The sequence below is a fragment of the Amycolatopsis sp. NPDC004747 genome (assembly GCF_053601335.1).
This window is the reverse complement of the sequence record NZ_JBSGBQ010000012.1, coordinates 225,255-281,335: the sequence shown is the minus strand read 5'-3', so window position 1 is coordinate 281,335 and position 56,081 is coordinate 225,255. Positions and strand designations below refer to the sequence as shown.

The window sequence follows — 56,081 nt, the reverse complement described above, 5'->3', positions numbered from 1 at the left end:
GCCTCCAGCATCGGCTGTTCGACCGGCGCGATCCCGGCGAACGCCGTCGAACACGCCGTCGTGATGACGGTCTTCGCGCCGACCAGCGGAACGACCACCTGCCGCGTGCACGACGCCGGTAACGGCATCGAGGTGGGAATTCTCAGCAACAGCAACCGTTTTGTCGCCAAGTCCAAGACGATCAGGGGCCTCTTCGGCTCCTACTTCCTGAACTGCCTCAAAACGGGGAGCGGCAGTGGGGGCGGTGGCTCGCTGACCAACGGAACGTGAAAGTACCGAAACCGAGGAGGGAAAGCTCATGAGCAAACGCATCGGCCCGCTGGGGCACACCGCCGCCGCCGTCGCCACGGTGCTCGCGGCGACGGCGTTCACGCTGGTGCCCTCCGGCGTCGCGTCCGCGGCGACGCCGCTGTGCACCACCACGATCAACGTGAACCGAGGCGGCAACAACCTCGCCGTGCCCGCGACCGGCAGCGGGAACGTCACCTGCCTCATCGGCCGGACCCAGGCGGCCAACTCCGCCGTCGTGCGCAGCCTGCAGTACACGCTGAAGGCCTGCTACCCGACCGTCCACCTGGCCGCCCCCTACGCGAGTGAGCTGGTGGGAAACCTCGCCGTCGACGGCGGTTTCGGCCCGCGGACGGAGGCCGCCCTCAAGGGCGTGCAGGGGAGCATCGGCACCACCGCGGACGGCGTGTACGGCCCGAACACCCGCAACGCGATGCGGTTCCCGTCGAACGACGTGGCCAACCGCTGCTACCACTACTAGCGGGCGGTCCGGCAAGCCCGCGCCCGGGCATCTCCCGACGAAAACCCACCATGAAGGAGGGAACGGTGACCACCCGCACCAGACGGCCGGCACGCTCAGGCGCCCGCACCCCGCGGAAAGCGCATCGGCTCCACCGCATTCGCCTGCTCACGGCCGTGTTCGCGGTGTTCTTCAGCCTCGCCTCGGGGCAGGCCGGCGCGGCCACCCCGTCGGCCCGGCCCGGCCTGTGCCTGGACAACGCGGCATCCGGGTACGTCACGGGCGGCCCGGCCAACGCGTACCTGCCGTCCGCTTCCGGCACCTACACCACGACCAACCGGTGCCAGGACATCAACTTCAGCAACCGGTCGCAAAGCGGCGACGAACCCTTCCAGGCGCTCATCCGCGTCTGCTTCGTCAGCGCCGGGTACTGCCAGAGCAGCTGGAAGTACTACTACTCGGACGCCGGCACCGACTGGATGGTCATCGCCACCAACGTCAAGGACGGGACCAGGTTCCGACTCGAATTCCAGTTCTACGAGTCCACCTTCGGGTCCGGTTACGGCAACTTGATCGCCTTCTGACCGCTACCACGACCAGCGGGCGACCGGGGGTGGGGCGCCGGCGGACCACGGTCCCGCCGGCGCCGCCGTGCGGCCGGCCGGTAACCCGCCCGGCCGGTCCGGACCGGCACTCGTCACCGGCGTCGGCGTCGCCCGGTCGATCCGCGGATCCGGCGCACACCCCGGCGCGACCAACCGCGACCCGGCCACCGCCCCGGCCAGCGCGGCCCCGGCCAGCGCCGCCGCCACCCGCGCCCGGCCACGCCGTCGCGAAGCCCGGACCGCCCGCACCAGCCCCGGCACCAGCGAAACCCGCGACGACACCGGCCCGAGCAGCTCCACCGACGTCTCCCGCGGCACCACCGAAAGGATCCCGGGCAGCCCGGCGAACGAAGCCACCGCCTCCGCACACGACGCGCAACACCCCAGATGCCCCTCGTACTCGCGCCGCTCGGCCGGTGACAGGGCGCCCAGCACGTACGCCGCGTCCCAATCGCGGTACGGGTCCGAAAACGAGTTCAACGCCTGGTCAACCCCCGCTCCTGCAACGCCAGCCGCAGCGCCCTCAGGCCGTAGAACAACCGGGACCGGACCGTTCCCGGCGGGACCTCCAGCGCCACCGCCAGCTCCGCCACCGACTGCCCCATGTAGTACGCGCGGACGATCACCGTCCGGTGCTCCGGGGTCAGCTGGGTCAGCACGTCCGTGATCACCCACGCGTCCAGCGCCGAGTCGATCGGGTCGGTGCGCGACTCCTCCGGGACGGACGGCGACCGGACCTCCCGCCGCGAGCGCGCGCTCCGGCGCTCGTCGATCACCACGTTGCGCGCCACCGTGAACAGCCACGCGCGCGACGCCGGCTCGCCCTGTTCCAGGATCTCCGGGCTGTTCCACAGCCGCAGCAACGACTCCTGGACGACGTCCTGCGCGAGCTGGTCGTCGCCGGTCAGGCGCAGGGCGTACCGCCACAGCGCCGGTGCGTGCTCGTCGTGCAGCGCCCGCAGCAGCGCCGTGTGCGTCTCGTTGATGGCGCACCACCCCGGTCAGCAGCCGAACCCGGGTTCGCGCTTGCCGAGGAACGCGCCGGTGCCCTCGCGCACGTCCGGCCCGGCGAACGCCGAGCGGAACGCCGAAAGCTCCAGCTCCAGGCCGTCGTCCACGGTGCGCCCGCGGCTCGCGTTCACCGCGCCCTTGGCCAGTGCCACCGCGGCACGCGAGTTCCGCGACACCGCCTTGATCGTCGCGCGAGCCCCGGCGAGCATCGCTTCGCGGCTGTCGAACAGCTCGGTGACCAGCCCGATCCGGTGCGCCTCGGCCGCGTCGACGTGCCGGCCGGTGAAGATCAGCTCACGGGCCCGGCCGGGCCCCACCTGACGCCACAACCGGACGCAGCCGCCGAACCCCGGGACCAGCCCGAGCAGCACCTCCGGCTGGCCGAACACCGCCTTGGGGGTCGCGTAGACGAAGTCGCACGCCAGGGCGAGCTCGCAGCCGCCGCCGAGCGCGTAGCCGTCCACGCAGGCGATCACCGGCACCGGCAGTGCCTCCAGCGCCCGGGTGACCTCCTGGCCGAGCGCCCCGAACCGCGCCCCTCGCGGGGGATCCAGCGCCGCCATCTCGCGGATGTCGGCTCCCGCGACGAACGCCGGGCCCGGCGCGCCGGTGAGGACGACCCCCGCGACCGCCGGGTTCCCGCCCAGCGACGAGCACACCGCGAGCAGCTCGGTGAGCACCTGGGACGACAGCGCGTTGCGCGCCCGCGGCCGGTCCACGGTCACGGTCGCCACGGGCGCCTGCAGTTCCACCACGACGGTCCGGTCCATGCTGTCTCCCTCACGAGTCCCAGATCGCGCCGAACGCCGGAATCCCGCGGGCTTCCAGCGCCTCGACGACGTGCCACGTTGTCTTCTTGTTCGAAATGCAGATCACCGCTTCCGCGTCGAAGTCCCGGTGCGCGGCCAGGGCCAGCTCGACCAGATCGGGCTTGCCGTCGCTGCCGGTGTCCCACACGACGGCGTCCGGCTGGACGGCGAGGATTTCGTCGACGAGCTCGTCGCCGTAGGTGCGCCGGGGGTGGCGGGTCGACCAGACGAGCCGCGCGGGCGTCTCCCCGGAGAGCAGGTGCGGCAGGCACGGGCCGATCCCGCTGCCGGTGGCCACCCACACCACCCGGCGGAACAGCCTGTCGATGTTGCCCACCCCGGCCGTCGGGATGCCCTTCACCCACAGGTGCGAAGGCAGGTCGTCGATCAGGGCGCCGGTCCAGTCGCCGGCCCGGGACACCGTCAGCCGGAACCCGGTTCGCCCCGGCGCGGGCACGTTCGCGAAGGAGTGCCACTCCAGCAACGGGTTCCGGCTCAGCGCCGTCGACGAGCCGGCGAACGGCGTCACGCCGTAGTCGAACGACAGCAGCGCCACGTGCGGCGACGGCCGGGTGATCCGCACCGGCACCCGCCGCAGCCGCAGCCACGGCAGCGCCACGCTGACGACGACGGCCAGCAGCACCCAGAACGGCCCCGAGCCCACGAAACCGGGCCCGCCCAGCAGCGCCGAGTGGACGGTGAACAGCACCAGCAGCGTCCAGCCGCCGAACCGGTGGGAGCGTTCGAACAGGTCGTGCCGCCGCGCCCGCACCCCGGGCAGCGCGAGCGCGACGACGACGGCGAGCACCACCGCGATCGCCCAGGTGGTCACCAGCAGGGCCGCCGATCCGCCGCGGACGGTCAGCACGCCGGTGAGCACGAGGAACCACCCGGTGGCGCAGACCGTGCCGCCGACGTGCAGCCCGCCGAAGTGGTAGACCTTGCCCAGCGTCCACCGCAGCCGCAGCGAACGGCGCAGCGGCGCGGTGGTGGCCAGCCGGAACAGCAGGTTGATCACCAGCTGCTGGCGGATCAGCACGGCCAGTGCCAGGTTCCCCAGCACCAGCCAGGTCAGCACGCCGACGTCGAGCGGGCCGGCGGCGGCGATACCGTTGCCCACGACCACCGCGGCGGCCAGCCGGTTGTGGTGGGTCCACGGCCGTCGCTTCAGCCGGGCTCGCACGGACGCCGGTGCGGAGGAGAGCGTTGCGGTCATGCCACCGTCTCCGCAGGCTCGCGACTGTCCAAACGCGACAACAGGGCGCGCCGGTCGACCTTGCCCCGGTCGGTGAGCGGCAGGTGGTCCACCGGGACGATCATCGCGGGCACGCTGTAGTACGGCAGCGCGGCTTCGGCCGAACGGCGGATCAGCTCCGGCTCGGCCGTCGAGGGGGTCACGAAACCGACGAGCCCGCCGTCGTAGAGCACGGTGGCCGCCCGCGCGCAGCCCGGCGCCCGCTCCAGCGTGGCGGTGACCGCGTCCAGCTCGACCCGGAAGCCGCGCACCTTGACCTGGTCGTCGGTGCGGCCGTGGTGTTCCAGCTGGCCGTCGGTGGTCCACCGGACGAGGTCCCGGGTGCGGAACATCCGGTGCGCGCCGCCGAGGAAGGGGTCCGGCCGGTAGCGCTCCGCGGTGAGGACGTCGTTGCCCGCGTAGCCCGCCGTGACGCACGCGCCGCCCGCCCACATTTCCCCGACCTGCCCGATCGGGCACGGTCTCAGCTCGTCGTCGAGCACGTACACCGTCGTGTTCGGCACCGGACGGCCGATCGTCAGCTTGCCGAGCCGCGGGTCGTAGCGCTGCACGGTGTTGACGATGGTCACTTCGGTGGGGCCGCAGGCGTTGTGGAAGCTCGCCCGCCGCGCCCAGGCGTCGGCCAGCGCGGCCGGGCACCGCTCGCCCGCCACGGCGACGGTCCGCACCCGCGGGCAGGCACCCGGATCCACTGTGGACAGCACACCGGGGGTGGCGATGAGGACGTCGGCCTCGCGGGCGGTCGCCTCGATGTCCTTGCCGCGGATCAGCAGGCAGCCGCCGTGCGAAAGGGTGCCGAGGATTTCCCAGGCGGCCATGTCGAAGGCGATGTTCAGCAGCTGCGCCACCCGGTCGCCGGGCCGGATGCCGAGCGAACCCGGGGCGGTGAGCAGGACGTTGCCGAGGTTGGCGTGGGTGACCTGGACGCCGTTGGGGCGCCCGGTCGTCCCGGACGTGAAGATCACCATCGCGGTGCCGCCGCCGTCCGCCGGGGGAGCGTCACAACGCGGGTGTTCGCCGTCGATGGCGACGACCCGGCCGACTCCCGCGGGCAGGGCGGCGGTGTGCTCCCTGGTGGTCAGGACGACGTCGATGCCCGCGGTGTCCACTATGTGCGCGAGCTGGGCCGCGGGGGCGATCCGGATGTCCTGCGGTACATAGGCCGCGCCCGCGCGGAGCACGGCGAGGATGCCGACCACCATCGGGATCGACCGCGTGAGGAACAGGCCCACGTGGTCGCCGGGCCGCACCCCGAGCCCGGCGAGGACGGCGGCGAGCGACGCCGACCGGCGATCGAGTTCGGCGTAGGTGAGCGATTCACCCGAGTGCCGCACGGCGACTGCGCCCGGACGGGCCCGCGCCTGCGCCAGAATGGCGTCGTGAATGCGGCGGAACGGAACTCCGGCCGGCTTTCCCGTGCCGAACCGCTGGAACAGCACGCGGTCGGCGGCGGACAGGCCGTGCAGTGAGGAGGGGCGGATCAGCTCGGTCACTCGGATCACCTTTCGCCAGGCCGGCGCGGTCAACCGTGGTGAACGAGACAGCCTCGCGATTTGTTCAAGGCGAAGGCGAGAAATTTGCGTGTAACCAGGTGAAACGGCTTTTCGATGGATTCACCATTCGTCCGCCGGATTTCAGCAGGGCGCTTTCTCTGGTATTTCGCGCGAACGGGCCGTTCCCGGCACCCCGTACCGGGAACGGCCCGCTCTTCCCCCTTGCCCAGGCTTTCGGGGGTCCGGGTGGCGAAGCCCCCGGCCCGGGCCGAAGGCCCGGTTGTCTCAGCCCGCCGCGCGCGTCACCACGGCGTTGCCGGTGCCCGTGCGGGCGCGGACCTTCAGCTTCACCCCGCCCTCGGGAGCGGTGTCGGCAACGTCCAGCTCGCTGGAGACGCGCCCGGCGCTGGCGGTCAGGTCGACCTCGGCGGTCGTCCCGCCGCGGATGCCGATCCGGACCTCGCCGGAGCCGGTGATCAGGTCGAGCGAGCCCGAGCCGGCGTCGGCCACCGAAAGGTCGCCGCTGCCGGTGCGGGCCATCACCTCGCCGGAGACCGCGCCCAGCCAGACGTCGCCGGTGCCGGTGGCCAGCGTCGCGGAGCCGGCGATCGACGACGCCTCGACGTGGCCGCTGCCGCTGCGCAGCTGCAGCCCGCCCAGGGTCGGGCCGAGCTTCACCGCGCCGCTGCCGGTGCGGATCGTCGCCGAGCCGTCGGCGCGCTCGAGCTTGACCTCGCCGGAGCCGGTCAGCAGGTCGACGCGGCCTGCCGAGCCGCTCACGGTGACGTCCGCGGCGCCCGCCCGCACCTCGACGTGCGAGCCCGCCGGCGCGTGCACCTTCACCGCGAGCGCGGAGTTGCGCAGCTGCCACGCCTTCGGTGCGCTCACGACCAGGCGGTTGCCGAGCTTCTCGATCCGGCTCTGCCGCACCGCCTCGGCGGGGGAGGTCGCCGGGTCGACGCCCAGCTGGTCGCCGAAGCGTTCGCCGACCCAGGACAGCAGGCTGTTGACCCCCGCCACCCACGGCTGCTGCTCGCCCTGGTCGTGCCGCAGCTCCACGCGCGCGCCGGAGTCGCCTTCGAGGACGATTTCGACGCGGCCGATGGTGACGCTCACGTCCAGCTCCAGCGGGACGTCGGTCTCGAACTCGTCGATCCGCACGAGTTCGTCGTTCGGCTCTTCGGCCGGTGTCGTCTGTTCTTCGCTCATCGTCTCGTCCCCTCAGCCTTGGACCCAGCCGTGCAGGTGCGACCCGCTCCCGCCGCGGTCGCCCTTGCTCTGGTGCTTGTGGCCGCCGCCGAGTGCCCCGTGGCCCAGCGCGCCCTGCACCGCCTGCGAAACGAAGGTGTTCAGCGAGACGCCCTGGGCGGCCGCGGCGCGTTCGGCCTGGCCCTTGATCTGCTCGACCAGCCGGAGCGTGATCCGGCTGATGTCACCGCCGTCGATCGGTGGCGGCGGTGTGGTGTCACGTGATGTCTCCCGTGACGTCGTCTCCTCGGCGGTGCCGGTGACGACGACCCGGACGTCCCGGCCGTCGAGCCGGACGTCCACCACCTGGCCCGGCAGCGCGGCCGTGACCTCGGCGGCCAGGTCGGCGAGCGCGTTCATCAGGGTCAGGCGGACGGCGGGTTCGAGTGCGGAGGACAGCAGTGCGGCCGCTCGCCGGGTCTGCTCGTCCCCGGCGGCAGCCGTGTTCGCGAGGTCCTCGCGAAGGTTGGCGATGTACGGCGTCAAGTCCATGACACCACTATGACGTCATTCATGGTGTCAGTCAAGGAAGCAATGGTGTCACGTGTCACCCGGGAGTGACCGCCCTCACGCGGTTAGGCTGCGCGGGAGCCGGGAGAAGGAGTGCTGACGTGACCGGAGCCGTGTCACCCAGAGTGCAGCTGATCGCGAAGACCGAGTTCTTCCCGCCTCCGGACGTGCCGTGGTCGACCGACGCGGACGGCGGGGAAGCACTCGCCGAGTTCGCCGGCCGCGCCTGCTACCAGTCGTGGAAGAAGCCGAACCCGGCCACCGCGACCAACGCCGGCTACCTCGAGCACATCATCGACGTCGGCCACCTTTCCGTGCTGGAGCACGGCTCGGTGACCTTCTACATCACCGGCATCTCCCGGTCGCTGACCCACGAGCTGATCCGGCACCGCCACTTCTCCTATTCCCAGCTCTCGCAGCGGTACGTCCCGGAGCGCGACGCCGAGTTCGTCGAGCCGGAGATCATCGCGAACGACCCGGTGCTGCACGAGAAGTTCCTCGCCGCGACCCGGGCGAGCGTCGACGCCTACACCGAGCTGCTGGCCGGCCTCGAGGAGAAGTTCGCCGACGTCCCGAGCGCGACCCTGCGCCGCAAGCAGGCGCGCCAGGCCGCCCGCGCGGTGCTGCCGAACGCGACCGAGACCCGCATCGTGGTGACCGGGAACTACCGGGCCTGGCGGCACTTCGTCGCCATGCGCGCCACCGAGCACGCCGACGTCGAAATCCGCGAGCTGGCCGTGGAGTGCCTGCGGCAGCTGCAGAAGGCCGCGGCGAACGTGTTCGCGGACTTCGCCATCTCGACGTTGCCGGACGGCAGCGAAATCGCCACGAGCCCGAAGGTGCTGGAAGGCTGATGAAGCGACTCGCGATCGACGTCCGGCCCGGCGAGTACGCCGTGGTGCGGCTGCCCGCGGACGCCGCGGTGCCTGCCGAGCTGTTCGAGCCCGGCGAAGCCTTCGTCTCGGTGACGAGGACGCCCGAAGAACTTTCGGTGATCTGCCCGGCCGGCCGCGAGCCGGGCGGGGCCACGGCCGCCGAGGACGGCTGGCGGCTGCTGTCGGTCCGCGGCCCGCTGGAGTTCACGCTCACCGGCATCATCGCCGCGCTGGCCTCGGAGCTGGCCGCGGCCGGGGTCGCGCTGTTCTCGATGTCGACCTTCGACACCGACCACATCCTGGTCCGCGCGGGCGATCTCGACGACGCCGTCGCGGCCCTGCGCGAGGCCGGCCACGAGGTCGCCCAGCACTGATTTTCGCACTTTTCACCGCCGTCGATCGGGGTATCCGGGGTCGAGGGTGGGGCTGGTCACCCTTGAAAAGCAAAGTTCGGCGCGCCTAAACTTCGGTTTTGGGTCCCCGATATCCCGGTTTTCGAGAGGTGGGCGTCATGGCTGTGACCGAGGCTGTCCGGCCGAGACTGGTGGCCCGCCTGCGCACCGGGTCGGCGCTGCTCGGGCCGGCGTTCGTCGCCGCCATCGCCTACGTCGACCCGGGGAACGTCGCCTCCAACATCAGCGCCGGCGCCCGCTACGGCTACCTGCTGGTCTGGGTGATCGTCGCGGCGAACCTGATGGCCGTGCTGGTGCAGTACCTCTCGGCGAAGCTCGGGCTGGTCAGCGGGCTGTCGCTGCCGGAGGCCCTGCGCGCCCGCCTGTCCCGCCCCGCGCGGCTGGCCTACTGGGCGCAGGCGGAGATCGTCGCCATCGCCACCGACCTGGCCGAGGTGGTCGGCGGCGCGATCGCCCTCAACCTGCTCTTCGACCTCCCGCTCATCGTCGGCGGCGTGATCACCGGCGCGGTGTCGCTGACGCTGCTGGCGGTCCAGGACCGCGGCGGCCAGCGGACGTTCGAGCGGGTCGTCACCGGCCTGCTGCTGGTGATCGCGGTGGGCTTCCTGGCGAGCCTGTTCGTCGAGCCGCCGTCGGCCGCGTCGACCCTCGGCGGGCTGGTGCCGAGGTTCGACGGCGCGGGCAGCGTCCTCATCGCGGCGGCCATGCTCGGCGCGACGGTCATGCCGCACGCCGTCTACCTGCACTCGGGCCTGGTCCGCGACCGCCACGGCCGTCCCGAGGGCGCCCGGCGCCGGAGCCTGCTGCGCGCGACCCGGGCCGACGTCGGCCTGGCGATGCTGCTGGCGGGCGCGGTGAACCTCGGCATGCTGCTGCTGGCCGCGACGAACCTCCAGGGCCAGGAGGGCGTGGACAGCATCGAAGGGGCCCACGGCGCGGTCGCCACGGCGCTCGGCCCGGGCGTTGCGCTGCTGTTCGCGATCGGGCTGCTGGCCTCGGGACTGGCCTCGACGTCGGTGGGCGCGTACGCGGGCGCGATGATCATGCAGGGGTTGCTGCACAAGCGGATCCCGCTGGTCCTGCGCCGCCTGGTGACCCTGACCCCGGCGATCGTGGTGCTCGCGCTGGGCACCGATCCGAGTGCGGCGCTGGTGGTGTCGCAGGTGGTGCTGTCGTTCGGGATCCCGTTCGCGCTGGTGCCGTTGATCCGCCTGACCGCCGACCGTGATCTGATGGGGGAGGACACGAACCGCCGGCTGACGACGGTCGCGGCCTCGGTGATCGCGGCGATCATCATCGCTCTCAACCTGGTGCTCGTCTACCTCACGGTCACCGGTTGATCCACGGAACGGGGTGACGCGGCCATGGCCCGGACTTTCGCTCTCAACGCCGAATGCGGGGAGCGGGAGACCCACGCCCGCGACCTCGCGCGGCACTTCGACGGCTGGCCGGCGGGCGTCTTCGAGGACAAGAACGCCTGGTGGTGCGCGGTCGCGCCGGAAGGCCTCAGCCGCACCGGCGCGAACTCCGCCGAGGAGGCGGCGGCGCTGACCGCGGCCGGCCGCCGGCTCTACTGGCTGCTGCGGACCGCGCCGCCGGTGTACCGCTACGCGCTGGCCGGCCTCGAGACGGGCGGGTTCCGCAGCTACGACGAGCTCATGGCGGAGGACGACCTGACGATCTTCCCGGGCCTGGTCGTCTCCGAAGACATCTGGACCCGGACGGGACGGCGCGCCGAGTTCAGCGACTTCGCCCCGGGCTACCGCTGGCTGCCCTACCGCGGCGAGACCCGCCGCTGACGCACCGCCCGACACGCGTACCCCACCGGCCGACACGCGTACCCCGCTGGACGACACGCGTACCCCACCGGACGACACGGCCGCGAGCGGCTCGGTCGGCGAGTCGTCCGTCCAGGTACGCGAGTCGTCCCTTCAGGTACGCGAGTCGTCCGTTCAGGTGCGCGAGTCGTCCGTTCAGGTGCGCGAGTCGTCCGTCCGGGTACGGGAGCCGGCCGGTCCAGGTCACGAATTCCGCGGAACCCGCGGCGCCCCGCGACGGTCCGACTAGCATCTGCGCGACCGCCGCCAAAAGGAGCACCGTGACCGACGAACAGACCCGGCCCTATCCGCCGCAGGCGCCCAGCACGCCTGGTCAGCGGGTTGTCGCGGGCCGCTACCTCCTGCTCGGCGAACTCGGCCGGGGCGGCATGGGCGTCGTGTGGCGGGCGCAGGACCAGGTCATCGGGCGGCCGGTCGCCGTCAAGGAGCTGCGGCTGCCCGACGCCGAGTCCGCCGCCGTCTTCTCCGAGCGCGCGCTGCGCGAGGTGCGCACCGGCGGGCGGCTCAACGACCCCGCCGTCGTCACCGTCTACGACGTCGTCACCGACGGCGGGACCACCTTCATCGTCATGGAGCTCGTCGAGGCGCCCAGCCTCGCCGACCTCGTGCGGCAGCGCGGCCCGATGCCCGCCGCGCAGGCCGCGCAGCTGGGGGAGCGGGTGCTCGCCGCCCTGCAGGCCGCCCACGCCGCCGGGATCGTGCACCGGGACGTCAAGCCGGCGAACATCCTCGTCGCGCCGGACGGCCGTGTGAAGCTCACCGACTTCGGCATCGCCCACGCCGTCGACGACCCCCGCCTGACGACCAGCGGCATGATCGTCGGCTCGCCCGCCTTCATGGCGCCCGAGCGCGTCGAGGGCCGGGAAGCGATGCCCGCCTCCGACCTGTGGTCCCTCGGCGCGACGCTGTTCTTCGCCGTCGAAGGCTCGATCCCGTTCGAGCGCGCGACCACCGCCGCGACGCTGCACGCGATCATGACCGAGATCCCGTACCTCACCCGCGGCCAGGGCCCGATCGCCGCGGCCATCCTCGGCCTGCTCGTCACCAACCCGGACGCTCGGCTGACCGCGGCCCAGGCCCAGAACCTGCTGACCACGGCGCAGGGCATGCGGCCCACCCCGCCCCGGGGCACCGCGATGCTCGGCGCCCCCGCGCCGCAGCCGCCCGCGAAGAAGCCCCACCGCGCCCTCTGGCTCACGGCCGCGGCGGTGCTGGTCGTCGCGGCCGTGATCGGCGGGTTCTTCGCCGGCAAGGCGTACGAGACGCCCGCCGCGGACAAGCAGAAGCTGCCGACCATGACCTACGGCGTCAACGGGCAGCTGCGCGTGAACATCAACGACTACACCCGCTGCTACAACGGGCCCGTCCAAGACGGCGCGATCATCAGCAAGGACGACAACCACGCCGAGTGCGGCAACGCGCACACGCTGGAGATCTACGAGATCGGCGGCCTGCTGTCGGTCGAGAACTGGAGCTCCGACGACGCCAAGATCGCGGCCTACCCGGGCCTGCCCGCCGTGACGGCGAGCGCCGAAGCGGCCTGCGCGACCGCGTTCCGGTCGTCGATCGTGCCCGAGAGCAAGCGGGCCGACCTCACCTACCGCGCGCTCGTCCCCACCCAGGCGGAGTGGGAAGCCGTGCCGTCCGAGAGCGGCGAGGAGCCCACACGCGAGTTCTACTGCCTGCTCGCCCGGACCGACGGCGGCCCCATCACCGCCCCGATCGTGACCAAGGTCAAGTAGAAGTTCCGCGACGAGCGGCCGGCTCCGGGAAATCCTCCTGGTGACCAGGTCGACGCGGTTTTCGTCGGAGCGTCGGGGTACCTTCTTCCCATGTCCAACCCACCTACCGCAGCGCCCGGACGGCCGTTCGGGCGCGTGCTCACCGCGATGGCCACCCCGTTCGACGCCGAGGGCGCGCTGGACCTGAAGCGGGCGCAGGAGCTGGCCGAGCACCTCGTGGAGCTGGGGAACGACGGTCTCGTGGTCAACGGCACCACCGGCGAGAGCCCGACCACGAGCGACGCGGAGAAGCAGGACCTGATCCGCGCCGTGGTCGAGGCCGTCGGCGACCGCGCGACCGTCGTGGCCGGCGCGGGCACCAACAACACCGCGCACAGCATCGAGCAGGCCAAGCAGGCCGAAGCAGCGGGGGCACACGGCCTGCTGGTCGTCACCCCGTACTACTCGCGGCCCAGCCAGGCCGGGCTGTTCGCGCACTTCACCACGGTCGCCGACAGCACCGGGCTGCCGGTGCTGCTCTACGACATCCCGCCGCGCTCGGTCGTCCCGATCGAGGTCGACACGCTGCTGCGGCTGGCCGAGCACCCCCGGATCGTCGCGGTCAAGGACGCCAAGGGCGACCTCATCGCCGGGTCCGAGGTCATCGCCAACACCCACCTCGCCTACTACTCCGGCGACGACGGCCTCAACCTGCCGTGGATCTCGGTCGGCGGGGTCGGCGTGGTCAGTGTGATCGGTCACGTCGTCGCGGGCCGGATCCGCGCGATGATCGACGCCTACGAGAACGGCGACACCTCCACCGCGCGCACCAACCACCGCGCCATGCTGCCGGTGCTGCGGGCGATGTCGCGGGTCGGCGGGGTCGCGTTCAGCAAGGCGGCGCTGCGCCTGCGTGGCTTCGACATCGGCGACCCGCGGCTGCCGATCGTCGCGCCGAGCACCGAGCAGACGGCCCTGATCGCCGGTGATCTTGCCCAGGGCGGCGTGCCGCTGGGCGACACGGCGGCTCAGGACTGGCATGGTGAGCGGGTGGCACAAGCAGATTCGCGGGCCGCCTACGTGGCGCCGACCTCGCACACCAGCGTTGGGACCCTGCCTCGGTGAGCTCACTTCCCCCAGGTCCAGGCCCCACCAACGCCCCGCCCAAGCTTCCCGAGGGTGCCCTGCGCGTCGTCGCGCTGGGCGGTATCGGCGAGGTCGGGCGCAACATGACCGTCTTCGAGTTCGGCGGACGCCTGCTCATCGTCGACTGCGGGGTGCTCTTCCCCGAGGACGACCAGCCCGGCGTCGACCTGATCCTGCCCGACTTCCGCGCGATCGAGGACCGCCTCGACGACATCGACGGCTTGGTGCTCACCCACGGGCACGAAGACCACATCGGTGCCGTCCCGTTCCTCCTGCGCCTGCGGCCGGACCTGCCGATCTACGGCTCGAAGTTCACCAACGCCCTGCTCGCGGCCAAGGCCAAGGAGCACCGGCAGCGGCCGAACCTCATCCAGGTCCGCGAGGGCGAGCGCCGCGACGTCGGCGCGTTCAACCTCGAGTTCTTCGCGGTCAACCACTCCATCCCGGACGCCCTCGCGGTGGCGATCCGCACCCCGGCGGGCGTGGTCCTGCACACCGGCGACATCAAGCTCGACCAGCTCCCGCTCGACGGGCGCCTCACCGACCTGGCCGGGTTCTCCCGGCTCGGCGACGAGGGCGTCGACCTGTTCTGCGTCGACTCGACCAACGCCGAGGTCCCCGGGTTCGTCATGCCCGAGCGCGACATCGGCCCGGTGCTCGACGACGTCATCCGGCGCGTGGACCAGCGGGTGATCGTGGCGTGCTTCGCCAGCCACGTCCACCGCGTCCAGCAGGTGCTCGACGCCGCCGAGCGGCACGGCCGCCGGATCGCGTTCGTCGGCCGGTCGATGGTCCGCAACATGGGGATCGCGGCCGAACTGGGCCTGCTGAACGTGCCGGACGGCCTGCTGGTCGACCTCGACCAGGCGAGCAACCTCCCGGAGAGCAAGGTCCTGTTCGTCTCCACGGGTTCGCAGGGCGAGCCGCTTTCGGCGCTGTCGCGGATGGCGCGCGGCGAGCACCGGCAGATCTCGATCCGCGCGGGCGACACGGTCGTGCTGGCCAGCTCGATGATCCCGGGCAACGAGACAGCGGTGTTCGGCGTGGTCAACGGCCTGACCCGGCTCGGCGCGAACGTCGTCCACCAGGGCAACGCGAAGGTGCACGTGTCCGGCCACGCGTCGGCGGGCGAGCTGTTGTACCTGTACAACGCGGTGCGCCCGAGCAACGTGATGCCGGTGCACGGCGAGTGGAAGCACCTGCGCGCGAACGGCGAGCTGGCGATCCGCACCGGGGTCGCCCCGGAGAACGTGGTGATCGCCGAGGACGGCGTGGTGGTCGACCTGGTCGACGGCAAGGCGTCCCGCACCGGCCGCGTCGAGGTCGGCCACGTGTACGTCGACGGCCTGTCGGTCGGCGACGTCGGCGAGTCGACGCTGTCGGATCGCCTGGTCCTCGGCGAGGGCGGGTTCATCTCGATCAGCGTCGCGGTGGACTCCAGCACCGGCCGCGCGGTCAGCAGCCCCACGGTGTCCGGCCGCGGCTTCTCCGACGACCCGAAGGCGCTCGCCGCCGTCGTGCCGCTGGTGGAGATGGAGCTGGCGCGCACGGAGGCCGAGGGCATCACCGACACGCACCGGATCGCGCAGGCGGTCCGCCGGGTGGTGGGCCGCTGGGTCGCCGACACCTACCGCCGCCGTCCGATGATCGTCCCCACGGTCATCCCGGTCTGAGTTCCGGACCCAAGCGCCCCAAGGCCACCTTGGGGCGCTTGGCCAGCAGGAGCGCGAAGGCCACGGTGACGGTCTGCCTCAGGAGCGCGTGGCGCGCCCGGCGTTGTTCCCCTCGGGTCGGCTTCATGGGAACCAGTGTTTCGCCGTCCGGGGCCGGAGACATCCCGCTCGGGGAGTAGCCGGGTCCCTCCCCGGGCTGACTTCGCCCGTCTGTTAGGCCGTCCGGCCCACGAGCGGCCGCTTTGCTGCGGGATAACCTTGATCCCACCCCGCCTCGCGCAGAGAGGCCGCGCCGATGGGACGTCATTCGGACGGTAGACGACGCAGGCTGCTCGTGCCCGCCATCGCGACCGGTCTCGTGCTCCTGCTCGGAGCCGCCGCGTGGGCGACGGTGACGACCGTGCGTGCCCGGCCGTCGTGCGAGCAGCCCGCGAAGGTTCTCGTCACCGCGTCGCCGGACATCGCGCCGGCGCTGTCGCTCGTCGCGCGCGGTCTGGACCTGCGGTGCGGCAGCGTCGAGATCCAGACGCGGGAGGCGACGCAGGCGGCCGAGCGGCTCGCCATCTCCGACGGCGGCCCGCGCCCGCAGGTCTGGGTACCGGACTCGACGCTCGCCCTGCGCCGCGCCCGCCAGCTCGGCGCCGCCGACGTCCCCGAAACCGGGGCGTCGGTGGCGAGCTCGCCGGTGGTGCTCGCGGCTGCCGCGGACGTCGTCAAGGGCCTCGGCTGGCCCGACCGGGTGCCCACCTGGTCCGACGTGCTGGCCGCGCCCGGCACCGTCCCGGGCATGCCCGACCCGGCCCGGGACGCGGTCGGCGCGCTGGCGCTGTTCGGGCTGCGGGACAGCACCCAGGCGGCCCCCGAGCCCTCGGCCGCGTACGTGGCGACGCTGCGGCGCTTCTCGGCCAACACGCTCGGCGCGGAGACGGAGCTGATCGCCCGGCTGCCGGGCTCGAGCGACGGCGGCGGCACGGCCGCGGTGACCGCGTTCCCGGCGTCGGAGAACGCCTTGCTGCGCCACAACGTCGAGGACTCGAAGTCCCCGCTCGTCGCCGTCTATTCGACGGCGGTGCCCACTTTGGACTACCCGTTCGCGGAGCTGGGCGGGATCACCCCGCAGCAGCACCCGATCGTCGAGGCGCTGCGCGAGGCGGTGCTCGGCGAGCCGGGAGCGGACGCGATCGCCCGCACGGGCCTGCGCGCGGCGGGCGGCCAGGCCCTGCGCGACCACCCCGACGACCCGAGGGTGCTGCCGCAGGGCATCCGGGCGGCGAACCTCCCGCCCGCGCCGGAGGTCGACGAGCTGCTCAACCAGTGGGCGGGGGTCAACCTGAGCGCGCGGGTGCAGGTGCTGATCGACGTGTCGGGTTCGATGAACGCGCAGGTCCCGGGAACGGGCCTGAACCGCATGCAGGTGACGATGCAGGCGGCGGCGAAGGCCATGCACCTGTTCAAGCCGGCGACCCAGCTGCGCATGCTGGCGTTCTCGACCCGCCTGGACGGCGACAAGGACTACCGCGAGCTGCTCCCGATGGCCTCGGTCGCCCAGCACCTGGCGAGCGGAGCCCTGGACAAGCTGGACCAGGTGAAGGCCACCCCGGACGGCGGAACGGGCCTCTACGACAGCGTCCTCGACACGTACCGGACGGCCCGCCGGGAGTGGGAACCGGGCCGCTTGAACCTGGTGATCGTGATGACGGACGGCCGCAACGAGGACCCGCACGGCATTTCCCGCGAGGACCTGCTGGCGGAGCTGGCGAAGCTGCAGGACCCCCGCCGCCCGATCCCGCTGATCGGCGTGGGCATCGGCCCGGACGCGGACAAGTCCGAACTGGACCAGCTGACCGGAGCGACGGGCGGCCAGGCGTTCGTGGCCCCGGACCCGGCGAAGATCACGGACGTGTTTTTCGGGGCCCTGTCCCGGATCGCCGGCGGATGAGGGCGTAGACGCCGAGGATCACCGCCAGGCTGATCAAACTCAGGTACAGCTGCGCCCGCGCGTCCGCGTCCACGAACAGCATCGAGGCCACCACCACGAGCGTCAGCGCCAGCGTGAGCCAGCTCAGCCACGGATAACCCCACATCCGCAGCTTCAGCTTCTCCGGCGCCGACGCCTCGAGAGACCGGCGCATCCGGATCTGGGAGCCGCAGATGATCGCGTACACGAACAGCGCCACCGCGCCCGCCGAATTGATGATGAAGTAGAAGATCTTGTCCGGGGACACGTAGCTCATCACCACCGCCACGTAGCCGACCGACGTCGAGGCCAGGATGGCCTTCCACGGCACGCCGCGCGCGTTCGTGTCCGCGATCCACGCCGGGGCCCAGCCGTGGCGCCGCAACGCGAACAGCATCCGGGATGCCGTGTACAGCCCCGAATTCAGCACCGACAGCGCCGCCGTCAGGACCACCGCGGAGACGATCGTCGACGCCGCCGGGACGCCGAACCGGCCGAAGGCCGCCGCGAACGGGCTCGTCTCGCTCGGGATTTCGCGCCACGGGGTGATCATCACCAGCAGGGCCACCGAACCCACGTAGAACACGATCACGCGCCAGACGATCGTCGAGGTCGCCTTGCGGACCGCGGTCTCCGGCTGGTCGGACTCCGCCGCCGCGATCGTCACGATCTCCGCGCCGAAGTACGAGAAGATCACGATGACCACGCCGTGCACGACCGAGAACGGCCCGTTCGACACGAAACCGTCGAGGCCGATGTTGCCCACCGAGAACTGCGCGTCCGGCCACAGCCCGAGCACGAACAGCGTCCCGAGCATCAGGAACACGACGATGGTGGCGACCTTGATCGACGCCAGCCAGAACTCCGTCTCGCCGAAGGACCGCGCCGACGCCAGGTTCGTCGCCGTCAGCAGCAGCATCAGCGCCAGCGAGAACACCCACTGCGGCACGCCCGGGAGCCAACCCTGCAGGATCTTCGCGCCCGCGACCGCCTCGAACGCGACCACGCCGACCCAGAAGTACCAGTACAGCCAGCCGATCGTGAAGCCCGCCCAGCCGCCGAGCGAGTCGCGCGCGTACTCCATGAACGAGCCCAGTGACGGCGCCGCCGTCGCCATCTCGCCGAGCATCCGCATCACCAGCACGACGAGCAGCCCGCCGATGGCGTAGGACAGCACGGCCGCCGGTCCCACGGTGTGGATCACCGCGCCGCTGCCGATGAACAGGCTCGCGCCGATGATGCCGCCGAGGGCGATCATCCGGACGTGCCGCTGCCGCAGGTCGGGCCGCAGCCCGGACTCGGTCGTCAAGGTGCTTCCTCCCCGGGGGACGTGGATCGCGGAATTTTCCCACCCGCGAGCCGCCCGGTGCAGAATTTGCGCAAGCCGGCTCAGCGGGTGAGGAGCGCGGAGTTCCGCTGCACCACGTACGCGCCGCCCAGCAGGATCGCCGACCCGAGCAGCTGCGGCCACGCGAGCTGCTCGCCCAGCAGCAGCCACGCCGCGGCCGTCGTGATCACCGGCTCGACCAGCCCGAGCACGCTCGCCACCGAGGCGGGCAGGTGCCGCAACGCCGAAATGCCGCAGACGTACGCGAGCACCGTCGCCACCAGGACCAGCAGGGTCAGCAGCAGCCACACCGGCGGGTGCCAGGCCCCGAACCCGACCTCCGCGCCGAGCAGCGCGGCCGGCCACGTCCACGGCGGCGCGACGAAGCCGATCGCGACCGCGCCGATCACCATGCCCCAGGTGACCAGGCCGAGCGGGTCGATGTCGGCCACCGCGCGTTCGCCGAGCAGGAAGTACCCGGCCGAGCACAACGCCGCGCCGAAGCCGGCCAGCAGGCCGAGCCCGTCGAGGGTGACGCCTTCCCAGACCTGCGCGACCAGCGCGAGCCCGGTCATGGCCAGCGCGATGCCGCCCCAGACCGCCCGCGGCAGCCGGTGCCGCCGCACGAACCGCACCCACAGCGCGATGAGCACGGGCGAGATGAACTCCAGCAGGATGGCGATCCCGACCGGGATCCGCCCGGCGGCGACGAAGTAGAGCAGCTGCACGCCGGCCACGCCGAGCAGGCCGTAGCCGGCCAGGACGGGCAGCTCGGCCCGGCGCACCCGCAGCTTCCGCGGCGCCACCAGGGCCACCCCGGCGAGCAGCACGGCCCCGGCCAGCCCGATCCGGGCCGCGGCCACCTGTTCCGGGGTGATCCCGGCGGACATCGCGGACTTGCCGAGGGTGCCGGAGGTGCTGAAGAACAGCGCGGCGAGCAGGACGTAGGCGGTCCCGCGGCCGCGGTGGGCGGCCCGGGGCGACGCGACGACGGGGAGTTCAGTGGTCACCGTCGCGACTGTAGGTGCCCCGGAGTCACCGCCGAAACGATTATCCCGGTTACCCGGGTCACGGTGCCGCCGAGTCCGTTTCGTTACTTCCGGGCGGCAACCGGGCCGGTGGGTGGACGTCTTTCCGGATGTCGCAAGAAACAGGGGGCCCCGCGGTTGATCCGGCGGGGAATGAGTTTCTTTTTCATTCACGTACGCATTCGGCGTGCGATGAATCCTTGGAGGGGAAAATGCTGGGGAAGATTTCTGCTGCCGTGGGCGTGGCTGCCGGGTTGGCGCTGCTGTCGCCGGTCGTGGCTTCGGCCGCGGAAGCACCGGAAGGTCCCCCGCCGTCCATGGAGGTGAAGGTGGACGTGGACAACAACGTGAGCATCGAGGGGACGTGCTTCAACAGTGGGGACGAGGCCGAAGCGGGTTATGGCGAGCGCGGGCGCAAGCTGAGCGAGTTCAACGAAATGATCAAGGACGGGAACACGAGATACGTCGTGTTCAAGCACGTGGAGCCGGGAAATTACGAAGCCTACATGTACTGCCACAAGAGCGGGCAGGGCTCCGCTCGCGCTGAGCGGGCCTTCACCGTCGGGAAGCCGGCCAAGCCGGCGCCGTCGGCCAAGCCGACCCAGCCGGCCAAGCCGGCGGCGAAGCCCGCGCCGCAGGTCGGGGTGAAGCCGCAGGGTGCGCCGCAGACCGGTGGTGGCCCGGCCGATGACGAGTCCGGCGCCACGCCGCTCGTCGCGGGTGGCGCGGTCGCCCTGGTGGGTGCGGCCGGTGCCGGTGCGTGGGTGCTGCGCCGCCGCGCGGCCCGGCGCTGATCCGAAAGATACCGCTGTGCATTGCGCGTATTCCGCGTGCGATGGATCTTTGGAGGGGGAAGAAAATGTTGCGGGTAATTGCCGCTGCCGCGGGTGTGGCCGCCGGTTTCGTGCTGCTGTCGCCGGTCGTCGCTTCGGCCGCGGAAACGCCGACGGGTGCGCCGGCGTCGATGAAGGTCACCGTGTCGGGGAGCACGGTGACCATCACGGGGACGTGCGTGACCAGTGGTGTCCAGGCCGAGGCGAGTTATGGCGTGCACAACGGGCACGAGCCGCTCGACGCGAACGTCATGAAAGCGGTGGGGAAGGGCTATTCCCTGACCTTCGAAGGGGTGCGGCCGGGGACCTACGAAGCCGTGATGTTCTGCCACGAGGGCGGACCCGGCAGCCACCCGGGCGGCATCCGGGCCTTCACCGTCGGGAAGCCGGCTCCGTCGGCCAAGCCGGCCCAGCCGGCGGCGAAGCCCGCGCCGCAGGTGGGGGTGAAGCCGCAGGGTGCGCCGCAGACCGGTGGCGGCCCGGCCGATGACGAGTCCGGCGCCACGCCGCTCGTCGCCGGCGGCGCGGTCGTCCTCGTGGGTGCGGCCGGGGCCTGGGCCCTGCGCCGCCGCGCGGCGCGGCGCTGAAACCGACGTCCGGGTGCTGCCGAAGCGGCGGCACCCGGACGTCTCATTCCTCGCTCTTCAACCCCGTCGCCACGTGCGTGGTGATCGTGGCCAGCCGCCGGCCCTGCAGGCGCAGGGCGTCGAGCGCGACGTCGTCCGGCGCCGCCGACTTGCGGGAGACGAACGAGCCGCCGTACGGGTTGCCGGACTCCTTCAGGTGCGGGTCCGTGTAGCCGAGCGGCACCACGATCGCGCCCCAGTGGTAGAAGACGTTGTTGATCGCCAGCAGCGTCGACTCGAGGCCGCCGTGCGCGGTGGACGCCGTCGTGAACGACGTTGCCACCTTGTCCGCCAGCTTTCCCTGGGCCCACAGGCCACCCGTGCTGTCCAAATAGGACTTGAGCTGGGCGGCCGGGCCGCCGAAGCGGGTCGGGCTGCCGACCGCGAGCCCGTCGGCCCACTCGAGGTCGGCGAGCGTGGCGAGCTCGTGGTGCGGTCCCGCGGCCACCCAGGCCTGCCAGCGCGGGTTCCGCGCGATGGCGTCGGCGGGCACGGTCTCCGGCACGGTCCGCACCCGCACGTCGGCCCCGGTTTCGCGCGCACCGGCGGCGAGCGATTCGGCCAGGACGGCGGTGTTCCCGGTCGAGCTGTAGTAGACGACGAGTATCCGTGTGCTCACGTCGCCGACTCTAGGGCCGCCGCGGCGCCTGTCTCACAGTGCGGACGGCGGCTTCCAGGGGCTGACCGTGTCGGTCGGCCGGGTCGGGTCGTGGAACCGGGGCCGGTCGAGCTCGTCGCGGCGCAGCGGGACCAGGCCGTCGGTGATCGCCTGCATGATCTTCGCGTGCGCGCGCACCCCGGCCCCCGGCCGCTGCGTGTCGATGTCCGAAAGGTCGACGGGGTCGCCGAAGTGCACGCGGAACCGCGGCCGGCGCAGCGGCGCGCTCAGCCCGGAGCGGGCCAGCGGGACCAGGTCGGCCGGGCCGTTGACGGTCTCGGTGCCCCAGTAGACGGCCTCGTGCGCGCCCCACTGGCTGATCGGGATCACCGGCACGCCCGAGGCCAGCGCCAGCCGCGCCGCGCCGGTCTTGCCGCGCTCCGGCCACAGGCCCGGGTCGTGGCTGATCCGGCCCTCCGGGTAGACGATGATCGGCTCGCGGGTGGTCTTCATCGCCTCGACGGCCTCGGCGAACTGCCCGACGGCGGTGCCGGCGTGCTTGCGGTCGACCCGCAGGTGCCCGCTGACCCGCAGCGCCGGCCCGATCACGGGCGCGTCGAGGATGCCGCCCGCCAGCATGAACCGCGGGTTGATGCCGATCCGCTTGCACGCGGCCATCAGCACGAACGCGTCGAACACGCCGATGTGGTTCGCGGCCATCAGCAGCGGCTTGCCCCGCAGCTGCGCGGGCACCCGGCCGGTGACGGTCAGCCGCCCGACGAGGTTCACCAGCCCCCGGTCGATGTTCAGCATGGTCCGCCAGATGGCGGGCGCCCGGCGAGCGGTGTTGTCGGAGTTCAGCGCGACCATGGGGCAGAGCATGGCAGACGCCGATTTCACCCGTTTGCGCACTGGCCGGATGGATCACCTCGCTCCGCTTGGGGTGGTTCACCCGGATGGCCGCTCAAGCGCGGATGTGAGGCAGAAGTTCACCGAGGGCCGAGAGTGGCGCGTGGGACGAACCGCCACGGCCGGTTACCGTAAACGGCATGGCTGGGTCGGCGACGAGGAAGAGAAGCACAGGAAGCGGCGCGAAGGGGGCGGCGGCGCGCAAGCCGCGCACACCCGCGAAGCCACGCCCGGCCGCTCGCAAACCCGCGCCGCGGGCCCGCCGCAAGACGCCCGGGATCTTCGGCAAGGGCGTCCGCGGGACCTGGAACCTGCTGGCCAAGGGCCTCGGGACGCTGGCACGCACGGTCGGCCGCACCCGCGAGCTCGAGCCGGAACACCGCCGCGACGGCCTCGCGCTGGGCCTGATCGGCCTGGGCATCATCGCGGCCGTCGGCGTCTGGTGGCGGGCGGCCGGGCCGATCGGCACCGGGGTGGAGATCGCCACCCGGACCGTCCTCGGCGCCGGGGCCGTCACCCTGCCGCTGGTGCTGGTCGTCGTCGCCGTCGCGCTGATGCGGTCCGAGCCGCACCCGGAGACCCGGCCGCGGATGGTGGTCGGCACGATCATGGTCGTCCTGTCCGTGCTCGGGATGCTGCACATCTTCACCGCGCTGCCGGAGACCAACGACGGCCGGATGTACGCCGGCGGCATCGTCGGCGCCTTCTCCGGCGGCCTGCTCACCATGGGCGTCACCACCTGGGTCGCGGTGCCGCTGCTGATCCTCGCGCTGTTCTTCGGCGTGCTCGTGTTCACCGGCACGCCGGTCCGCGAGATCCCGCACCGGCTGCGCAACTGGGGCCTCGACGAGGAGGAGCTCGCCGAGGCCGAGGCGCAGCGCTCGGGCTTCGCCACCGACGAAGAGAAGGTCACCGACGCCGACCCGAAGGCCGCGCGGCTGCGCAAGCCGTCCCGGCGCCGCCAGTCCAGCGACGCCGAGCCCGAGCAGCTGGACATCGACGCGATGCTGGCCGAGGCGCCGACGCCGATCAAGCCGCCCAAGCCCAAGCCCGCGCCGGAGGTCCCCGAAAAGAAGGCGAAGAAGGCTCCGGAACCGCCGCTCGCGGTCACCCGCACGGTCGAAGGCGACTACCAGCTCCCGCCGCCCGACCTGCTGAAGCTCGGCGACGCGCCGAAGTCCCGCAGCAAGGCCAACGACGCCATGATCGAGGCGATCACCGGCGTGCTGGAGCAGTTCAACGTCGACGCGCAGGTCACCGGCTTCACCCGGGGCCCGACGGTCACCCGCTACGAGGTCGAGCTCGGCCCGGGCGTCAAGGTCGAGAAGATCACCGCGCTGACCAAGAACATCGCCTACGCGGTGGCCACCGACAACGTCCGCCTGCTGGCGCCGATCCCCGGCAAGTCCGCGGTCGGCATCGAGGTGCCGAACTCCGACCGCGAGATGGTCCGCCTCGGCGACGTCCTGCGCGCGCCGACCACGGTCAAGGACAACCACCCGATGGTGATCGGCCTCGGCAAGGACATCGAGGGCCACTTCGTCACCGCGAACCTGACGAAGATGCCGCACCTGCTGGTCGCGGGTTCCACCGGTTCCGGTAAGTCGAGCTTCGTCAACTCGATGCTGGTGTCGCTGCTCGCGCGCTCGACGCCGGACGAGTGCCGGATGATCCTGATCGACCCGAAGATGGTCGAGCTGACGCCGTACGAGGGCATCCCGCACCTGATCACGCCCATCATCACCCAGCCGAAGAAGGCGGCCGCCGCGCTGGCCTGGCTGGTGGAGGAGATGGAGCAGCGCTACCAGGACATGCAGGTCAACAAGGTCCGGCACATCGACGACTACAACAAGAAGGTGCGCTCGGGCGAGATCACCGCGCCGCCGGGCTCGGAGCGCGAGTACCGGCCGTACCCGTACATCATGGCGATCGTCGACGAGCTCGCCGACCTGATGATGACCGCCCCGCGCGACGTCGAGGACGCGATCGTCCGGATCACCCAGAAGGCCCGCGCGGCCGGCATCCACCTGGTCCTGGCCACGCAGCGGCCGTCGGTCGACGTGGTGACCGGCCTGATCAAGACCAACGTGCCCTCGCGGCTGGCGTTCGCGACGTCGTCGCTGACGGACTCCCGGGTCATCCTGGACCAGCCGGGCGCGGAGAAGCTGATCGGCATGGGCGACGCGCTGTACCTGCCGATGGGGGCGGGCAAGCCGGTCCGCATCCAGGGTGCGTTCGTCGGCGACGAAGAGATCGCGGCGGTCGTCAACTACGCGAAGGAGCAGGCGCAGCCGGAGTACCAGGACGGCGTCACGGCGGCCAAGGCGGGCGAGAAGAAGGAGATCGACCCGGACATCGGCGACGACCTCGACGTCCTCCTGCAGGCGGCCGAGCTGATCGTGACGTCCCAGTTCGGTTCGACGTCGATGCTGCAGCGCAAGCTGCGGGTCGGTTTCGCCAAGGCGGGCCGGCTGATGGACCTGCTGGAGAGCCGCGGCGTGGTGGGCCCGTCGGAGGGCTCGAAGGCCCGGGACGTGCTGATCAAGCCGGAGGAACTGGAGAGCGTCCTGTTCATGATCCGCGGCGGCGGCCCGGTGGACGCCGACGCCGCGGACGACGACGAGTAGCGCGTGCAACCCCGGCCCGGTTCGTTCCGTCCACTGCACGTGGACCTACCGCGATTCGTAGCCGGACTGTTCGCCTTCGCCGTCGTCACGGTGGGCGCCGGGAGCTCGGTCGCCGCCGGGCGGCCTGCCGTCGGTGGGCCCGCCTCGCCGCCGTCCCCGAGCACCGTCAGTGCCCCCGCCGGGCAGGACGTCACCCTGCGGCTCGGGCAGGAGGCCGCCGTGCAGGGGAAGGACCTCACCGTGCGGTTCACCCGGGTCGTCGCCGACTCGCGGTGCCGGCCCGGGATGCAGTGCTTCTGGCAGGGGGAGGCGACCCTGGCGTTCCTGCTGAAGGAGCCCGGCCGCGGCGAGAGCACCACGGCCGAGCTCCACAGCGGCCCGCGGACCGGCCCGCAGGCGACGTCGTTCGCCGCCAGCCGGATCGAGCTGGTCTCGGTGAGCGAAGACGGCGGGGAAGCCACGGTCCGGATCAGCTGAGCGGCGTGCCCCAGTGGTCGAGGTAGGCCACTTCCGACAGCGGGGTGCGCGGCGCGGGCTTGAAGTCCGGCACCGTCGTGTACGCCACCGGCAGCAGCCCGGCCTGCGTGTGGCCCTCCGGGATGCCGAGGATCTCCGCCGCCTCCGCCTCACGGGCCAGGTGGTAGGTCGTCAGCGTCGACCCCAGCCCGCGCGAGCGCAGCGCCAGCTGGAAGTTCCACACCGCAGGGAAGATGCCGCCGTAGAACGCCGCGTCGGTGGCGTTGTCGCAGGCCGGGCGGCCGGCCAGGACCGGGATCACGAACACCGGGACGCGCTCGATCACGTCGATCAGGTGCCGCCCGGACGCCAGCGCCCGCGGCTCGGCGTGCTGCGCCCGCTCGGCGAGGTAGGCCTCGCCGACCTCGCGGAACAGCACGCCGAGCCGGTCCTTCACGCCCTGGTCCCGCACGACCAGCCAGCGCCACGCCTGGACGTTGCCCGGAGTCGGCGCCTGCAGCGCCAGGTTCAGGCACTCCTCGAGGACTTCCGGCTCCACCGGTCGCTCGAGGTCGAGCTTCCGCCGGACCGCGCGGGTGGTGCTGAGCAGGTGATCGATCTCCATGATCACCATCCTGGCTCAGCCGCCGAACTTGCGCACCGCCTGGTAGTACGTCCAGGCCGCGCCCTTGCAGGCGATGTTCGACCCGCACACGCTCTTCAGGTCCGCGTACAGGTTGTCGTCGATCCGCAGCCGGTTCGCCTCGGTGAACCGGCCCTGCTTCTTGTAGTTGCGGTAGCCGAAGTCGTGCCGGTGGCAGCCGGGCAGGAACTTCCAGCCGAACGGGTTGTCCGGCGCCCACGAGCAGCCGTCGGAGGACCAGTCGAGCTGGCCGTTGTAGGGCGCCGAGTTCCGGATCGTCTCGAAGTTCGAGAGCGAGGTGCTGAAGAGGTACTGGTCGGTGACCGCCGGGATGTCGACGGCGGCCGCGGTGCCGGTGCCCAGCAGGGCTCCCGCGCCGACGGAAACGGCCACCGTCACGGTGGCCCCCAGGTTCCGCAATGTCGTGCGCATCGGTGCTTCCCTTGCCGATCGGTGGACAAGTGCCCGATCAGCTTCCGGCAGCGCGGTGGCGCACGTCACCGCCCGAAAGGAGGTTTTCACTCAGAGTTCGAGCAGCATCCGGGAATTGCCCAGGGTGTTCGGCTTGACGTAAGGGAGGTCGAGGAACTCCGCGACGCCGGTGTCGTGCGACCGCCGCATCTCCTCGTACACCTCGTGCGACACCGGGGTGCCGTTGATCTCCACGAACCCGTGCCCGGCGAAGAAGCTGGTCTCGAAGGTCAGCACGAACAGCCGTTTGAGACCCAGCTCACGCGCTTCGTCGACCAGCCGGGCGACGAGCACCCGCCCGACCCCCTGGCCGCGGACGGCCTTGTCGACCACGACGGTGCGCAGCTCGGCGATGTCCTCCCAGAGCACGTGCAGCGCGGCCGCGCCGACCACCTCGTCACCCACCTCGGCGACCCAGAACTCCTGGACGTCCTCGTACAGCGTGACCAGGTCCTTTTCCAGCAGGACGCGGCCGGCGTCCGAGTCGACCAGTGCCTTGATCTTGCGGACGTCGGCGATCCGGGCGCGGCGGACGGACGGGGATGGCGAGTCGGACAGCACGATCGTCAAGCCTGCCACACCGCCCGGCGCGCGCGGTGACACCACCGGGCTACGCCGTCGTCGGGCCGCGCGGGACCGGCGGCTACCCTGAGCGTTGTGCCTTCCCCTGCCGCGGACCCAGCTGCCACCCGACGCGTCTCCCTGCTGACCCTGGGCTGCGCCCGCAACGAGGTCGACTCGGAGGAGCTGGCGGGCAGGCTCGCGGCCGGCGGCTGGGAGCTGGCGGCCGACCCCGAAGAGTCCGACGTCGTCGTGGTCAACACCTGCGGCTTCGTCGAATCGGCCAAAAAGGACTCGGTCGACACGCTGCTCGCCGCCTCCGACACCGGCAAGAAGGTCGTCGCCGTCGGCTGCATGGCCGAGCGCTACGGGCACGAGCTCGCCGACAGCCTCCCCGAGGCCGACGCCGTGCTCGGCTTCGACCACTACGCCGACCTCTCGGCCCGGCTCGACGACGTCGTCGCCGGCCGCAAGATCGCCTCGCACACCCCGGGCGACCGCCGCAAGCTGCTGCCGATCAGCCCGGTCGAGCGGCCCGCCGTCGCGGAGACGGTGGAGGTACCCGGGCACGCGCAGCACGGCTGGGGCCCGCGGGTGCTGCGCACGCGCCTCGACGACTCGCCGGTGGCCGCGCTGAAGATCGCCTCCGGCTGCGACCGGCGCTGCTCGTTCTGCGCGATCCCGTCGTTCCGCGGTTCCTTCGTCTCGCGGCAGCCCGACGAGATCGTCGCCGAGGCGATGTGGCTGGCCGAAAACGGCGTCAAGGAGCTGTTCCTGGTCAGCGAGAACTCGACGTCCTACGGCAAGGACTTCGGCCGCGACGGCGCCACCGCGCTGGAGCGGCTGCTGCCGCGGCTGGCGGAGATCGAGGGCATCGAGCGCGTCCGCGTCTCCTACCTGCAGCCGGCCGAGACGCGCCCGCAGCTGGTCAAGGCCATCGCGACCACGCCGGGTGTCGCCGAGTACTTCGACCTGTCCTTCCAGCACTCCAGCGAGCAGGTGCTGCGCCGGATGCGCCGGTTCGGCTCGACCGACTCGTTCCTGGCGCTGTGCGAGCAGATCCGCGAGTACGCGCCCGAGGCGGGTATCCGGACCAACGTGATCGTCGGCTTCCCCGGCGAGACCGAGCACGACCTGAGCGAGCTGGAACGGTTCCTGACCGGCGCGCGCCTGGACGCCGTCGGCGTCTTCGGCTACTCGGACGAGGACGGCACCGAAGCCGAGACCTTCGACGGCAAGCTGGACCCCGAGGTGGTCGCCGAGCGCGTCACCCGGATCTCCGCGCTGGTCGAGGAGCTGACCGCGCAGCGCGCCGAGGACCGGATCGGCACCTTCGTCGACGTCCTGGTGGAGCTGGACGACGACGGCGAGCTCACCGGCCGCGCCGCGCACCAGGCGCCGGAGGTCGACGGCGAGTGCGTCATCCTCGACGCGCCGGAGAAGACCCAGGTGGGTGACTTCCTCCGCTGCGAGGTCGTCGACTCCGCGGGCGTGGACCTGATCGTCCGCGCGGTACCGGACGCCGACCGGTGAGTGCGCTCCCCAGCGACGCCGCCGACGAGGGCCTGACCCACGAGGTCCCCGCCCAGGTCCCGGAGCCGACCCCGGTCCCGACCCTGAACGTCGCGAACCTCCTGACGCTGTCGCGCCTGGTGCTGGTGCCGCTGTTCGTGGTCGCGCTGTTCGTCGGCGACGGCCACGACACGACCTGGCGCGCGATCGCGACCGGGCTGTTCGCGATCGCGTCGGCCACCGACCAGCTGGACGGCTGGGTGGCCCGCAAGTACGGCCTGATCACCGACTTCGGCAAGATCGCCGACCCGATCGCGGACAAGGCGCTGACCGGCGCGGCGCTGGTCGGGCTGAGCGTCCTCGGCGAGCTCGGCTGGTGGGTCACGATCGTCATCGCGGTCCGCGAGATCGGCGTCACGCTGCTGCGGTTCTGGGTGATCCGGCACGGGGTGATCCCGGCCAGCCGCGGCGGAAAGGCCAAGACGATGGCCCAGATCGCCGCCATCGTGGCGTACCTGCTGCCGCTTCCGGCAGGCGCGGACCCGGTCCGGTGGGCGTTGATGGGGCTGGCGCTGGTGCTGACCGTCGTGACCGGCGTGGACTACCTGGTGCGGGCGGTGCGGCTGCGGGCGGCCGGGCGCCGGGTCACCGGGAGCTGAAGTGGCCGACGGGGGAGCCGGGCGCGTGACCGCCGCCGCGGGTGACGAGCGGGCCGCCGCCCTCATCGGCGCACTGACCGCGCGGGGCGAGACGGTCGCCGCGGCCGAGTCCCTCACCGCGGGCCTGGTCTGCGCCACCCTCGCCCGCGTCCCCGGCGCGAGCGCGGCCCTCCGCGGCGGCCTGGTCGTCTACGCGACCGAGCTGAAGACCGCGCTGGCCGGCGTCGACCCCGGCCTGCTGGCCGCCCACGGGGCGGTCCACCCCGAGGTCGCCGCGCAGCTGGCCGAGGGCGCCCGTGACCGCTGCGGGGCCACTTGGGGTCTCGGGCTGACCGGCGTGGCCGGGCCGTCGGCGCAGGACGGCGTCGACCCTGGCACGGTGCACGTCGGGCTCGCCGGGCCGGGAACACGTACAGTCCGTACGCTGGGCTTGACCGGCGATCGCGACTTGATCAGGACCGAGTCGGTCTTGGCCGCGTTTGCCCTGCTCGGGGAACATCTGAGGTGAAACGCGCGTTCGCCCTTGGCGTACGTGCACACCAACTCCTGCGCCCGGGGCGCCGCTCTGGGTAACGTAGGGGGTACTTGTTCGGAAGGGAGGCGCGTGATGACCGTGCTGTTGCGTGAGGCGATCGGTGATCGGCTCCGTCATGCCCGCACCAACCAGCGTCGTACGCTGCGCGACATCTCCCGCGCCGCCAGGGTCAGCCTCGGCTACCTCTCGGAGGTGGAGCGGGGCCAGAAGGAGGCGTCGAGCGAGCTGCTCGCGTCCATCTGCCAGGCCCTGGACCTTCCGCTCGGCGAGCTGCTGCACAACGTGGCGGCGGACGTATCGGCCCTCGACAACGTCGAGGTCCCACCGGTCGACGAGCGGATCGTGGAGGGCGCACCCCGGGAGAAGCGGGGCGCCGAGGCCTCGGCGGCCGGCATCGAGGGCGGTCGCCTGATGTCCGAGCTGATCGGGAACGACCTCGCCGACCTGCGGGTTTCCCCGGCACCGCGGATGAACACGACGTTGCGGACGACGATCGGCCAGCCCAAGCTGGCCTCGACCATCGCCGCGTAAGGGCGGGCTCGGAGGTCGGGTGAGGTGTGCTCGCGGAGAGCGCTCGGAGGTCAGGTGAGGTGCGCTCGCGGAGAGCGCTCGCCGTAACCTCCTCGCCGTGTCCTCTGGGGGCCGAGCCCCCAGACCCCCGCCGGGGGCAAGCCCCCGGACCCCCCGGCCGGCGCAAGTTCGCCGGTTGGCTCCGGCGCGAGTCGGCGGGGCGGCTTCACCACTGATTTCGGCCGACGGCCCCGGGCAACCCGCCCGGGGCCGTCCGCGTTGTCTACGGGTAGTGATCGGGGGGATCCCTGAATTCGGCCGGGTCGCCTGGAACGGACGTGGCCGACCTGACACGATGGAACCCGACGCCGGGGTCGGAGCGTTGCACATGCAGGGGAGCGACGCCCCACACCCCGAGTACCTAGGCCCGTGGGACGCAAGAAGGCAGGCGGAGGAGATGGCCAACCCGTTCGTGAAGTTCTGGAAGTACATGATGGCGGCGTTCTCGTCGAAGATCGACGAGCACGCCGACCCGAAGGTACAGATCCAGCAGGCCATCGAGGAGGCGCAGCGCAACCACCAGGCGCTGACGCAGCAGGCCGCCTCCGTGATCGGCAACCAGCGTCAGCTGGAGATGAAGCTCAACCGGCAGCTCGGCGAGGTCGAAAAGCTCCAGGCCTCCACCCGGCAGGCGCTGGTCCTCGCCGACGAGGCCCGCGCCAAGGGTGACGAGCAGAAGGCCACCGAGTTCGAGAACGCCGCGGAGAGCTTCGCGACGCAGCTCGTCACGGCCGAGCAGAGCATCGAGGACCTGAAGACGCTGCACGACCAGTCGCTGCAGGCCGCGGCCCAGGCCAAGAAGGCCGTGGAGCGCAACTCGCAGATGCTGCAGCAGAAGCTGGCCGAGCGCACCAAGCTGCTCTCGCAGCTGGAGCAGGCGAAGATGCAGGAGCAGGTCTCCGCTTCGCTCAACCAGATGAGCCAGCTGGCCGCGCCGGGCAACACGCCGTCGCTGGAAGAGGTCCGCGACAAGATCGAGAAGCGCTACACCACCGCGCTGGGCTCGGCGGAGCTCGCCCAGAACTCGGTCCAGGGGCGCATGATGGAGGTCCAGGCCTCCACCACGCAGCTGGCCGGCCAGTCGCGGCTGCAGCAGATCCGCGCGTCGATGCACGGTGACTCGGTCGCGCAGGTGACCGACGGTGGCAAGACGGCTCCGGCGTCGACCAGCCAGGCCGACATCCAGCGCGAGATCCAGGCACGGGTGCAGGCCGAGCAGGGCAAGAACCCGGCCTGACGAGACGGAGGGGGCGAGCACCATGGGGCAGCAGGGCAGACGCCGTGACTTCAGCGAACTGAGCGCCAAGCTGGAGAAGCACATCGAGAAGCTGCCCGACTACGCGGTGCGCGCCCAGGAAAAGCTCCAAAAGGTGCAGAGGTACTTCCCGCCGGCCGACCAGGCCGGCGGGAGGCCCGCACCGCCGCGGCCGAACCCGCTGCTCCGGCCGCCGGTCCGGCGGCCGGACATGACGGCCTCGCTGTCGTCCATGGCGAACCAGGTCCCGGCGTTCGCCGAGGCCCGCGCCAAGTGGGACCGGTGGAACCACCCGGCTGCCAAGCTCGAACGCCGCAAGCGGCGGACGTCCCGCGCGCTGACGCTGTGGATCATCCTGACGATCCTGTGCGCGGTCGTGACGGTGGCCGCCGCGGTCGGCTGGCTCAGCCCGGCCGGCGCCGCGATGATGCCGCAGGCGATCACGGCGTTCGCGGGAGCGGTCATCTTCGGCACGTTCAGCGTCCGGTCCGGCATGAAGCTGCGTGACCTCAAGCGCACCCCGATCCCCGCGGCACCGGCCGGCCCGCCGCCGCTGCCGCCCGCCCGTTCGGCGGCCCGCGAGCCGATGGAACGCCTTGCCGAGTGCGAAGCCTCGCTGACGGAGCTGCTGCGCCAGCTCTCGGTGCCGTCCTCGCTGGGGACACCTCCGGTCTCGGAAGTGTCCGTCGCGGACGCCCGCCAGACGGCGGCCGAGGCGGCCGCCGCGTTGCGCGGCCTGGCGAGCCGCATCCAGGCGATCGAGCGCGGCCGCGACTCGGCGCCCGTCCGCGAGAAGGCGGCCCTGGACGCGGCGGTGGCCAAGCTCGGCGAGCAGCTCGAAGACGGCCTCGAGGGCTACCGCGGCCTGGTCGCCGCGGCCGGCCACACGGTCGCCGCGGCCGACGACGGCCTGGTGACCTCCAAGCAGGCCCTCACCGACGCCACTGACCGCCTCGCCGGCCTCGCCATGGCCCTCCGCGAACTCTCCTGACCCACCCTCCGGTGATCCACGCCGGATCTCGCGTGATCAGACCCGTAACTCGGGTGACTGGCGGCGGAACCCACGTGATCGGACCCGGTACGGCCCGGATCACGCGAGTTACGGCTCCAATCACGCCGGATCCGGCTCCGATCACGCGAAATCCGGGTCTGATCACGCGGATTCGGGGTCTGCTGGGCCATTGGGATCTCAAACTCGGCCGTTCGGGTGCCGCCAACCGGGGGAGGCGGGTGTTGGTCACCCGGCGTGCGTGATCGTGCGTTTCACCCCGGCGTCGCCCCCTGTTCACCTTCCGGTGCCGAAACCCGCGCGTAATCGGAAACTGATGGCTACGGAAACGTCCGCGCCCTAACGTTTCTGTCATGCATGCAGAGGTGTCACTCGCCGGGAGGCCCGCCGTGCACTGAGGATCGCCGGCGCCGACCGTACACAGTGGACTTTCTCGACCGCCGAGGAAAGGACGCCCCGTGAACACGCTCCCGCCGGACCCGGACCCCGTGCCGATCACCCCGCCCACCGCCTCCCAGCGCGTCATCGCGGCCTTCGAACGCCTCACCGAGGCCGGCCGCCCCGAACTCTGGACCACCCTCCGCGCCGTCGAAGACGTCCTCGTCGACGCCAAGGCCGTCGACGAACGCGTCAAGGCAGGCGAAGGGCTGCCGCTGGCCGGCACGGTGATCGCCGTCCAGGACCTGATCGACGTCGCCGGCCAGCCGTCCGGCCACGGCGTCCCGGAAACCAGCGCCGCGGTCGTCACCCGCCTCACCGCCGCCGGCGCCGTCGTGCTCGGCAAGACCGGCGCCGCCATGCTCTCCGGCGCCTGGGACCGCACCAAGGCCGGCGGCAACGGCGCCGCGGTCGCCGTCGCGCTCGGGGTCGTCGACCTCGCCCTCAGCACCGGCGGCGCGGTCCCGGCGGCACTGAACGCCGTCGCCGCGGTGAAGCCGACGCGCGGTCTGCTGCCCGCCGCCGACAACGTCTCCGTGTACACGAACGGCCTGGTCGCGGCCCACCGCGCGCTCACCCTGATGACCGGCGGCGCCCGGCACTGGCCCGCCGACGTCCGCCTCGGCGCCGGCGAGCACCCGCGGATCGCCTACCCCGCCGACCTCCCCCTCGGCGAAGCGGCGAGCCTGGCGCTCAAGGCCGTCGTCGCGCGGCTGACCGCGGCCGGCGCCGTGCTCACCCCGGTCCCCGGCTCCGAACAGGGTTTCGACGGTTTCGACGCCCTCGTCGTACCGACTGTCCCGGAGCAGCCGGGGATCGCCGAGGCGCTGGCCGACCCGGCCGGCGTGGGCCACCGCCTGGCCTCGTGCACGGCCTTCGCGAACCTCCTCGACGTGGCCGCGGTGACCGTCCCGGTGCTGCCGGGCGACCGCCGCCCGTTCGGCGTCACCTTCCTGACGCGGGCGTTCGAGGACCAGATCGCCCTCGACCTGGCGACCATCTGCACGGACGAGCCGATGACGCCCTACCCGGAGCCGGGGGAGGACGTCGTCGTGTTCGGCGCCCACCTGCGCGGCCAGCCGCTCAACGCCGACCTCGTCGCGCTCGGCGCCCGCTTCACCGGGCCGGTCCGGACCACCGAGGGCTACCGGATGGTGCTCCTGGACACCGAACCGCCGCAGCCGGGGGTCGTCGAGGGCAGCACCACCCTCGACGGCGAGCGCTGGCGCCTGTCCCCGGCCGCGTTCGAACGGTTCGCCGCGACGCTGAAGGAGCCGTTCGTGCTCGACCGCGTCGTGCTGGACGACGGCACCGCGCCACTGGCCGTCCGGTGCCTGGCGGCCGAGGGCCCCGGTCTGGACCGCTACGACTCCTGGCGCGGGTACGTCCGCTTCGCGTCTACCGCCGGGCCGCGAGACCCCGGCTGACGCGGCGCACCAGGCCCGGCCCGTGCAGCGCGAAGCCCGTGTACAGCTGCACGAGCGACGCACCGGCATCGACGAGCCGGACCGCGTCGTCCGGACCCATGATCCCGCCGACGCCGATGATCGGCAGGCGCCCGCCGGTGTGGTCGTGCACGAACCGCACGACCTCGGCCGCGCGGGCGGTCAGCGGCCGGCCGGACAGTCCTCCCGCCTGTCCGGCCAGCCCGCTTTCCGCGGCGGCGATGCCCTCGCGCGCCAACGTCGTGTTCGTGGCGATGATCCCGGCGACGCCGTGCTCGAGCGCGACCTCCAGCAGCTCGGCCAGCGCGTCGTCGGTCAGATCGGGGGCGACCTTCACCAGCACCGGCGTCGGCGGCCCGCCGCCGGCGAGCTCGGACGACGTCGAACGCAGCTCGCCGAGCAGTTCGGCGAGCGCGGTGCGGTCCTGCAGCTGCCGCAGCCCCGGCGTGTTCGGCGAGCTGACGTTGATCGCGAAGTAGTCCGCGTACGGGTACAGCGCCCGCAGCGAGAACCGGTAGTCCTCGACGGCGTCCTCGAGCGGCGTCACCTTCGACTTGCCGATGCTGATCCCCAGCGGGACGCCCGGTTTCCCGTCGCGGGCGAGCTTCGCCGCGAGCGCCGAAGCGCCGTCGTTGTTGAAGCCCATGCGGTTGATCACCGCGTCGCTGGCGGGCAGGGTGAACAGCCGCGGCTTCGGGTTGCCCGGCTGCGCCAGCCGCGTCACCGTGCCGACCTCGACGAACCCGAAGCCGAGCGCGGCCCAGGCCGGCAGCGCGCGGCCGTTCTTGTCCATCCCGGCGGCCAGCCCGACGCGGTTGGGGAACCGCAGGCCCAGCACGTTCACCGGGTCGTCGACGCGCAGAACGCCGCCGGGCGCGAGCTTGCCGAGCCGCGCGAGAACGGCGATCGTGCGCTCGTGCACCAGCTCGGGATCGTGGTAGGACAGCCGGTACAGCGCCGGACGGACGATCTTGTCGAAGAACACGCCCCTATGCTGCCAAATCGCCCGGGCGCCGCGACCCGAGCGTCACTCCCGCGTGAAGGCCGCCACTAATCGCGGTCCTTCCACTCGTCTTCGAGCATCGCGTAGATCAGCTCGTCGGTCCACTCGCCCTTGACGATCTCGTTCTCCTTGAGGTGCGCTTCCCGGCGCATGCCGAGGCGCTCCATCAGCGCGGCGGACGCGGTGTTCCGGCCGTCGCAGCGGCCGATGATGCGGTGCAGCCCCAGGTCTTCGAAACCCAGCCGCAGCAGCTCCGTGGTCGCCTCGGCGGCCAGGCCCTTGCCGTGGTGGTCCGGGTGGAAGACGAACCCGATCTCGCCCTGGCGGTGTTCGCTGCTCAGCCACTCCAGGTTCAGGTCGCCGATCAGCTGCCCGGTCGCGGCCAGCTCGACCGCCACGGCCAGGAACTGCCCTTCCTTGGTCAAGGTCGAGCTGTGCACGCGCTTCGCGAGCGCAGCGGCCGACTCGGCGCGGCTGCGCGGGCCCCAGTACAGGTAGCGGGCGACGTCGGCGCGGGACTGGAAGGAGTTCAGCGCGTCGAGGTCCCCGGTCGTGAACGGGCGCAGGATCAGCCGGGCCGTGGTGATCGGGTAGTCGGGCCGGAGCATGCTTCCAGGCTAGCGAGCTTCAGCCGTCCGGGGGACAGAACACCGAAACGCTGATCGCCGGGCGGTCGTCCCGCCACGCCGGATGGCACGAGCTGCACAGATGAGCGAAATGAAGGGACCCCCGGGGTGGCTCTCAAGCGCCGTCAAACGCCTGAGCCCGAGCCGGACTGGTGCTCGGGAGCCCCGGGGGCACGGTGACTGCCTGGTATTCGCTATCAGGCACCACGTGAAGCAGGCGATGAGCCGAAGGTGGCTCGGTTGTATCGCTGCTCAAAGTCCTCCACGTGCCATCCGCTAGCGGACAGTCACCTCACGAGTCCTGTTGGAATACAACTTAGGACCACCTCCTTTCTCGTGTACTGCCACGCTAGGTGAAGTCCGCGGTGCCGTGCAACGTCATTTCGTTGATCTCACTCCGCAGACGCGCTTTCCGCCGCTCGTCGAGGAAGGCGGCGTCGACGGCGTTCTCCGCGAGCCGGGCCAGCTCGGCCGTGGTGAGGCCGAGCGCCTCCGCGACGGCGACGTACTCGCCGGTGAGCGTGGCCCCGAACATCGGCGGGTCGTCGGTGTTGAGCGTCACGACGACGCCGTGGTCCAGCATGCGCCGCACCGGGTGCGCCGCGATGCCGGGGACCTGGCCGGTCCGCACGTTCGACGTCGGGCACACTTCGAGCGGGATCCGGTGTGCCGCAAGGTGTTCGAGCAGGGCGGGGTCGGCCGTGCAGCTGGTGCCGTGGCCGATCCGCTCGGCGCCGAGGTCGTGCAGCGCGGACCAGATCGTGGCCGGCCCGGTGGTCTCCCCGGCGTGCGGGACGCTGTGCAGCCCGGCTTCCCTCGCCCGGGTGAAGAACGGCTCGAACTGCGCCCGCCCGACGCCGAGTTCGGGGCCGCCGAGCCCGAACGACACCAGGCCGGCCGGGCGTTCGCGCAACGCGAACACGAGCGTCTCCTGACCGGCCCGGCGGCCCTTCTCGCCCGGGATGTCGAAGCACCAGGCCAGTTCCACGCCCAGTTCGGCGGCGCGGGCGCGGCCGGTTTCCAGCCCGGTCAGCAGGTCGTCGCCGGACATGCCGTCGAGCAGGTGGTTGTACGGCGTCACGGTGACTTCGGCGTAGCGGCAGTTCTGGGCGGCGAGATCCGCCGCCAGGCCCGTGACGAGCGTGTGGATGTCGTGGCGGTCGCGCACGAGCGAGGTGACCGCGAGGTAGGCGGTGAGGAAGTGGGCGAAGTCGCGGAAGGTGAAGAACTCCGCGAGCTCGCGCTCGTCGGTGGGGACGCCGGCGGTGGGGCGGCGCCGGGCCAGTTCGAGGACGGTCGGCAGGCTCGCCGAGCCGACGAGGTGGACGTGCAGTTCGACCTTGGGCAGGGCGTGCGCGAACGCGCGCAGCGCCTGCCCGGTGCGGATTCCGGGCATGACAAAGCTCCCTGGGGGTTCTTCGGGAAAGGTGACGGGAGGAGCGCGCGCGGCTCAGGGAGCGAGGTCGCCGCGTTCGGTGTCGGCCCCGTAGAGCGGGAGCTTGAACGTCGTCACGTGCGCCAGCTTACTGCGGCGGGTAGGGGCCTGTCTGGTCCTTCGGGCAGAACCACGTCGGCCGCCGCTGGACGTCGTGGCCCTGCGTGCGGACCAGGAGCTTGCCGCCGCAGCGGAAGCAGCCCTGGCGGGTGCGCTCGTACACCCAGTTCTTGCGGTTGCGGTCGAGGTGGCCGGTGGTGCTCTGGTCGAACCGCCCGGCGAGGGCGTTGGCCAGCAGCAGCCTGCGGGCCAGCGCGACCGTGCGCTCGGCGTCCACTTCGGACACCGGCGTCCACGGCGTCACCCCGAGCAGGAAGGCGATCTCGCACTTGTAGAGGTTCCCGACCCCCGCCAGCACGCGCTGGTCGAGCAGGGCGAGCCCGAGTTCGCGGGCCGGGTCGGCGCCCAGGTTCGCGGCCGCCCGCTTCAGGTGCTCGTCCGTCCACTGTGGATCGAGCAGGTCCGGGCCGAGGTGGGCGACGAGGTCGTGTTCCTTGCTCGTGGCCACGAGTTTCAGGTCGTGGACGCGGAAGCCGATCACCTGGACGTCGGCCGCGGTGAAGATCACCCGGGCGTGGTGGCCGGGCCGCCGCCACTTCGCGCCGGCCGGGTAGACGTCCCACATCCCGTCCATCAGCAGGTGCGAGTGGAGCGTCAGGTCGCCGGAAAACCGGGTGAACAGGTGCTTGCCGACCGTGCCCACGCCGAGCACCTCGCGGCCGGCGAGGTCCACAGTGGCCAGTTGCGGCACCCGGAACTCGCCGCGCAGCAACGTCTTCCCGGTCATCGCGCGGGCGAAGCGCTTGGCGACCAGGAAGACGGTGTCACCTTCGGGCACGGCTCACCCCGCGGATTCGGACACCTCGGCCGGGGTGTCCGGGGCCTCGGGCGTCTCCGGGGCCGGGCCCTCGGGCCAGTCCGGGCCCTCGGCGTCCTCGCCGGCGATGCGGTGCCGTCCCGCCCGGTTGGAGCGCAGGATCTTCGCCAGCACCATGTTGAAGGTCAGCGCGATCTCCTGGGCGCCCGGCGAGTGCCACTCGTGGATCGGGCTGCACGCGCCCTGGGCCTGCTGCACCGCGAGCCGGTCGGTGATCGCCGTCGGCATCACCAGCGAGCCGAAGTTCTCGCGCAGCTCGGCGATCCGGAACTGGTGCTCGTAGGAGCGCACGCGCAGCTTGTTCACCAGGACGCCGATCGGGCGCAGGTCCGGGTTGAGCTCCTTGCGGATCTTCTCGATCGCCTCCAGCGCCCGGGACGCCCCCGCCACGGCGTACATCGTCGGCTCGGTGACGATCAGCGCGCTGTCCGCGGCGACCAGCGCCGACTTCGTGAGACGGCCCAGCGACGGCGGGCAGTCCAGGATCACCAGCTCGTATGGCGTTTCCCGCAGCGGCGTCCGGTGCAGCTCGTCGAGCGCGCGCGAGAAGTTCGCCAGCCGCTCGCTGCCGGCGTCCGGGTCGTTGAGCAGCTCCAGCTCTTCGGCGCCGACGAGGACGTCGACGTCCTCGCTCCAGACGCTCGGCGCGATCGCGCGTTCCAGCATCTCCCGGGTCGGCGTCTCGAGCACGTCCGCGAGGGTGGCGTCGGTGAACGGCGGGTCGAGCGAGGTGGTGGCGTTGCCCTGCGGGTCGAGGTCGACCACCAGCGTCCGCGTGCCCCTACGCAAGGCGGCGGACGCGATACCGAGAGCGACCGTCGTCTTGCCGACGCCTCCCTTGAGGCTGAGTACGGCGACCGTGTGCACGTTCACCAGCCTACGGGTGCGGGCTCCGGGCGCCGCCGGGCAAGGGCCGTTCACTCGAAGGGAGGAGGCCGGGAGGTGGGCGGGGGCGGGCACTACCCTGTGCGACATGAAGACGGAGACCGTGGCCGCCCGGGGTTCGGGCGCCGTTCGCCGGGTGCTCGAGGCCGAGATCGAGGCCGCCCGCGCCCGGGGCGCCGAGCACCCCCGCGTCGTCGACGTGGGCGGCGGCAGCGGTGGCTGGGCGGTGCCGTTCGCGGCGGCGGGCTGCCGGGTGACGGTCGTCGAGCCGAGCCCGAACGCACTGGCCACGCTGCAGCGGCGGGCCGAGGAGGAAGGCGTCTCCGAGCTGATCACGGTGGTCGCGGACGACTCGGACGCGCTGGGCCGCCACGTCGAGGCCGGCTCGGCCGACCTGGTGCTGGCGCACGGGCTGCTGGAGATCGTCGACGACCCGGCCGCGGTGCTTTCGGCGCTGGCCACGGCGGTCGCGCCGGGTGGCGCGGTGTCGGTGCTGGTGGCGAACCGGCACGCGGCGGCGTTCCACCGGGCGCTGGCGGGCCGGGTCGGCGAGGCGCGGCGGCTGCTCGAGAGCGCCGACGGGGTCGTCCCGGGCGACACGGTGTTGCGCCGGTTCACCGCGGCCGGCCTGCAGGCGGGGCTGGAGGCCGCCGGCCTGGAAGTGACCCTGCTGCAGGGCGAGCGGGTGATCTCGGACCTGGTGTCCGGCGACGTGCGCGACGACGAGCTGGCGGCGTTCGAGCGGGTGGCGGCGGGGACGCCGGCGCTGCGCGAGGTCGCCGGCCGGCTGCACGCGGTCGCGCGTCCAGCCTGACCTGCTTCTCGTCCAAAGCTGTCGGTGGTGCCCGGTAGCGTCCTCGGGCGTGGGACGAAATGCCGAATTGCCGGGCGGGATGAGCCGGTTCCGCGTCCGGCCGGGTGAGCCGGTGCCGGACGACACCGGGTGCGGGCTGCTGCACGTCGACATGGACGCGTTCTTCGTGTCGGTGGAGCTGCGGACCCGGCCCGAGCTGGCGGACAAGCCGGTCGTGGTGTCCGGGGGCGGGCCGCGCGCGGTGGTGGCCGCGGCGAACTACCCGGCGCGGAAGTTCGGCGTGCGCTCGGCCATGCCGTTCTCGACGGCGAAGCGGCTGTGCCCGCAGCTGATCAACATCCCGCCGACGTCCGGGCTCTACGGTTCGGTGTCCCGCGGGGTGATGGAGATCTTCCGCGAGCTGACGCCGCTGGTGGAGCCGCTCAGCCTCGACGAGGCGTTCCTGGACGTCAGCGGGGCGCTGCGGCGGCTGGGCGCCACGCCGGCTTCGCTGGGCGCGGAGATCCGCTCGCGGGTCGCGGCCGAGCACGGGATCACCTGTTCGGTGGGGGTGGCGAAGGTCAAGTTCGTCGCGAAGCTGGCGTCGGGGATGGCGAAGCCGGACGGCATGGTCGTCGTGCCGGCGGCGGAGACCCTGGCGTTCCTGCACCCGCTGCCGGTGTCGGCGCTGTGGGGCGTCGGCGCGCGGACCGAGGAGCACCTGCGGCGCCTCGGCCTGGCCACGATCGCCGACGTCGCCGCGTTCCCGCCGGAGCGGCTCAAGAAGTCGCTGGGGGTGGCGGTCGGCGAGCACCTGTACCGCCTGGCGCACGGGGTGGACGAGCGGTCGGTGGTGGTCGACTCGCCGGAGAAGTCGATCGGCGCGGAGCACACCTTCGACGTCGACCTGCATTCCCGGGCTTCACTCGAGCTGGAGCTGCTGCGGCTGTCGTCGCGGGTGGGGGCGACGTTGCGGCAGCGGGGCGTGCGCGGCCGGACGGTGTCGATCAAGGTGCGGTTCGCGGACTTCCGGACGATCACCCGGGCCCGCACGCTGGTCTCGGCGACGGACGTGGCGCGCGAGATCCACGCGGTGGCCGTGGCGCTGCTCACCGAGCACGCGCCGACCGGGGCGGTGCGGCTGATCGGCGTCCGGGTCGAAGGGCTGGACACGGGCGAGGCGGGGGAGCAGCTGGTGTTCGACTCGCCGGCCCCGCGCTGGCGGGACGCGGAGGTGGCGGCGGACGTCGCGCGCTCGAAGTTCGGCTCGGCGGCGGTGCGGCCGGCGTCGCTGCTCGGGCCGCGGGAAAACGGAGGGTGATCTTCGGCTCGGTGAGGTTCCCCCACAACGGCGGCCGGGCGGCAAAACGGTCACGATCGGCGACGGTGACCGTCCGCAACGCCCGTCGAGCGGGATTTAGCCCAATTCGATCCCTTCTGGATGCGGGATCGGGTAGTCGTGCGGGCGCGGGCCTCGTATCCTGGACAGTGCCACCCCGCCTGGGGTTGGCTGTTGGGTCCAGGACGTTGCGCGGCCCGGCGCCCGCGACAGCTGTGCCGGAGGAGGAAAGATGCCACTCTCCGAGCATGAGCAGCGGCTGCTCGATCAGATCGAGCGCGAGCTCTATGCCGAGGACCCCAAGTTCGCATCCACGGTGCGTGGCACCCGGTTGCGGCGCCCCGCTCGCCGACGGCGCATTCAGGGCATCGCCCTGTTCGTAGTGGGCGTGGCCCTGCTGGTGCTGGGCGTGGTGGTGCAGCAGTTCCGGGTGGCCGACATCCCGCTGATCAGCGTGCTCGGGTTCCTCGTGATGTTCTTCGGAGTCATGATGGCCGTCACATCGATTCGGCACGGCGCCGACGGAGACGGCAAGGGCGGTGGACCGGGTGCCCGCGGTGGGAAGCCATCGGGTCGCCGGAGTTCCTTCACCCAGAGGATGGAGGAGCGCTTCCGCCAGCGTTTCGAGGAGCAGTAGCGCCGCAAGACGACGAGATCCGCGTCCCCCCGAACGGAGGGACGCGGATCTTCTTGTGTGCTCATCCCCCGAGCCGGCGCCCGCCTGGCCGCTGTGACAGCGGGTGACCCCCACTCGGGTGACCACCTCCGCCCAGCCTCGCCCCGCTGCATCTCGCCTGCCGAGCTTCGCCCGTCCTGCCTGCCTGGCTGGCTTCGCCCCGTCCTGCCTGCGTGGCTTTGCCCCGCCTCGCTTCACCTGGCTGGCGCTCGTCCCGCCCCGCCTGGCCCCGCCCCCCTGGCCTGCGCTCGCCTCGCCTGCCTTTGCCCGCTCGCCCCGCCTGGCCCGCGCTCGCCCCGCCTGGCCCGCGCTCGCCTCGCCTGCCTTTGCCCGCTCGCTCCGCCTGGCGCGCGCTCGCTCCGCCTGGCCTGCGCTCGCCTCGCCTGCCTTTGCCCGCTCGCTCCGCCTGGCGCGCGCTCGCCCCGCCTGGCCCGCGCTCGCTCCGCCTGGCCTGCGCTCGCCCCGCCTGCCTTTGCCCGCTCGCCCCGCCTGGCCTGCGCTCGCCTCGCCTGCCTTTGCCCGCTCGCCCCGCCTCGCCCGCGCTCGCTCCGCGCTCGGCTGATCTCTCCCACGCCATGCCCTAAACGGCCGCTCCACCCGCGCCCTCGCTCCCGCCCACACGTGAGCCGGCCCCGAACTCGCGTGACCAACCCCGGATCTCGCGTGATCCGAGGCGGAACTCGGCCGGGCGGGGTGGGGGTCAGTCGCGGTTGCGGAAGACCGAGCGGGGGAAGAGCTTTCCCTTCCACGAAAGCGGCGCGTTGCGGCGAAGGCTCCGCCGCAGCCCCTCGAACGCCGGCGGGAGCTCCGGCTGGGGTGCGTCGTCTCCGCCGTACCACGACCGCTCGAGCACGCCGATCACCGTTCGGAGGCCGTCGCGGCCGTCTTCGTCGAGGTGGTGCTTGGCCGCCAGCTTCTGGCCCGCCACGCGGACCGTGTCGCTGCTCGGGATCGGGAGGCCGCGGTCGGCGCACTCCGCCCGCAGCTCCGCCCACGCCGCGTCGGCCGCGCCCGGCTGCTGCTGGACGATGCGCTGCAAGCGTCGGCGGCGGAGCGTCTCGCGGGCCAGTGCCGGGCCCGCCGCCAGCAGCTGCAGGACCACCGCCAGCACCCCGAGCCACCAGGCCACCGTCGCCGCGAGCAGGCCGATCGCCGTGATCCACAGGCCCACCGCCAGCAGCGGCAGCCAGCCCAGCAGCGCCTGGAGCCGGGACGGCGCCGCCACCAGGGCCGGCGCTCGCACGAGCAGCGCGCCCTCGCTCCGGTCGGCTTCCGGCGGTCCGGACGCCGGCGCGCGGGGGCGCCCGCCGCCGGACACCCGCCGCAGCACGCTCGCCGCGATCAGCCCGGCCGTGCCCAGCGCGGCCAGCACCAACGCGAGGTCGAACAGCCAGTCGTCGCCGTCCGAAGCGTCCTTGGCCGTCTGGGCCGGGAGGTTCGGCTCGTTGTCGCGGGGCACGCCGGTCGGCGCCGCGCTCGACTGAACCGTGCTCGGCGCCACCTGGGTGTCGTCCGGCTGGTTGCCGTTCTGCGGGCCGGCCTGCAGGTACGACGGGGTGATGCCACGGCCGTCGGACAGCGGCGTCGGGTCGAACGTCACCCAGCCCTTGTCGCCGAAGTACGCCTCGACCCACGCGTGCGCGTCCTGGGTGGTGACCGACAGGTAGTCGTTGACCTGCACGCCCGGCGTGAACCCGATCGCCACCCGCGACGGGATGCCCGCGACCCGCAGCATCACGGCCATCGCCGAGGCGAACTGCTCGCAGAAGCCGCGCTTGCCGTTGAGGATGAAGTCGGCGAGCGCGTCGGCGTCGTTCGCCGGCGCGGTCTTCGTGTCGTAGACGAACCCCTGCTGCGCCGTGAAGTAGCGCCAGATCGCCGACGCCCGGTCGAAGTCGTTGGTCGCGCCCGTGATCAGCTGCTCGGTCTTCGCACGGACGCGCTGGTCGACCTGGTCGATCTGGGTGTAGCGCGGCGGCAGGTCGTCGACCCGCGCGGTGACGCGCAGCTCGGCGGCCGTCGGCTCCTTCAGCGACGCGTACTCGGTGTACGCCGGCGGCGCCTCGCTGCGGGTGGTGAACACCGTGCCGCTGACCTGGTCGTAGAGGTAGCCGCTGGCCGCGCCGTCGATCACGCGCGGCGCGCCGTACACCGGCAGCCAGTTGTCCCGCCAGCTGGTCGGCTCGACGTCGATCCGGCGTGCCGTGCCGGTGCCGTCGTCGCCCGGTGCGGGCGGCAGCTGCGGCCCGACCGGGACGCCCTGCTGCGAACGGCCTTCGTCGTGCAGGCCCCAGCCCTTGTTGGGGTAGTAGGTGTCGAGCGTCATCGCGCGCATCAGCCGCCGGTCGGTGCCGAGGCCGCGGACCTTGAACAGCTCGCGGTTGGCGCCCTGGTCGAGCATGCCGCGCAGCTCGGTGAACGGCTGGATGCCGAAGCCGCCGGAGCCCGCGCCGGGGCCGTTCCCGCCTTCGCCGAACGGCATCCGCCCGACGGTGCCGACCCAGGTGATCGCCCCGCCCAGCAGGCCGAGCACGATCGCCGCGCAGACGACCGCGACCGGCGCGGACAGCACGCCCGGCTTGCCGCTGCGCCCGGGCGCCTCGCGGGTGCGCCAGCGCTGGTGCCGGTGGTTGCCGTCGACGGCCAGCAGGCCGGCGAACGCCGCCCCGCCGAGCAGGAACGTCCACCACGGCAGCATCTCTTCGCTCAGCGCGGCCGGCACGGCGTAGACGCAGAGCAGCACGAGCCCGGTGGCGGCGGGTGCGGCGGCGGCCACGGTCAGCGTGTCGACGAGGACGGCGACCAGCCCGATCAGGATGGTGACCAGGCACAGGATCGGCTGGCTGCCTTCGACCGGCGGCAGCCCGACGCGGATCTGCTCGGCGGCGGCCGACAGCGTGGTCCCGATCTCGGAAAACGCTTCCGGGCCCGGGATGACCTGCAGGATGCCGTGCGTGGTGAAGGCGCCGGTGATGAGGAAGAGCAGGACGAGCAGCTGGCCGAAGCCGACCAGGACGGTCGGGACCTGGAGCGACCGGAGCGCCAGCCCGGCGGCCCCGATGAGCAGGACGGCGACGAACAGGTACCCGAACCAGGCCAGCCCGGAGACGACACTGGTGACCGAGGTCGCGGCACAGAGGGTGGCCACCCCGGCGGCGACGGGCGCGAGGATGCTGCTGCGCCAGGCGGAAAGCGGACGCTCCGGCCGCGGGGCGGGCCGGTCGAACTTCCGCGGGGGAGCGGCGGTGCTCATCGCGAACCCCCGATCGAGGTGTGGTGGCGGGTTGCGGTCGATGGAGGGGCGATGTTCATCGCGGCCCCCCGATCAGCGTGCCGCGGCGGGCGCCGCTGCGGCACAGCTCGGCCCACACCTGCGGCATCGGTGAACCCGGTCCGGCGACGATCACGCCCCAGCCGGCCGCGCGCAGCAGCGCCGCCGAATCCTCCGTGGCCGCCGCTCGCTGCTCCGGTGCCGTCACCCCCGCCGACCACGTCGGCGTGTCCAGCAGCACCGCGAGGCTCCTGATCCCGCGCGGGCGGTACTGGGTCAGCTCGTGCACCGCCTCCGTGCTCACCGTGCCCAGCACCGCGATCAGCTCCTGGCCCTCGGCCGGGTCGCCGGCCAGCGTGATGTCGCGCTGGTGCGCCGGCTGCAGGGCCGCGAGCGCGTCCAGCACCACGTGGTCGTAGTGGTCGCCGCCGTCGCCCGGGGTGTCCGCCAGGGTGACGCCGTGCTCGCTCACCAGCCGGACGCGGTGGCCGGACCGGCGCAGGTGCAGCGCCGCCGACGCCGCGAACGACACCGCCCACTCCAGGCTCGCCGCCGGGCCGGCGCCGTGGTGGGCGGCCGCGCGGTGGTCCAGCAGCACCGTCGTGCCGCCGCGCCACGGGCGTTCCTCGACGCGGACCATGATCTCGTCGCGGCGGGCCGTCGAGCGCCAGTGCACCTTCCGCAGGTCGTCACCCTGCCGGTACTGGCGGACGATCACGTCGGCCTCGCCCTGCCCGGCGTGCAGCCGGACCGTGCCGTCGTCGCCGACGCCGATGCCCGCGCCGCTCGGCAGGCCCCACAGCGGCACCACCCGGGGCACCACGACCAGCCGCGAATGCCCGATCAGCTCGCGCTCGAACTCGCACAGCCCGAACGGGTCGGTGATCGTCGCGCGCAGCGGCCCGACCTGCTGGATCCCGCGCAGCACCGGCTGCAGCGGGTAGCGGAGGGCGACGCGCCGGTCGTGCGGGAGCCGTTCGACGACGAACCGCGGCCGCGAACCCAGCGCGTACGGGACGCCGTCCTCGAGCAGGATCTCGCCGGCCGGCAGCCGCCCGCTGCGCCACAGCTCCAGCTGGACCTCGCCGTTGCCGCCGACCGCGACCCGTTGCGGACGCAGCGTTCTGGTGGCGCCGATGCGCAGCCGGGTCGCCGAGATGAACGCGGCGACCAGCAGCGGCAGCGCCACCACGAACACCGCCACCCGCAGCAGGTCGCGCTCGTTGAGCACGAACGAGCACACCGCGGCGGCGATCCCCGCGGCCAGGAGGCAGCGGCCGCGGGTGGTCAGGCCGGACAGGGCACGCAGCATGCCGTTCTCTTCCCCTTCGGCGGCCGATGTTTTTCGGGGGTTCGGGTGGCGGAGCCCCCGACCTGGGGCGCAGCCCCGGATGTCACCGCTACGGCCGGGAACCCTGCGGCACCGGCACCCGGTGCAGCACCGCGCGCACGACGTCGGTCGCCGACCGGCGGGCCGCGTGGGCCTCCGTGGTCAGCACCAGGCGGTGCGCCAGCACCGGGACCGCCACCGTGTGCAGGTCGTCCGGCACGACGTAGTCGCGGCCCGACAGCGCGGCCTGCGCCCGTGCGGCGCGGACCAGGTGCAGCGTGGCCCGCGGGGACGCGCCGAGCCGGATCTCCGGCACCTGCCGGGTCGCCGCGACGACGTCGACGGCGTACCGGCGGACCTCCGGCGCCATGTGCACCGCGCGGACCGTCTCGATCAGGCGATGCACGGTCTCGCCGTCGGACACCGGCTGCAGGTCTTCCAGGGGGTTGTGGCCGGCGTGCTCGTCGACCATGGCCAGCTCGGCCTGCTGGTCGGGGTAGCCGATGGAGACGCGCGCGGTGAACCGGTCGCGCTGGGCCTCGGGGAGGGCGTACGTGCCTTCCATCTCGATCGGGTTCTGGGTCGCGATGACCATGAACGGCTGCTCGAGGCGGTAGGTCGAGGTGTCGACGGTGACCTGGTGCTCTTCCATGCACTCCAGCAGCGCCGACTGCGTCTTCGGCGAGGCGCGGTTGATCTCGTCGCCCACCACGATGTTCGCGAACACCGGGCCGGGGCGGAACTCGAACTCGCCGGACTGGCGGTTGTAGATGGAGACGCCGGTGACGTCGCTCGGCAGCAGGTCGGGGGTGAACTGGATGCGGCTGACCGTGCAGTCGATGGACCGCGCGAGGGCCTTGGCCAGCGACGTCTTCCCGACGCCGGGCACGTCCTCGACCAGGAGGTGGCCTTCGGCGAGCAGGGTGACCAGCGCGATCCGGATGACGTCGGGCTTGCCGACCAGCACGCGTTCGACGTTGGCGGCGATCCGGCGCGCGGTGTCGTGCAGTTCGTCCAGCGGCACTCTGCCGGGGTGACCGTGGACCCGGCCGTTGCCCGAGGGCTCCGCCGGGTAAGGCGGCCGCCCGGATGCCTGCTCGCCCGATCCGGGCGCGGCAGACTGGATTCTCGACGTCACTCGACCTCCTGGTGGCGCATGGCCGCGCGCGTTGTGCGCACCGCCGGGCCGAACGGCCCCCTCGCTGCTGTCCGCGCGCAGCGACCAGCCTTCCACCCAGTGTGTCAAACCCGGGCGAACCGGGGGGCGGAACCCCGCGAGGACTTCCGGCACCGCGGGTGATGACACTGCGCAAGCAGGCACGATACCCCGAACGGGTGGGTATTCACCCGATTCTGGGTGCTCCCGCTGACGCCCTGCTCTGTCGTAAGCTTGGAGATCGCCCGGCTGTGTCCGCTTTCGGAGAGGCGTATCGCTTATGAGCGAGCTGCGAACCCAGCCGCCGTTCGACGCGCGCGGCTTCGCGGTCGCCCCCGAGCTGGCCACGGACGCGTACGCGAAGCTCGGCCGGCTCCAGGACGTCGTGGGCGAGATGGTGCGCGAGGCCAAGGTGCTCGGCCGGAGCGTGCCGCTGGGTGGTGGCTACGCCGGGGAGATCGGCGAGTTCATGGCGGAGTACGGCATCGGCGGCCAGGGCTCGGCGGTGCAACAGCTGACCGCGTTCGGCAAGGAGCTGGAAACGCTCAAGGAGCGGATCGGCGAGGCCGTCGCGAAGTACCGGCACGCGGACGAGCAAGCGGCCGAAGGCGTGGACTGCACCGGTGGGTGAGCGGCCGAGGGCGCGGTGGCTCGCGCCCGTCCTTCTACTCCCGCTCGCCGGCTGCGGCCAGCACCCGGCCGCCGCGGGGCGCCCGTCCGATTCCGCCACGACCACACCCCCGCCGGTCGCCTGGACCGGCCTCGCCGCGCTCGACCCCTGCACGCTGCTCACCCCGCAGGACCGCTCGACCGCCGGGATCAGCGTCCTAGGCAAGCCGAAGGACATCGCCGGCGCCCGCGCGTGCGACTGGAGCGTGCCCGGCACCTTCGGCGTCACGGTGACCCTCAGCGCCACCGACAGCCTGGCCGACCTGCAGATCGCCAAGAAGACGGCCACGAAGACGAAGGTCGGCGCCCACCCGGCGCTGCAGGTGGCGGACAAGAAGGCCGCCGACGGCACCTGCGCCGTGCTCCTCGGGGTCGGCGAAGGCGCCAGCGTGCAGATCGACGTCAGCAACACCGGCTTCTCGGACACCCCGCTCGCGTGCCGCCGCGCGGGCACGGTGGCCGGGCTCGTCGAACCCAAGCTGCCCTGACCAGGAGGTGCCCGTGCCCGAACCACCCGTCGCCACCGCGCGGTACGAGGCCTACAGCCACGAGGCGATGGCCGCCGAGGTCGAGCGCGGCAACGACCCGGTCGCCGCGGGCGAAGCGGGCGCGCGCTGGGACGGGCTGGCGAAACGGCTGCAGGAGTCCACCGCCGACGTCGCCGCGCTGGTCGCCTCCTCCGACGAGCACTGGCGGGGCCAGGCCGGCGACGCGGCGCGGGCGGCGCTGGGCCGGGCCGCGCAGTGGCTGGCGCACTCGGCCGCCGTCTCGGCTTCGGTCGGCCAGGCAGTCGGCGCGCAGGCCGAGGTGGCCGCGCGGGCCAGGGCCGACATGCCGCCGCCGGTGACCTACGACCCGGCGGCGATGATCCGCGACGCGGCGTCCAGCGGGAACGTGCTCGTCCTGGCCGGGCTGGCCGGCGAGATGGCGGCCCGGCGCGCCGAGGCGGAGGCCGCGCGGCAGAAGGCGATCGACGTCCTCCGGACGCGGGACACCGCGCTGCGCGGGCACGTGCCCGCCGAGACGTTCCCCGCTCCGCCGGCGCTGGGGCGGGCTTGATCCGGGTTTCGGCGTCGGCGTTCGACATCCTCTGGACCGACCTCGGCCACGACCGGCCGCCGGAACCGCTGAGCGTCCGCAGCGTCGGCGTCACCGACGCCGAGCGCGCCGAGGTGCGGAAGGCCGTCTACGCCAACCTGGCGTCGCGGGGCCTTTACGACGGGTCCCGGCTGGAGACGGCGCTGGCCTCGCGGCTGGAGCTGCTCGCGGAGGCGGACGTGTTCGTGGCGTGCGAGGCGCTGGCGGACATGACGTCGGCGACGCCGTTCCGCGCGGTGACCGCGGCCCGCGGCCGTCGCGGCGTGCTGGCGACCCAGCCGGAGCAGACGATCGGCCTGGACTCGATCCGCGAGGGCGAGCTCGCCTCGGCGATCGTGGACGTCCTGCCGGAGCTGGCGGCCGGGCCGGGTTACGGCGTCAGCCTCCCGGCGTCGACGCTCGCCTCGGAGGTTGCGTCGGGGACGGCGTCGGCCCAGCTGGAGGAGGTCCGGGCGATCCAGGCGCGGCCGGTGTACGCGGCGGGGCAGTTCAGTGTGCGCCGCCGGTCGGCGTCGGGCCGGGTGGCGCGGGTCGGCGGGCTGACGTGGTTCGACACCGACGTCGGGGCCTACTGCGCGACGAAGACGCCGGGCCGGGGTGGGGCGGAGTGGGTGACGGTCAGCCCGGTCGACAGCACCCGACTCGCGGCCCGCGTCACCGCCCTCCTCACCCCCGAAGACTGACCGCCGAGAGGCATCACGCGTGACTGGAGGGGCATCACGCGTGATTGAGGAGGCATCACGTGTGATCAGCGGGGCATCACGCGTGATTGGGAGGACGACTCGGCTCGGCGGGGTGATGCCCCGCGAATCACGGGTGATGCCCCGGCAAGCACGGGTGATGCCTCGCTGGTCACGCGCGGTTCCCCACGGGACCCCACCCGCGTCCCCCACGGGACCCCACCTGGGTCCCCACCTTGACCCACCGGGTGGCCCACTGGGCCCCACTGAGCGGGCTTGGGGTTCTTTCGCGGCCGTTATACGGACGTTTCAGGAACAGCTGAGGTTGCTCCGGCCCCCGGTGCGGGGGATCTTGGCCACCGTCCCCCACCACGCCCCCCACCAGGCCCCACCCGGCTGACCTGCGCAAACGGAACACTCGACGGAGTGGTCCGCGCTTTTGTCGCGTTGACTGTGGTGAAAAGTGGGGTACGGTGGTGGCCAGTGGGGCGGAAGGGAAGCCCCGTGGCCGTCCGGGGTGGTTCGCCACCGTGGGCGGTAGGGAGGTGGAGGCCGTGTTCCTCGGCACCCACACCCCGAAGCTGGACGACAAAGGGCGGCTCGCGCTGCCCGCGAAGTTCCGTGACGCCTTGGCGGGTGGGCTGATGCTTACCAAGGGGCAGGACCACTGCCTCTTCGTCTTCCCCCGCGCCGAGTTCGAGCAGATGGCGCGCAAGGTCGCCGAGGCCCCGTTCACGAACGAGGCGGTTCGGGCCTACCAGCGCTACCTGTTCGCCGGCACGGACGAGCAACGTCCTGACGGCCAGGGGCGCATCACCATCGCGCCCGAGCTCCGCCGCTACGCGGGGCTCACCAAGGAGTGCGTGGTGATCGGGGCGATCACCAGGCTGGAGATCTGGGACGCCCAAGCGTGGCAGGGCTACCTGGAGGAGCACGAAGACAGCTACGCGAAGGCTCGAGAGGAAGTACTGCCGGGCGTCTTCTAGACGTGCGGTCGCGGTGCACCTTCGTCGTCGGGGGACGAGAGGTTCGCCGCCCGCGCGCCGTGGGGGAAGCCCACCCGGATGCCGTGAGGCCTCTGTCCGCTCAATGGCCCTGGTGCACCTTCCCCGGTACCAGGTCAGCAGCGGGCGGACAGGGACCTGACGGCATCCGCCATATTTCCCCCGGGCCGCTCAGGCAAGAGAGGGGGAGGGAACGATGACGGCACCCGAGCACGTCCCGGTGCTGCTCGACCGGATAGTCGAGCTGTTCACTCCCGTGTTCGCCGACCGCGACGGCGTCCTCGTGGACGCCACGGTCGGCCTCGGCGGGCATTCCGACGCCCTCCTGGAGACCTTCCCGCGACTGCGGCTCGTCGCGCTGGACCGCGACCCCGCCGCGCTCGAGAAGTCCGCGGAACGGCTGGCCCGCCACGGTGACCGCGTCGACTTCGTGCACACGGTCTACGACGGGCTCCCGGAAGCGCTCGAGGGGCTGAAGATCGCCAAGGCCGACGGCATCCTGTTCGACCTCGGCGTCTCGTCGATGCAGCTGGACCGCGCCGAACGCGGCTTCGCCTACGCCAAGGACTCGCCGCTCGACATGCGGATGGACCCGACCACCGGGTTCACCGCCGCCGACGTGCTCAACACCTACGCGCCCGGCGAGCTCGTCCGGATCCTGCGGGACTACGGCGAGGAACGCTTCGCGCAGCGGATCGTCAAAGCCGTCGTGGCCGCACGGGAGAAGGAACCGTTCACCAGCAGCGGCCGGCTGGTCGAGCTGCTCTACGACGCCGTCCCGGCCGCCACCCGCCGCACCGGCGGACACCCGGCCAAGCGCACGTTCCAGGCGCTGCGGATCGAGGTCAACGGCGAGCTGGAGGTCCTGCGCCGGGCCATGCCGGCCGCGCTGGGCGCGCTCGCGGTGGGGGGCCGGATCGTCGTCGAGTCGTACCAGTCCCTGGAAGACAGGCTGGTCAAGCAGGCGCTGGCCGAGCTCGCGAAGTCGCGCACCCCGGAAGGGCTCCCGGTGGAGCTGCCGGGACACGGACCGGAGCTGAAGCTCCTGACGCGCGGCGCCGAGAAGGCCGGCGAAGAGGAGATCGAACGGAACCCGCGGGCCGCCTCGGTGCGGCTGCGGGCCGCAGAGAGGATCGGAGAGCCGCGATGACCGCTCCCGCGAAGTCCCGCCGCCGGGCCGCGCAGGCGACGCAGGGACGCACCGAGGCCGCCCGCACCTCGACGGGCACCGTCGAGCCGGACCAGGCACCGTCCCGGCGCTCCTCGCGCGGCCGCACGTCCGCGGCCGAGCGTGCCTACGCCCGGCGCGCCCAGCGCGCCGACCTGCTCAAGGAGCGCGAGGCGCGCCCGGAGCCGAAGGCCCGGCCCGCCGAGCTGGCCGAGAAGCCGAAGTTCAAGCTGAAGGCGCTGCTGCCGAAGTCGCGGGCGTCGTTCGTGCTGATGATGATGGCGCTGCTGGCCGCCGGCGTGGCGACCACGCTGTGGCTGACCACGCAGGCGATCGCCGACTCCTACCGGCTCGAGCAGCTGCGCACCACCAACGCGCACCTGGCCGAGCAGAAGGAGCAGCTGCAGCGCGACGTCGCCAAGGCCGAGTCGCCCGCTTCGCTGGCCCCCGCGGCCCAGCAGCTGGGCATGGTGCCCGGCGGTGACCCGGCGCGGATCGTCGTCGGCCCGGACGGGAAGACCTCGCTCGTCGGCGAGCCCAAGAAGGCCAAGGCGGACACCCCGGTCGTGCCGGCCGCGCCGCCCGCCGCGCCCGCCGCGGGCACGCAGTCGCAGCAGGGCGCGCCGATCGAGGGCGACCAGCCCGCCGTGCCCGCCGAAGAGCAGCCCCCGGCCCAGCCGGGAGGCGGCCAGTGATGGCTTCCGGCCGCAGCCAGGCCCGGGCCCGTTCGGTGGGCAGCGCGCGGCGGACGTACGCCGCCGGCACCCGCAGCGCGGCCGCCCGGCGGGGGAACGGCGGGCACCGCAGCCGGTTCTCCGCCGTGCGCCTGCTGCTGGTCGCCGTGCTGATCGTCGCGGGCGTGAAACTGGTGCAGGTGCAGTGGTTCGACGCCGCGGCGCTCTCGGCCGCGGCCGAGCGGCAGCGCACCCAGACCATCGACATCCCCGCCCAGCGCGGGTCCATTATGGACCGCAACGGCGCGAAGCTGGCGTTCAGCGTCGAGGTGCGCACGCTCTCGGTGAACCTCAAGGCACTGCACAAGAGCATGGACGACTTCGCCGCGAAGAACCCCGGCACCAAGAAGACGTTCGACACCGAGACCGCAGCGGCCGCGAAGTACATCGCGGCCAAGGTGCCGAACCAGCTGAACGAGCAGCAGCTGCTGGACCTGTTCCACAAGCAGGCCTCCTTCACCTACCTGGTGAACAACGTCGAGCCGTCGATCGCCGCCGACATCGTGAAGCACTTCGCGTGGATCGGCGTCGAGAAGCGCGCGCTGCGGGAGTACCCCGGCGGTGGCCTGGCGGCCAACATCGTCGGCGCCGCGAACTGGCGGTCCGAAGACAAGGACGTGTCGAAGCACAACCTGCACGGGCTCGTCGGGCTCGAGCTGCTGCGCGACAACGACCTCGCGGGTACGCCGGGCCGGATGATGGTCAACACGAAGAACGGCAGCGACAACGTCGTCATCCCGGGCACCGAGCGCGACCTGCAGGCCGCCGTCCCCGGCTCGGACCTCGAACTGACCATCGACTCCGACCTGCAGTACGAGGTGCAGCGGCAGCTGGCGGACTACGTCCAGCAGTCGCACGCCAAGGGCGGTCAGGCCGTCGTGATGGACGCCAAGACCGGCGAGGTCTACGCGCTGGCCAACGACAAGACGTTCGACCCCAACGACCAGAGCACCTGGAACACCGACGACCTGGCCAACCCCGCGGTCACCACGCCGTTCGAACCCGGGTCGGTCAACAAGCTCGTCACCGCCACCGGGGCGATCGAATACGGCGTCGCGACGCCGGAGTCGACGGTCGAGGTGCCCGGGGCGCTGCAGGTGGCGGACAAGACGGTGCACGACGCGTGGACCCACGGCACCCAGACGTTCACCACCACCGGCATCTTCGCCAAGTCGTCCAACATCGGCACCCTGCTGCTGGCGCAGAAGATCGGCGAGGAGCGGTACGCCAACCTGCTCAAGTCCTTCGGCCTCGGCCAGCGCACCGGCGTCGGCCTGCCCGGCGAGAGCTCGGGTGTGGTGCCCGCGCGCAGCCAGTGGTCGGCCACCACCTTCGGCAACCTGCCGATCGGGCAGGGGCTGTCGATGACCATCCTGCAGATGGCCGGGATGTACCAGGCGATCGCCAACGACGGCGTGCGCGTCGAACCCCGGATCGTCAAGGCCAAGGTGAACCCGGACGGCACGACCGTGCCCGAACCGGCCCCGAAGTCGGTCCGGGTGGTCGACCCCCAGACCGCGAAGACGGTGCGCGACATGATGCGCGCGGTCGCCCAGAACGGCAAGGGCCTGCAGAAGGGCACCGCGCCGACGGCGGCGGTCGAGGGCTACCAGATCTCCGGGAAAACGGGCACCGGCCAGCAGGTCGACCCGCGGACGAAGGCCTACAGCGACCACCTGTACAACATCACCTTCGCCGGCATCCTCCCCGCCGACCACCCGCGGTTCGTGGTCGGGATCCGGCTGGACGCGCCGGACACGACGCTGCCGGTCGGGCACTCCGCCGCGCCGCTGTTCCACACCATCGCTTCGTACGTGACGCAGCGGTACCAGATTCCGTTGTCGGACGGGCCCTCGCCGGAAGTTCCGCTCATCATCGCCCCGTAAGCACTGTCCGTTAGAGCCCCCTCACTCCATCCATGCCCCCCCGCCGCCACCCTCAACGGAGGCGCTGCGCGCCGCCGGCCGATCCATCCATGCCCCCGCCGCCACCCTCAACGGAGGCGCTGCGCGCCGCCGGCCGATTCCGAGGGGGCTCCAAAGCGTGAGCGTCCACATCGGTCGTCGGCAAGGAAACCGTTGCGGGGCAACGAGGTGGCGATCACCGCTTAGCACATGTGCCCGGCCCGCACGCAATCGCCGTACCGCGTGCGGGTGCCGAAACCGCCCGCCGGTAGCCTCTTGGCCGTGTCCGTGTCCTCGTCCAGTTCCCAGGTGCCGGAAAGCCCGGTGAAAGCGGTGCCCGCGCCGCCCCGCCCGGCGCGCATCGTCCCGGTCCCGCTGGCGACGCTGCTCGCCAGGGCGGACGCCCGCCTCATCGCCGGCTCGCCCGACGCGGCCGAGCTGACCGTCACCGGCACCACGCTGCGTGCGCAGCACGTGCTGCCCGGTGACCTCTTCGCCGCGCTCCCGGGCGCCCGCGCCCACGGTGCCGACTTCAGCGACCAGGCGGTCGCGGCCGGGGCCGTCGCGGT

56 protein-coding genes (2 of these 56 cut by a window edge) are annotated in these 56,081 nt (G+C 72.4%); 34 read left to right on the top strand and 22 right to left on the bottom strand.

Features of this window, described 5'->3' with window-relative positions; translation table 11 throughout:
• The 3 genes from ACWEGE_RS21770 to ACWEGE_RS21760 all read left to right on the top strand — a co-directional run.
• A protein-coding gene (locus ACWEGE_RS21770) for a hypothetical protein (protein WP_449662258.1) crosses the window boundary here: on the top strand, window positions 1–270 show its 3' portion. 117 nt of this gene lie to the left of the window's left edge; the window shows 270 of its 387 coding nt (coding positions 118–387); its start codon lies beyond the left edge, outside the window; the stop codon is at window positions 268–270.
• A 28-nt stretch (window positions 271–298) separates the two neighbouring features.
• Complete coding sequence (locus tag ACWEGE_RS21765) at window positions 299–769, top strand: peptidoglycan-binding domain-containing protein (protein ID WP_449662257.1); 471 nt, start codon at window positions 299–301, stop codon at window positions 767–769.
• 65 nt (window positions 770–834) lie between these two features.
• Window positions 835–1,332 (top strand): hypothetical protein, encoded by a 498-nt coding sequence (locus ACWEGE_RS21760; RefSeq protein ID WP_449662256.1) that lies wholly within the window; start codon window positions 835–837, stop codon window positions 1,330–1,332.
• Between the two features lie 3 nt (window positions 1,333–1,335).
• Here the strand turns inward: ACWEGE_RS21760 and ACWEGE_RS21755 are convergent, their stop codons facing one another.
• The 7 genes from ACWEGE_RS21755 to ACWEGE_RS21725 all read right to left on the bottom strand — a co-directional run bounded on the left by ACWEGE_RS21755 (window position 1,336) and on the right by ACWEGE_RS21725 (window position 7,661).
• The gene (locus ACWEGE_RS21755) at window positions 1,336–1,833 is read right to left on the bottom strand and encodes an anti-sigma factor family protein (protein WP_449662255.1); all 498 of its coding nucleotides are present in this window, start codon (window positions 1,831–1,833) and stop codon (window positions 1,336–1,338) included.
• Window positions 1,830–2,339: a sigma-70 family RNA polymerase sigma factor gene (locus ACWEGE_RS21750; protein WP_449662289.1), complete on the bottom strand. Its 510-nt coding sequence runs from the start codon at window positions 2,337–2,339 to the stop codon at window positions 1,830–1,832. The genes ACWEGE_RS21755 and ACWEGE_RS21750 overlap by 4 nt, the downstream gene beginning before the upstream one ends.
• Before the next feature lie 15 nt (window positions 2,340–2,354).
• Window positions 2,355–3,134: an enoyl-CoA hydratase/isomerase family protein gene (locus tag ACWEGE_RS21745; RefSeq protein WP_449662254.1), complete on the bottom strand. Its 780-nt coding sequence runs from the start codon at window positions 3,132–3,134 to the stop codon at window positions 2,355–2,357.
• A gap of 10 nt (window positions 3,135–3,144) precedes the next feature.
• On the bottom strand, window positions 3,145–4,389 hold the full coding sequence (locus ACWEGE_RS21740; protein WP_449662253.1) for a hypothetical protein: 1,245 nt from the start codon (window positions 4,387–4,389) through the stop codon (window positions 3,145–3,147).
• On the bottom strand, window positions 4,386–5,921 hold the full coding sequence (locus ACWEGE_RS21735) for an amino acid adenylation domain-containing protein (RefSeq protein WP_449662252.1): 1,536 nt from the start codon (window positions 5,919–5,921) through the stop codon (window positions 4,386–4,388). Before ACWEGE_RS21735 ends, ACWEGE_RS21740 begins: the two co-directional genes overlap by 4 nt.
• 285 nt (window positions 5,922–6,206) lie before the next feature.
• On the bottom strand, window positions 6,207–7,130 hold the full coding sequence (locus tag ACWEGE_RS21730) for a DUF4097 family beta strand repeat-containing protein (protein WP_449662251.1): 924 nt from the start codon (window positions 7,128–7,130) through the stop codon (window positions 6,207–6,209).
• Window positions 7,131–7,142: 12 nt separating this feature from the next.
• Window positions 7,143–7,661 carry a toxin-antitoxin system HicB family antitoxin gene (locus ACWEGE_RS21725; protein ID WP_449662250.1) on the bottom strand — a complete coding sequence of 173 codons (519 nt, stop codon included), beginning with the start codon at window positions 7,659–7,661 and terminating at the stop codon, window positions 7,143–7,145.
• 119 nt (window positions 7,662–7,780) lie between these two features.
• On the opposite strand from ACWEGE_RS21725, the gene thyX reads away from it, so the two are divergent.
• The 8 genes from thyX to ACWEGE_RS21685 all read left to right on the top strand — a co-directional run bounded on the left by thyX (window position 7,781) and on the right by ACWEGE_RS21685 (window position 17,284).
• Window positions 7,781–8,533 (top strand): FAD-dependent thymidylate synthase, encoded by a 753-nt coding sequence (thyX, locus tag ACWEGE_RS21720; RefSeq protein ID WP_449662249.1) that lies wholly within the window; start codon window positions 7,781–7,783, stop codon window positions 8,531–8,533.
• Window positions 8,533–8,928: an ACT domain-containing protein gene (locus ACWEGE_RS21715; protein WP_449662248.1), complete on the top strand. Its 396-nt coding sequence runs from the start codon at window positions 8,533–8,535 to the stop codon at window positions 8,926–8,928. The genes thyX and ACWEGE_RS21715 overlap by 1 nt, the downstream gene beginning before the upstream one ends.
• A 137-nt stretch (window positions 8,929–9,065) precedes the next feature.
• Entirely contained in the window at window positions 9,066–10,307 is a 1,242-nt protein-coding gene (locus ACWEGE_RS21710) for an Nramp family divalent metal transporter (RefSeq protein ID WP_449662247.1), read from the top strand.
• A gap of 24 nt (window positions 10,308–10,331) precedes the next feature.
• Window positions 10,332–10,766, top strand: coding sequence for a hypothetical protein (locus ACWEGE_RS21705; RefSeq protein ID WP_449662246.1), 435 nt, complete (start codon window positions 10,332–10,334; stop codon window positions 10,764–10,766).
• A gap of 299 nt (window positions 10,767–11,065) precedes the next feature.
• Window positions 11,066–12,547, top strand: a complete 1,482-nt coding sequence (locus ACWEGE_RS21700; RefSeq protein WP_449662245.1) for a serine/threonine-protein kinase — start codon at window positions 11,066–11,068, stop codon at window positions 12,545–12,547.
• A gap of 90 nt (window positions 12,548–12,637) precedes the next feature.
• Window positions 12,638–13,651, top strand: coding sequence for a 4-hydroxy-tetrahydrodipicolinate synthase (gene dapA, locus ACWEGE_RS21695; protein WP_449662244.1), 1,014 nt, complete (start codon window positions 12,638–12,640; stop codon window positions 13,649–13,651).
• Window positions 13,648–15,345 (top strand): ribonuclease J, encoded by a 1,698-nt coding sequence (locus ACWEGE_RS21690; RefSeq protein WP_449662243.1) that lies wholly within the window; start codon window positions 13,648–13,650, stop codon window positions 15,343–15,345. Before dapA ends, ACWEGE_RS21690 begins: the two co-directional genes overlap by 4 nt.
• 295 nt (window positions 15,346–15,640) lie before the next feature.
• Window positions 15,641–17,284, top strand: a complete 1,644-nt coding sequence (locus ACWEGE_RS21685; RefSeq protein ID WP_449662242.1) for a VWA domain-containing protein — start codon at window positions 15,641–15,643, stop codon at window positions 17,282–17,284.
• Here ACWEGE_RS21685 and ACWEGE_RS21680 read toward each other — a convergent pair.
• On the bottom strand, window positions 17,238–18,611 hold the full coding sequence (locus ACWEGE_RS21680; RefSeq protein ID WP_449662241.1) for an amino acid permease: 1,374 nt from the start codon (window positions 18,609–18,611) through the stop codon (window positions 17,238–17,240). The genes ACWEGE_RS21685 and ACWEGE_RS21680 overlap by 47 nt on opposite strands.
• Before the next feature lie 80 nt (window positions 18,612–18,691).
• Window positions 18,692–19,639, bottom strand: a complete 948-nt coding sequence (locus ACWEGE_RS21675) for an EamA family transporter (protein WP_449662240.1) — start codon at window positions 19,637–19,639, stop codon at window positions 18,692–18,694.
• Window positions 19,640–19,869: 230 nt separating this feature from the next.
• On the opposite strand from ACWEGE_RS21675, the gene ACWEGE_RS21670 reads away from it, so the two are divergent.
• On the top strand, window positions 19,870–20,451 hold the full coding sequence (locus ACWEGE_RS21670) for a hypothetical protein (protein WP_449662239.1): 582 nt from the start codon (window positions 19,870–19,872) through the stop codon (window positions 20,449–20,451).
• Window positions 20,452–20,516: 65 nt separating this feature from the next.
• A complete protein-coding gene (locus tag ACWEGE_RS21665) occupies window positions 20,517–21,077 on the top strand; it encodes a hypothetical protein (protein ID WP_449662238.1) in 561 nt (186 codons plus the stop codon).
• Window positions 21,078–21,120: 43 nt separating this feature from the next.
• Here ACWEGE_RS21665 and wrbA read toward each other — a convergent pair whose 3' ends face one another.
• Complete coding sequence (gene wrbA, locus ACWEGE_RS21660) at window positions 21,121–21,735, bottom strand: NAD(P)H:quinone oxidoreductase (RefSeq protein WP_449662237.1); 615 nt, start codon at window positions 21,733–21,735, stop codon at window positions 21,121–21,123.
• A 33-nt stretch (window positions 21,736–21,768) separates the two neighbouring features.
• Entirely contained in the window at window positions 21,769–22,584 is an 816-nt protein-coding gene (locus ACWEGE_RS21655; RefSeq protein ID WP_449662236.1) for a lysophospholipid acyltransferase family protein, read from the bottom strand.
• A 179-nt stretch (window positions 22,585–22,763) separates the two neighbouring features.
• Here ACWEGE_RS21655 and ACWEGE_RS21650 point away from each other — a divergent pair, with 179 nt between their 5' ends.
• Together ACWEGE_RS21650 and ACWEGE_RS21645 are read left to right on the top strand one after the other, a co-directional pair.
• Window positions 22,764–25,250, top strand: a complete 2,487-nt coding sequence (locus ACWEGE_RS21650) for a DNA translocase FtsK (protein WP_449662235.1) — start codon at window positions 22,764–22,766, stop codon at window positions 25,248–25,250.
• A 39-nt stretch (window positions 25,251–25,289) separates the two neighbouring features.
• Window positions 25,290–25,727, top strand: coding sequence for a hypothetical protein (locus ACWEGE_RS21645; RefSeq protein ID WP_449662234.1), 438 nt, complete (start codon window positions 25,290–25,292; stop codon window positions 25,725–25,727).
• Here the strand turns inward: ACWEGE_RS21645 and ACWEGE_RS21640 are convergent.
• From ACWEGE_RS21640 to ACWEGE_RS21630, 3 genes are all read right to left on the bottom strand, one after another.
• Entirely contained in the window at window positions 25,720–26,331 is a 612-nt protein-coding gene (locus tag ACWEGE_RS21640) for a nitroreductase family protein (protein WP_449662233.1), read from the bottom strand. The two genes, ACWEGE_RS21645 and ACWEGE_RS21640, sit on opposite strands and share 8 nt — an antisense overlap.
• Window positions 26,332–26,346: 15 nt before the next feature.
• Window positions 26,347–26,781: a phospholipase gene (locus ACWEGE_RS21635; protein WP_449662232.1), complete on the bottom strand. Its 435-nt coding sequence runs from the start codon at window positions 26,779–26,781 to the stop codon at window positions 26,347–26,349.
• 90 nt (window positions 26,782–26,871) lie between these two features.
• A complete protein-coding gene (locus tag ACWEGE_RS21630; protein WP_449662288.1) occupies window positions 26,872–27,381 on the bottom strand; it encodes an amino-acid N-acetyltransferase in 510 nt (169 codons plus the stop codon).
• 96 nt (window positions 27,382–27,477) lie between these two features.
• On the opposite strand from ACWEGE_RS21630, the gene rimO reads away from it, so the two are divergent.
• The 7 genes from rimO (at window position 27,478) to ACWEGE_RS21595 (ending at window position 34,786) form a co-directional block, all read left to right on the top strand.
• Complete coding sequence (gene rimO, locus ACWEGE_RS21625; protein WP_449662231.1) at window positions 27,478–28,914, top strand: 30S ribosomal protein S12 methylthiotransferase RimO; 1,437 nt, start codon at window positions 27,478–27,480, stop codon at window positions 28,912–28,914.
• Window positions 28,911–29,552 carry a CDP-diacylglycerol--glycerol-3-phosphate 3-phosphatidyltransferase gene (pgsA, locus tag ACWEGE_RS21620; RefSeq protein ID WP_449662230.1) on the top strand — a complete coding sequence of 214 codons (642 nt, stop codon included), beginning with the start codon at window positions 28,911–28,913 and terminating at the stop codon, window positions 29,550–29,552. The genes rimO and pgsA overlap by 4 nt, the downstream gene beginning before the upstream one ends.
• A 25-nt stretch (window positions 29,553–29,577) precedes the next feature.
• Window positions 29,578–30,060 carry a CinA family protein gene (locus tag ACWEGE_RS21615; protein ID WP_449662287.1) on the top strand — a complete coding sequence of 161 codons (483 nt, stop codon included), beginning with the start codon at window positions 29,578–29,580 and terminating at the stop codon, window positions 30,058–30,060.
• Between the two features lie 99 nt (window positions 30,061–30,159).
• Complete coding sequence (locus ACWEGE_RS21610; RefSeq protein ID WP_167454979.1) at window positions 30,160–30,618, top strand: helix-turn-helix domain-containing protein; 459 nt, start codon at window positions 30,160–30,162, stop codon at window positions 30,616–30,618.
• A 436-nt stretch (window positions 30,619–31,054) separates the two neighbouring features.
• Window positions 31,055–31,894 (top strand): PspA/IM30 family protein, encoded by an 840-nt coding sequence (locus tag ACWEGE_RS21605; protein ID WP_449662229.1) that lies wholly within the window; start codon window positions 31,055–31,057, stop codon window positions 31,892–31,894.
• Window positions 31,895–31,916: 22 nt separating this feature from the next.
• Window positions 31,917–32,903, top strand: a complete 987-nt coding sequence (pspM, locus tag ACWEGE_RS21600; RefSeq protein WP_449662228.1) for a phage shock envelope stress response protein PspM — start codon at window positions 31,917–31,919, stop codon at window positions 32,901–32,903.
• A gap of 476 nt (window positions 32,904–33,379) precedes the next feature.
• Window positions 33,380–34,786: an allophanate hydrolase-related protein gene (locus tag ACWEGE_RS21595; protein WP_449662227.1), complete on the top strand. Its 1,407-nt coding sequence runs from the start codon at window positions 33,380–33,382 to the stop codon at window positions 34,784–34,786.
• Here the strand turns inward: ACWEGE_RS21595 and ACWEGE_RS21590 are convergent.
• The 5 genes from ACWEGE_RS21590 to ACWEGE_RS21570 all read right to left on the bottom strand — a co-directional run bounded on the left by ACWEGE_RS21590 (window position 34,758) and on the right by ACWEGE_RS21570 (window position 39,672).
• The gene (locus ACWEGE_RS21590; RefSeq protein WP_449662226.1) at window positions 34,758–35,789 is read right to left on the bottom strand and encodes a quinone-dependent dihydroorotate dehydrogenase; all 1,032 of its coding nucleotides are present in this window, start codon (window positions 35,787–35,789) and stop codon (window positions 34,758–34,760) included. The two genes, ACWEGE_RS21595 and ACWEGE_RS21590, sit on opposite strands and share 29 nt — an antisense overlap.
• Window positions 35,790–35,854: 65 nt before the next feature.
• Window positions 35,855–36,415, bottom strand: coding sequence for a GNAT family N-acetyltransferase (locus tag ACWEGE_RS21585; RefSeq protein WP_449662225.1), 561 nt, complete (start codon window positions 36,413–36,415; stop codon window positions 35,855–35,857).
• A 367-nt stretch (window positions 36,416–36,782) separates the two neighbouring features.
• Window positions 36,783–37,829 carry an adenosine deaminase gene (gene add, locus ACWEGE_RS21580; protein WP_449662224.1) on the bottom strand — a complete coding sequence of 349 codons (1,047 nt, stop codon included), beginning with the start codon at window positions 37,827–37,829 and terminating at the stop codon, window positions 36,783–36,785.
• A 127-nt stretch (window positions 37,830–37,956) separates the two neighbouring features.
• Window positions 37,957–38,766 (bottom strand): DNA-formamidopyrimidine glycosylase family protein, encoded by an 810-nt coding sequence (locus ACWEGE_RS21575; RefSeq protein WP_449662223.1) that lies wholly within the window; start codon window positions 38,764–38,766, stop codon window positions 37,957–37,959.
• Window positions 38,767–38,769: 3 nt separating this feature from the next.
• The gene (locus ACWEGE_RS21570; RefSeq protein WP_449662222.1) at window positions 38,770–39,672 is read right to left on the bottom strand and encodes a ParA family protein; all 903 of its coding nucleotides are present in this window, start codon (window positions 39,670–39,672) and stop codon (window positions 38,770–38,772) included.
• Between the two features lie 106 nt (window positions 39,673–39,778).
• Here ACWEGE_RS21570 and ACWEGE_RS21565 point away from each other — a divergent pair, with 106 nt between their 5' ends.
• The 3 genes from ACWEGE_RS21565 to ACWEGE_RS21555 all read left to right on the top strand — a co-directional run bounded on the left by ACWEGE_RS21565 (window position 39,779) and on the right by ACWEGE_RS21555 (window position 42,459).
• Window positions 39,779–40,504, top strand: a complete 726-nt coding sequence (locus tag ACWEGE_RS21565; RefSeq protein WP_449662221.1) for a methyltransferase domain-containing protein — start codon at window positions 39,779–39,781, stop codon at window positions 40,502–40,504.
• Window positions 40,505–40,583: 79 nt separating this feature from the next.
• Entirely contained in the window at window positions 40,584–41,804 is a 1,221-nt protein-coding gene (dinB, locus tag ACWEGE_RS21560; RefSeq protein WP_449662286.1) for a DNA polymerase IV, read from the top strand.
• A gap of 250 nt (window positions 41,805–42,054) precedes the next feature.
• Entirely contained in the window at window positions 42,055–42,459 is a 405-nt protein-coding gene (locus tag ACWEGE_RS21555) for a DUF3040 domain-containing protein (RefSeq protein ID WP_449662220.1), read from the top strand.
• A gap of 739 nt (window positions 42,460–43,198) precedes the next feature.
• Here ACWEGE_RS21555 and ACWEGE_RS21550 read toward each other — a convergent pair.
• The 3 genes from ACWEGE_RS21550 to ACWEGE_RS21540 form a co-directional block, all read right to left on the bottom strand.
• On the bottom strand, window positions 43,199–45,751 hold the full coding sequence (locus ACWEGE_RS21550) for a transglutaminaseTgpA domain-containing protein (RefSeq protein ID WP_449662219.1): 2,553 nt from the start codon (window positions 45,749–45,751) through the stop codon (window positions 43,199–43,201).
• Window positions 45,752–45,806: 55 nt separating this feature from the next.
• The gene (locus ACWEGE_RS21545) at window positions 45,807–47,081 is read right to left on the bottom strand and encodes a DUF58 domain-containing protein (RefSeq protein WP_449662218.1); all 1,275 of its coding nucleotides are present in this window, start codon (window positions 47,079–47,081) and stop codon (window positions 45,807–45,809) included.
• Between the two features lie 88 nt (window positions 47,082–47,169).
• On the bottom strand, window positions 47,170–48,237 hold the full coding sequence (locus ACWEGE_RS21540; protein ID WP_449662217.1) for an AAA family ATPase: 1,068 nt from the start codon (window positions 48,235–48,237) through the stop codon (window positions 47,170–47,172).
• A gap of 298 nt (window positions 48,238–48,535) precedes the next feature.
• Here ACWEGE_RS21540 and ACWEGE_RS21535 point away from each other — a divergent pair, with 298 nt between their 5' ends.
• The 9 genes from ACWEGE_RS21535 to ACWEGE_RS21495 all read left to right on the top strand — a co-directional run.
• Window positions 48,536–48,886, top strand: a complete 351-nt coding sequence (locus ACWEGE_RS21535; protein WP_449662216.1) for a hypothetical protein — start codon at window positions 48,536–48,538, stop codon at window positions 48,884–48,886.
• On the top strand, window positions 48,879–49,412 hold the full coding sequence (locus ACWEGE_RS21530; RefSeq protein WP_449662215.1) for a DUF3558 domain-containing protein: 534 nt from the start codon (window positions 48,879–48,881) through the stop codon (window positions 49,410–49,412). The genes ACWEGE_RS21535 and ACWEGE_RS21530 overlap by 8 nt, the downstream gene beginning before the upstream one ends.
• Window positions 49,413–49,425: 13 nt before the next feature.
• Window positions 49,426–49,983, top strand: coding sequence for a PPE domain-containing protein (locus ACWEGE_RS21525; protein ID WP_449662214.1), 558 nt, complete (start codon window positions 49,426–49,428; stop codon window positions 49,981–49,983).
• The gene (locus ACWEGE_RS21520; RefSeq protein WP_449662213.1) at window positions 49,980–50,705 is read left to right on the top strand and encodes an ESX secretion-associated protein EspG; all 726 of its coding nucleotides are present in this window, start codon (window positions 49,980–49,982) and stop codon (window positions 50,703–50,705) included. Before ACWEGE_RS21525 ends, ACWEGE_RS21520 begins: the two co-directional genes overlap by 4 nt.
• A gap of 551 nt (window positions 50,706–51,256) precedes the next feature.
• On the top strand, window positions 51,257–51,688 hold the full coding sequence (mraZ, locus tag ACWEGE_RS21515; protein WP_310972684.1) for a division/cell wall cluster transcriptional repressor MraZ: 432 nt from the start codon (window positions 51,257–51,259) through the stop codon (window positions 51,686–51,688).
• 214 nt (window positions 51,689–51,902) lie between these two features.
• A complete protein-coding gene (rsmH, locus tag ACWEGE_RS21510) occupies window positions 51,903–52,856 on the top strand; it encodes a 16S rRNA (cytosine(1402)-N(4))-methyltransferase RsmH (RefSeq protein WP_449662212.1) in 954 nt (317 codons plus the stop codon).
• Window positions 52,853–53,569 (top strand): hypothetical protein, encoded by a 717-nt coding sequence (locus tag ACWEGE_RS21505; RefSeq protein ID WP_449662211.1) that lies wholly within the window; start codon window positions 52,853–52,855, stop codon window positions 53,567–53,569. The genes rsmH and ACWEGE_RS21505 overlap by 4 nt, the downstream gene beginning before the upstream one ends.
• A complete protein-coding gene (locus tag ACWEGE_RS21500) occupies window positions 53,569–55,494 on the top strand; it encodes a peptidoglycan D,D-transpeptidase FtsI family protein (RefSeq protein WP_449662210.1) in 1,926 nt (641 codons plus the stop codon). The genes ACWEGE_RS21505 and ACWEGE_RS21500 overlap by 1 nt, the downstream gene beginning before the upstream one ends.
• A gap of 342 nt (window positions 55,495–55,836) precedes the next feature.
• A protein-coding gene (locus tag ACWEGE_RS21495) for a UDP-N-acetylmuramoyl-L-alanyl-D-glutamate--2,6-diaminopimelate ligase (RefSeq protein WP_449662285.1) crosses the window boundary here: on the top strand, window positions 55,837–56,081 show its start. It continues 1,300 nt past the right edge of the window; only the first 245 of its 1,545 coding nucleotides appear in the window; its start codon is at window positions 55,837–55,839; its stop codon lies beyond the right edge, outside the window.

Coding starts and splice junctions, on each gene's coding strand:
- ACWEGE_RS21765 (WP_449662257.1), top strand. CDS start 299: ATGAGCAAACGCATCGGCCCGCTGGGGCACACCGCCGCCGCCGTCGCC.
- ACWEGE_RS21745 (WP_449662254.1), bottom strand. CDS start 3,134: ATGGACCGGACCGTCGTGGTGGAACTGCAGGCGCCCGTGGCGACCGTG.
- ACWEGE_RS21740 (WP_449662253.1), bottom strand. CDS start 4,389: ATGACCGCAACGCTCTCCTCCGCACCGGCGTCCGTGCGAGCCCGGCTG.
- ACWEGE_RS21730 (WP_449662251.1), bottom strand. CDS start 7,130: ATGAGCGAAGAACAGACGACACCGGCCGAAGAGCCGAACGACGAACTC.
- ACWEGE_RS21725 (WP_449662250.1), bottom strand. CDS start 7,661: ATGGACTTGACGCCGTACATCGCCAACCTTCGCGAGGACCTCGCGAAC.
- ACWEGE_RS21715 (WP_449662248.1), top strand. CDS start 8,533: ATGAAGCGACTCGCGATCGACGTCCGGCCCGGCGAGTACGCCGTGGTG.
- ACWEGE_RS21710 (WP_449662247.1), top strand. CDS start 9,066: ATGGCTGTGACCGAGGCTGTCCGGCCGAGACTGGTGGCCCGCCTGCGC.
- ACWEGE_RS21705 (WP_449662246.1), top strand. CDS start 10,332: ATGGCCCGGACTTTCGCTCTCAACGCCGAATGCGGGGAGCGGGAGACC.
- dapA (WP_449662244.1), top strand. CDS start 12,638: ATGTCCAACCCACCTACCGCAGCGCCCGGACGGCCGTTCGGGCGCGTG.
- ACWEGE_RS21685 (WP_449662242.1), top strand. CDS start 15,641: ATGGGACGTCATTCGGACGGTAGACGACGCAGGCTGCTCGTGCCCGCC.
- ACWEGE_RS21670 (WP_449662239.1), top strand. CDS start 19,870: ATGCTGGGGAAGATTTCTGCTGCCGTGGGCGTGGCTGCCGGGTTGGCG.
- ACWEGE_RS21665 (WP_449662238.1), top strand. CDS start 20,517: ATGTTGCGGGTAATTGCCGCTGCCGCGGGTGTGGCCGCCGGTTTCGTG.
- ACWEGE_RS21655 (WP_449662236.1), bottom strand. CDS start 22,584: ATGGTCGCGCTGAACTCCGACAACACCGCTCGCCGGGCGCCCGCCATC.
- ACWEGE_RS21650 (WP_449662235.1), top strand. CDS start 22,764: ATGGCTGGGTCGGCGACGAGGAAGAGAAGCACAGGAAGCGGCGCGAAG.
- ACWEGE_RS21640 (WP_449662233.1), bottom strand. CDS start 26,331: ATGGAGATCGATCACCTGCTCAGCACCACCCGCGCGGTCCGGCGGAAG.
- ACWEGE_RS21635 (WP_449662232.1), bottom strand. CDS start 26,781: ATGCGCACGACATTGCGGAACCTGGGGGCCACCGTGACGGTGGCCGTT.
- ACWEGE_RS21610 (WP_167454979.1), top strand. CDS start 30,160: ATGACCGTGCTGTTGCGTGAGGCGATCGGTGATCGGCTCCGTCATGCC.
- ACWEGE_RS21605 (WP_449662229.1), top strand. CDS start 31,055: ATGGCCAACCCGTTCGTGAAGTTCTGGAAGTACATGATGGCGGCGTTC.
- pspM (WP_449662228.1), top strand. CDS start 31,917: ATGGGGCAGCAGGGCAGACGCCGTGACTTCAGCGAACTGAGCGCCAAG.
- ACWEGE_RS21585 (WP_449662225.1), bottom strand. CDS start 36,415: ATGCTCCGGCCCGACTACCCGATCACCACGGCCCGGCTGATCCTGCGC.
- add (WP_449662224.1), bottom strand. CDS start 37,829: ATGCCCGGAATCCGCACCGGGCAGGCGCTGCGCGCGTTCGCGCACGCC.
- ACWEGE_RS21565 (WP_449662221.1), top strand. CDS start 39,779: ATGAAGACGGAGACCGTGGCCGCCCGGGGTTCGGGCGCCGTTCGCCGG.
- dinB (WP_449662286.1), top strand. CDS start 40,584: ATGAGCCGGTTCCGCGTCCGGCCGGGTGAGCCGGTGCCGGACGACACC.
- ACWEGE_RS21555 (WP_449662220.1), top strand. CDS start 42,055: ATGCCACTCTCCGAGCATGAGCAGCGGCTGCTCGATCAGATCGAGCGC.
- ACWEGE_RS21550 (WP_449662219.1), bottom strand. CDS start 45,751: ATGAGCACCGCCGCTCCCCCGCGGAAGTTCGACCGGCCCGCCCCGCGG.
- ACWEGE_RS21545 (WP_449662218.1), bottom strand. CDS start 47,081: ATGCTGCGTGCCCTGTCCGGCCTGACCACCCGCGGCCGCTGCCTCCTG.
- ACWEGE_RS21535 (WP_449662216.1), top strand. CDS start 48,536: ATGAGCGAGCTGCGAACCCAGCCGCCGTTCGACGCGCGCGGCTTCGCG.
- rsmH (WP_449662212.1), top strand. CDS start 51,903: ATGACGGCACCCGAGCACGTCCCGGTGCTGCTCGACCGGATAGTCGAG.
- ACWEGE_RS21505 (WP_449662211.1), top strand. CDS start 52,853: ATGACCGCTCCCGCGAAGTCCCGCCGCCGGGCCGCGCAGGCGACGCAG.
- ACWEGE_RS21500 (WP_449662210.1), top strand. CDS start 53,569: ATGGCTTCCGGCCGCAGCCAGGCCCGGGCCCGTTCGGTGGGCAGCGCG.